Annotated in this window: 51 protein-coding genes, 2 tRNA genes and 1 riboswitch (1 of these 54 running past the window's edge); of the genes, 16 read left to right on the top strand and 37 right to left on the bottom strand. The window is 70.3% G+C overall.

What is annotated here, in order from left to right; genetic code table 11:
• The 6 genes in view from AC4D2F_RS11175 to AC4D2F_RS11200 are tightly spaced (at most 41 nt apart) and all read right to left on the bottom strand, a layout consistent with a single transcriptional unit that may run on beyond the window.
• Window positions 1-317, bottom strand: the 5' portion of a protein-coding gene (locus AC4D2F_RS11175; RefSeq protein WP_104168286.1) for a MaoC family dehydratase. The gene continues 214 nt to the left of window position 1, outside the view; 317 of the gene's 531 nt are visible here — the first part of the coding sequence; the start codon lies at window positions 315-317; its stop codon lies off the left edge, out of view.
• Entirely contained in the window at window positions 314-964 is a 651-nt protein-coding gene (locus tag AC4D2F_RS11180) for a CoA transferase subunit B (protein ID WP_490910635.1), read from the bottom strand. Before AC4D2F_RS11180 ends, AC4D2F_RS11175 begins: the two co-directional genes overlap by 4 nt.
• Window positions 965-966: 2 nt before the next feature.
• Window positions 967-1,761, bottom strand: a complete 795-nt coding sequence (locus AC4D2F_RS11185; protein WP_490910636.1) for a CoA transferase subunit A — start codon at window positions 1,759-1,761, stop codon at window positions 967-969.
• A gap of 41 nt (window positions 1,762-1,802) precedes the next feature.
• The gene (locus tag AC4D2F_RS11190) at window positions 1,803-2,975 is read right to left on the bottom strand and encodes an acyl-CoA dehydrogenase family protein (protein ID WP_490910637.1); all 1,173 of its coding nucleotides are present in this window, start codon (window positions 2,973-2,975) and stop codon (window positions 1,803-1,805) included.
• On the bottom strand, window positions 2,972-5,098 hold the full coding sequence (locus AC4D2F_RS11195; RefSeq protein WP_490910638.1) for an acetyl/propionyl/methylcrotonyl-CoA carboxylase subunit alpha: 2,127 nt from the start codon (window positions 5,096-5,098) through the stop codon (window positions 2,972-2,974). The genes AC4D2F_RS11190 and AC4D2F_RS11195 overlap by 4 nt, the downstream gene beginning before the upstream one ends.
• Before the next feature lie 4 nt (window positions 5,099-5,102).
• The gene (locus AC4D2F_RS11200) at window positions 5,103-6,704 is read right to left on the bottom strand and encodes a carboxyl transferase domain-containing protein (RefSeq protein WP_490910639.1); all 1,602 of its coding nucleotides are present in this window, start codon (window positions 6,702-6,704) and stop codon (window positions 5,103-5,105) included.
• 136 nt (window positions 6,705-6,840) lie between these two features.
• On the opposite strand from AC4D2F_RS11200, the gene AC4D2F_RS11205 reads away from it, so the two are divergent.
• The 3 genes from AC4D2F_RS11205 (at window position 6,841) to AC4D2F_RS11215 (ending at window position 8,595) form a co-directional block, all read left to right on the top strand.
• Window positions 6,841-7,452 carry a TetR/AcrR family transcriptional regulator gene (locus tag AC4D2F_RS11205; protein ID WP_490910640.1) on the top strand — a complete coding sequence of 204 codons (612 nt, stop codon included), beginning with the start codon at window positions 6,841-6,843 and terminating at the stop codon, window positions 7,450-7,452.
• Between the two features lie 108 nt (window positions 7,453-7,560).
• Window positions 7,561-8,028, top strand: a complete 468-nt coding sequence (locus tag AC4D2F_RS11210) for a GNAT family N-acetyltransferase (protein ID WP_104168293.1) — start codon at window positions 7,561-7,563, stop codon at window positions 8,026-8,028.
• 27 nt (window positions 8,029-8,055) lie between these two features.
• On the top strand, window positions 8,056-8,595 hold the full coding sequence (locus AC4D2F_RS11215) for an SRPBCC domain-containing protein (protein WP_490910641.1): 540 nt from the start codon (window positions 8,056-8,058) through the stop codon (window positions 8,593-8,595).
• Window positions 8,596-8,620: 25 nt separating this feature from the next.
• Here the strand turns inward: AC4D2F_RS11215 and AC4D2F_RS11220 are convergent, their stop codons facing one another.
• The 3 genes from AC4D2F_RS11220 to pdhA are packed head-to-tail and all read right to left on the bottom strand — an operon-like array spanning window position 8,621 to window position 12,218.
• Window positions 8,621-9,991: a dihydrolipoamide acetyltransferase family protein gene (locus AC4D2F_RS11220; protein ID WP_490910642.1), complete on the bottom strand. Its 1,371-nt coding sequence runs from the start codon at window positions 9,989-9,991 to the stop codon at window positions 8,621-8,623.
• A 2-nt stretch (window positions 9,992-9,993) separates the two neighbouring features.
• Window positions 9,994-11,028 (bottom strand): alpha-ketoacid dehydrogenase subunit beta, encoded by a 1,035-nt coding sequence (locus tag AC4D2F_RS11225; RefSeq protein ID WP_490910643.1) that lies wholly within the window; start codon window positions 11,026-11,028, stop codon window positions 9,994-9,996.
• Entirely contained in the window at window positions 11,028-12,218 is a 1,191-nt protein-coding gene (gene pdhA / locus AC4D2F_RS11230) for a pyruvate dehydrogenase (acetyl-transferring) E1 component subunit alpha (protein WP_258069944.1), read from the bottom strand. Before pdhA ends, AC4D2F_RS11225 begins: the two co-directional genes overlap by 1 nt.
• A gap of 187 nt (window positions 12,219-12,405) precedes the next feature.
• On the opposite strand from pdhA, the gene AC4D2F_RS11235 reads away from it, so the two are divergent.
• Window positions 12,406-12,882, top strand: coding sequence for an Lrp/AsnC family transcriptional regulator (locus AC4D2F_RS11235; protein ID WP_490910644.1), 477 nt, complete (start codon window positions 12,406-12,408; stop codon window positions 12,880-12,882).
• Between the two features lie 85 nt (window positions 12,883-12,967).
• On the opposite strand, the gene AC4D2F_RS11240 is transcribed toward AC4D2F_RS11235, so the two are convergent.
• Complete coding sequence (locus AC4D2F_RS11240; RefSeq protein WP_490910645.1) at window positions 12,968-14,593, bottom strand: solute symporter family protein; 1,626 nt, start codon at window positions 14,591-14,593, stop codon at window positions 12,968-12,970.
• 8 nt (window positions 14,594-14,601) lie between these two features.
• Window positions 14,602-14,985, bottom strand: a complete 384-nt coding sequence (locus tag AC4D2F_RS11245; protein ID WP_104168298.1) for a DUF485 domain-containing protein — start codon at window positions 14,983-14,985, stop codon at window positions 14,602-14,604.
• 211 nt (window positions 14,986-15,196) lie between these two features.
• Between AC4D2F_RS11245 and AC4D2F_RS11250 the strand changes: the two genes are divergently transcribed.
• Genes AC4D2F_RS11250 through AC4D2F_RS11265 form a run of 4 tightly spaced genes read left to right on the top strand, consistent with a single transcriptional unit; the run spans window position 15,197 to window position 19,015 of the window.
• A complete protein-coding gene (locus AC4D2F_RS11250; RefSeq protein ID WP_490910646.1) occupies window positions 15,197-16,384 on the top strand; it encodes a histidine kinase in 1,188 nt (395 codons plus the stop codon).
• Window positions 16,385-16,403: 19 nt separating this feature from the next.
• Window positions 16,404-17,123, top strand: coding sequence for a LytR/AlgR family response regulator transcription factor (locus AC4D2F_RS11255; RefSeq protein WP_490910647.1), 720 nt, complete (start codon window positions 16,404-16,406; stop codon window positions 17,121-17,123).
• Window positions 17,124-17,139: 16 nt separating this feature from the next.
• Window positions 17,140-17,523, top strand: a complete 384-nt coding sequence (locus AC4D2F_RS11260) for a DUF485 domain-containing protein (protein ID WP_490910648.1) — start codon at window positions 17,140-17,142, stop codon at window positions 17,521-17,523.
• On the top strand, window positions 17,516-19,015 hold the full coding sequence (locus AC4D2F_RS11265) for a sodium/solute symporter (RefSeq protein ID WP_490910649.1): 1,500 nt from the start codon (window positions 17,516-17,518) through the stop codon (window positions 19,013-19,015). The genes AC4D2F_RS11260 and AC4D2F_RS11265 overlap by 8 nt, the downstream gene beginning before the upstream one ends.
• 1 nt (window position 19,016) lies before the next feature.
• On the opposite strand, the gene AC4D2F_RS11270 is transcribed toward AC4D2F_RS11265, so the two are convergent.
• From AC4D2F_RS11270 to rpsB, 6 genes are all read right to left on the bottom strand, one after another.
• On the bottom strand, window positions 19,017-19,592 hold the full coding sequence (locus AC4D2F_RS11270; RefSeq protein WP_490910650.1) for a DivIVA domain-containing protein: 576 nt from the start codon (window positions 19,590-19,592) through the stop codon (window positions 19,017-19,019).
• Window positions 19,593-19,669: 77 nt separating this feature from the next.
• Window positions 19,670-20,683, bottom strand: a complete 1,014-nt coding sequence (locus AC4D2F_RS11275) for a phosphatidate cytidylyltransferase (RefSeq protein ID WP_490910651.1) — start codon at window positions 20,681-20,683, stop codon at window positions 19,670-19,672.
• Window positions 20,683-21,240, bottom strand: coding sequence for a ribosome recycling factor (frr, locus tag AC4D2F_RS11280; protein WP_043447395.1), 558 nt, complete (start codon window positions 21,238-21,240; stop codon window positions 20,683-20,685). Before frr ends, AC4D2F_RS11275 begins: the two co-directional genes overlap by 1 nt.
• A gap of 117 nt (window positions 21,241-21,357) precedes the next feature.
• Complete coding sequence (gene pyrH, locus AC4D2F_RS11285) at window positions 21,358-22,098, bottom strand: UMP kinase (protein WP_104168305.1); 741 nt, start codon at window positions 22,096-22,098, stop codon at window positions 21,358-21,360.
• A 176-nt stretch (window positions 22,099-22,274) separates the two neighbouring features.
• Window positions 22,275-23,111, bottom strand: coding sequence for a translation elongation factor Ts (tsf, locus tag AC4D2F_RS11290; protein WP_104168306.1), 837 nt, complete (start codon window positions 23,109-23,111; stop codon window positions 22,275-22,277).
• Window positions 23,112-23,187: 76 nt separating this feature from the next.
• Window positions 23,188-24,150: a 30S ribosomal protein S2 gene (gene rpsB, locus AC4D2F_RS11295; RefSeq protein ID WP_490910652.1), complete on the bottom strand. Its 963-nt coding sequence runs from the start codon at window positions 24,148-24,150 to the stop codon at window positions 23,188-23,190.
• A gap of 432 nt (window positions 24,151-24,582) precedes the next feature.
• Here rpsB and AC4D2F_RS11300 point away from each other — a divergent pair, with 432 nt between their 5' ends.
• Entirely contained in the window at window positions 24,583-25,242 is a 660-nt protein-coding gene (locus AC4D2F_RS11300; protein WP_490910653.1) for a M23 family metallopeptidase, read from the top strand.
• A 4-nt stretch (window positions 25,243-25,246) separates the two neighbouring features.
• Here AC4D2F_RS11300 and AC4D2F_RS11305 read toward each other — a convergent pair whose 3' ends face one another.
• The 7 genes from AC4D2F_RS11305 to AC4D2F_RS11335 form a co-directional block, all read right to left on the bottom strand.
• On the bottom strand, window positions 25,247-26,437 hold the full coding sequence (locus tag AC4D2F_RS11305) for an acyl-CoA dehydrogenase family protein (protein ID WP_490910654.1): 1,191 nt from the start codon (window positions 26,435-26,437) through the stop codon (window positions 25,247-25,249).
• Window positions 26,438-26,640: 203 nt separating this feature from the next.
• Window positions 26,641-26,714: transfer RNA gene (locus tag AC4D2F_RS11310), tRNA-Ile, on the bottom strand.
• Window positions 26,715-26,778: 64 nt separating this feature from the next.
• The gene (locus AC4D2F_RS11315) at window positions 26,779-28,008 is read right to left on the bottom strand and encodes a glycosyltransferase (protein WP_490910655.1); all 1,230 of its coding nucleotides are present in this window, start codon (window positions 28,006-28,008) and stop codon (window positions 26,779-26,781) included.
• 49 nt (window positions 28,009-28,057) lie between these two features.
• Window positions 28,058-28,933: a DMT family transporter gene (locus AC4D2F_RS11320; RefSeq protein WP_104168309.1), complete on the bottom strand. Its 876-nt coding sequence runs from the start codon at window positions 28,931-28,933 to the stop codon at window positions 28,058-28,060.
• Window positions 28,921-29,544, bottom strand: a complete 624-nt coding sequence (locus tag AC4D2F_RS11325; RefSeq protein WP_490911092.1) for a CDP-alcohol phosphatidyltransferase family protein — start codon at window positions 29,542-29,544, stop codon at window positions 28,921-28,923. Before AC4D2F_RS11325 ends, AC4D2F_RS11320 begins: the two co-directional genes overlap by 13 nt.
• 98 nt (window positions 29,545-29,642) lie before the next feature.
• The gene (locus AC4D2F_RS11330) at window positions 29,643-30,449 is read right to left on the bottom strand and encodes a phage holin family protein (protein WP_490910656.1); all 807 of its coding nucleotides are present in this window, start codon (window positions 30,447-30,449) and stop codon (window positions 29,643-29,645) included.
• A gap of 157 nt (window positions 30,450-30,606) precedes the next feature.
• The gene (locus tag AC4D2F_RS11335; RefSeq protein WP_490910657.1) at window positions 30,607-32,043 is read right to left on the bottom strand and encodes a sugar porter family MFS transporter; all 1,437 of its coding nucleotides are present in this window, start codon (window positions 32,041-32,043) and stop codon (window positions 30,607-30,609) included.
• Window positions 32,044-32,348: 305 nt separating this feature from the next.
• On the opposite strand from AC4D2F_RS11335, the gene AC4D2F_RS11340 reads away from it, so the two are divergent.
• The gene (locus AC4D2F_RS11340) at window positions 32,349-33,578 is read left to right on the top strand and encodes a multidrug effflux MFS transporter (RefSeq protein WP_258070006.1); all 1,230 of its coding nucleotides are present in this window, start codon (window positions 32,349-32,351) and stop codon (window positions 33,576-33,578) included.
• A gap of 32 nt (window positions 33,579-33,610) precedes the next feature.
• Here the strand turns inward: AC4D2F_RS11340 and AC4D2F_RS11345 are convergent, their stop codons facing one another.
• A complete protein-coding gene (locus AC4D2F_RS11345; protein ID WP_490910658.1) occupies window positions 33,611-35,128 on the bottom strand; it encodes an SDR family oxidoreductase in 1,518 nt (505 codons plus the stop codon).
• 114 nt (window positions 35,129-35,242) lie between these two features.
• Here AC4D2F_RS11345 and AC4D2F_RS11350 point away from each other — a divergent pair, with 114 nt between their 5' ends.
• Window positions 35,243-36,763: a glycosyltransferase family 39 protein gene (locus tag AC4D2F_RS11350; protein WP_490910659.1), complete on the top strand. Its 1,521-nt coding sequence runs from the start codon at window positions 35,243-35,245 to the stop codon at window positions 36,761-36,763.
• Between the two features lie 118 nt (window positions 36,764-36,881).
• On the opposite strand, the gene AC4D2F_RS11355 is transcribed toward AC4D2F_RS11350, so the two are convergent.
• The 5 genes from AC4D2F_RS11355 to AC4D2F_RS11375 all read right to left on the bottom strand — a co-directional run bounded on the left by AC4D2F_RS11355 (window position 36,882) and on the right by AC4D2F_RS11375 (window position 43,140).
• A tRNA-Asn gene (locus AC4D2F_RS11355) sits at window positions 36,882-36,954 on the bottom strand.
• A gap of 54 nt (window positions 36,955-37,008) precedes the next feature.
• On the bottom strand, window positions 37,009-38,964 hold the full coding sequence (gene dnaG / locus AC4D2F_RS11360; protein ID WP_490910660.1) for a DNA primase: 1,956 nt from the start codon (window positions 38,962-38,964) through the stop codon (window positions 37,009-37,011).
• 84 nt (window positions 38,965-39,048) lie between these two features.
• Window positions 39,049-40,332: a deoxyguanosinetriphosphate triphosphohydrolase gene (locus AC4D2F_RS11365; RefSeq protein ID WP_490910661.1), complete on the bottom strand. Its 1,284-nt coding sequence runs from the start codon at window positions 40,330-40,332 to the stop codon at window positions 39,049-39,051.
• 70 nt (window positions 40,333-40,402) lie between these two features.
• Complete coding sequence (gene dusB / locus AC4D2F_RS11370) at window positions 40,403-41,554, bottom strand: tRNA dihydrouridine synthase DusB (protein WP_104168793.1); 1,152 nt, start codon at window positions 41,552-41,554, stop codon at window positions 40,403-40,405.
• A 206-nt stretch (window positions 41,555-41,760) separates the two neighbouring features.
• Entirely contained in the window at window positions 41,761-43,140 is a 1,380-nt protein-coding gene (locus AC4D2F_RS11375) for a YibE/F family protein (RefSeq protein WP_490910662.1), read from the bottom strand.
• Between the two features lie 119 nt (window positions 43,141-43,259).
• Between AC4D2F_RS11375 and AC4D2F_RS11380 the strand changes: the two genes are divergently transcribed.
• Window positions 43,260-43,994, top strand: a complete 735-nt coding sequence (locus tag AC4D2F_RS11380; RefSeq protein WP_490910663.1) for an alpha/beta hydrolase — start codon at window positions 43,260-43,262, stop codon at window positions 43,992-43,994.
• A 107-nt stretch (window positions 43,995-44,101) separates the two neighbouring features.
• Window positions 44,102-44,917: a lysophospholipid acyltransferase family protein gene (locus AC4D2F_RS11385; RefSeq protein ID WP_490910664.1), complete on the top strand. Its 816-nt coding sequence runs from the start codon at window positions 44,102-44,104 to the stop codon at window positions 44,915-44,917.
• Between the two features lie 13 nt (window positions 44,918-44,930).
• Here AC4D2F_RS11385 and AC4D2F_RS11390 read toward each other — a convergent pair whose 3' ends face one another.
• Window positions 44,931-45,842 (bottom strand): GNAT family N-acetyltransferase, encoded by a 912-nt coding sequence (locus tag AC4D2F_RS11390; protein WP_490910665.1) that lies wholly within the window; start codon window positions 45,840-45,842, stop codon window positions 44,931-44,933.
• The gene (locus AC4D2F_RS11395; protein ID WP_490910666.1) at window positions 45,842-47,230 is read right to left on the bottom strand and encodes a glycine--tRNA ligase; all 1,389 of its coding nucleotides are present in this window, start codon (window positions 47,228-47,230) and stop codon (window positions 45,842-45,844) included. The genes AC4D2F_RS11390 and AC4D2F_RS11395 overlap by 1 nt, the downstream gene beginning before the upstream one ends.
• Before the next feature lie 273 nt (window positions 47,231-47,503).
• On the opposite strand from AC4D2F_RS11395, the gene AC4D2F_RS11400 reads away from it, so the two are divergent.
• Entirely contained in the window at window positions 47,504-49,126 is a 1,623-nt protein-coding gene (locus tag AC4D2F_RS11400; RefSeq protein WP_490910667.1) for a M28 family peptidase, read from the top strand.
• 90 nt (window positions 49,127-49,216) lie between these two features.
• On the opposite strand, the gene AC4D2F_RS11405 is transcribed toward AC4D2F_RS11400, so the two are convergent.
• Window positions 49,217-50,179, bottom strand: coding sequence for a DMT family transporter (locus tag AC4D2F_RS11405; RefSeq protein WP_490910668.1), 963 nt, complete (start codon window positions 50,177-50,179; stop codon window positions 49,217-49,219).
• Window positions 50,180-50,210: 31 nt separating this feature from the next.
• Here AC4D2F_RS11405 and AC4D2F_RS11410 point away from each other — a divergent pair, with 31 nt between their 5' ends.
• Window positions 50,211-50,456 carry an RNA-binding S4 domain-containing protein gene (locus tag AC4D2F_RS11410; RefSeq protein ID WP_490911093.1) on the top strand — a complete coding sequence of 82 codons (246 nt, stop codon included), beginning with the start codon at window positions 50,211-50,213 and terminating at the stop codon, window positions 50,454-50,456.
• Window positions 50,457-50,475: 19 nt separating this feature from the next.
• Here the strand turns inward: AC4D2F_RS11410 and AC4D2F_RS11415 are convergent, their stop codons facing one another.
• On the bottom strand, window positions 50,476-51,156 hold the full coding sequence (locus tag AC4D2F_RS11415) for an alpha/beta hydrolase (RefSeq protein WP_490910669.1): 681 nt from the start codon (window positions 51,154-51,156) through the stop codon (window positions 50,476-50,478).
• Between the two features lie 139 nt (window positions 51,157-51,295).
• Here AC4D2F_RS11415 and AC4D2F_RS11420 point away from each other — a divergent pair, with 139 nt between their 5' ends.
• Window positions 51,296-52,114 carry an SGNH/GDSL hydrolase family protein gene (locus AC4D2F_RS11420; protein ID WP_490911094.1) on the top strand — a complete coding sequence of 273 codons (819 nt, stop codon included), beginning with the start codon at window positions 51,296-51,298 and terminating at the stop codon, window positions 52,112-52,114.
• 112 nt (window positions 52,115-52,226) lie between these two features.
• Here AC4D2F_RS11420 and AC4D2F_RS11425 read toward each other — a convergent pair whose 3' ends face one another.
• The 3 genes from AC4D2F_RS11425 to AC4D2F_RS11435 all read right to left on the bottom strand — a co-directional run bounded on the left by AC4D2F_RS11425 (window position 52,227) and on the right by AC4D2F_RS11435 (window position 55,049).
• Window positions 52,227-52,469 carry a hypothetical protein gene (locus AC4D2F_RS11425; RefSeq protein WP_104168794.1) on the bottom strand — a complete coding sequence of 81 codons (243 nt, stop codon included), beginning with the start codon at window positions 52,467-52,469 and terminating at the stop codon, window positions 52,227-52,229.
• A 114-nt stretch (window positions 52,470-52,583) separates the two neighbouring features.
• Window positions 52,584-53,726 carry a homoserine O-acetyltransferase MetX gene (gene metX, locus AC4D2F_RS11430; protein WP_258069947.1) on the bottom strand — a complete coding sequence of 381 codons (1,143 nt, stop codon included), beginning with the start codon at window positions 53,724-53,726 and terminating at the stop codon, window positions 52,584-52,586.
• 6 nt (window positions 53,727-53,732) lie between these two features.
• On the bottom strand, window positions 53,733-55,049 hold the full coding sequence (locus AC4D2F_RS11435) for a bifunctional o-acetylhomoserine/o-acetylserine sulfhydrylase (RefSeq protein WP_490910670.1): 1,317 nt from the start codon (window positions 55,047-55,049) through the stop codon (window positions 53,733-53,735).
• Window positions 55,050-55,129: 80 nt separating this feature from the next.
• Window positions 55,130-55,245: riboswitch (SAM riboswitch) on the bottom strand.
• Window positions 55,246-55,419 lie beyond the last annotated feature (174 nt).

Genomic DNA, 55,419 nt, shown 5'->3' on the forward strand with positions numbered 1-55,419 from the left:
AGCCCGAGTTGCGCCACGATGGTGCCCTGCGTCAGCTGGGACACCGACTGCCCGACGAGCGTCGCCAGGGTCAGCATCGAGTTCACGAGCCGCTGCCCGAACGGCTGCCCCGCCGACCACGCCGCGTCCAGGTGCAGCGCCTGCGTGTTCATGGTGAGCGTGGTGAACAGGACGTTGTCGGCCTCGGTGAGCGTGCGGCCCGGCCGGTGCGCATACACGGACCCGACCTCGAGCTCGTCGAAGTACAGGCCGCGCTGCTCGATCACAGTGTGCCTGAACGGCGCGGGATCCCGAGCACCGCTTTCCTGATCGTTCACGCCGCGGCTCCCCCGAGCTCCACGCGCAGCGGCGCGCCGGTGGCCGCGAGGACGTCGTCGGTGCTGACGCCGGGCGCCGTCTCGCGCAGCACGAGGCCGTCGGCCTCGACGTCGATGACGGCGAGGTCGGTGATGATCCTGTCGACGCAGCCCTTGCCGGTGAGCGGCAGGGAGCAGGACTCGACGATCTTCGGCCGCCCGGCACGGTCCACGTGCTCCATCATGACGATCACGCGCTTGGCCCCGAACACCAGGTCCATGGCGCCGCCCATGCCCTTGACCATCTTGCCGGGCACCATCCAGTTCGCGAGGTCGCCGTTCCGTGCCACCTCCATGGCGCCGAGCACTGCGACATCCACGTGCCCGCCGCGGATCATGCCGAAGGAGGACGCGGAGTCGAAGAACGCGGCCCCGGCGTTGGCGGTCACGGTCTCCTTGCCGGCGTTGATGAGGTCGGGATCGACGGCGTCCTCCGCCGGGTACGGCCCGACGCCGAGGATGCCGTTCTCGGAGTGCAGCACCACTTCGACGCCGTCCGGGATGTAGTTGGGGATGAGGGTCGGCATGCCGATCCCGAGATTCACGTACTGGCCGTTCTCGAGCTCCTGCGCGACCCTGGCCGCGAGTTCGTTGCGTGTCAGTGCCATGGTCATGCTCCTTCGGAGGCGGCGGGTGCAGCGGATCCGGCGGGTACGGCCAGCGAGACCGTCCGCTTCTCGACGCGCTTCTCGGGGTCCGGCGCGACGACGACGCGCTGGACGAAGATGCCGGGCGTGTGGACCTCGCCGGGGTCGAGCTCGCCCGGTTCGACGAGCTCCTCCACCTCCGCGATGGTGATGCGCCCGGCCTGGGCGCACAGCGGGTTGAAGTTCATGGCGGTCGCGTGGAAGACGAGGTTGCCGTGGCGATCGCCCTTCCACGCGTGGACCAGCGCGTAGTCCGGACGCAGGGACTCCTCGAGCACGTAGTCGACGCCGTCGAAGGACCGCACCTCCTTGGGTTCCGAAGCGAGGGCGACGTTCCCCTCGGCGTCGTAGCGCTGCGGCAGGCCGCCCTCGCTGACCTGGGTGCCGACGCCAGCCGTCGTGTAGAACGCCGGGATGCCCGCGCCCCCCGCGCGCAGCTTCTCGGCGAGGGTGCCCTGCGGTGTGAGCTCCACCTCGAGCTCGCCGGCGAGGTACTGGCGGGCGAACTCCTTGTTCTCCCCGACGTAGGAGCTGATGGTCCGGCGGATGCGGTGGTCGGAGAGGAGGATCCCGAGCCCCCAGTCGTCCACGCCGCAGTTGTTGCTCACCGTCTCCAGCTCCGCCGTCCCCTGCGCGTGCAGGGCACCGATCAGGGTCGCCGGGATGCCGCAGAGGCCGAACCCGCCGACCGCGAGCGACGCGCCGTCGGGAATGTCCGCCACGGCCTCCGCCGCGCTGCCAACCACCTTGTTGATCACTGCTTCTCCTTCGTGTCGCCGCCGTCGTCGGCTGGATGGACCTAGAGGCCGAGTTCCCTCGCGATGAGCATGAGCTGGACCTCGGTGGTCCCCTCACCGATCTCGAGGATCTTCGAGTCACGGTAGTGCCTGGACACCACGAACTCGTTGATGAAGCCGTAACCACCGAAGATCTGTGTCGCATCGCGGGCGTTGTCCATGGCGGCCTCGCCGGCCACGAGCTTCGCGATGGACGCCTGCGTCTTGAACGGCTTGCCCGCGAGCATGCGGGACGCGGCGTCGTAGTAGGCGAGGCGCGCGGTGTGGGCGCGGACCTGCATACGGGCGATCTTGAACTGGATGGACTGGTAGGCGCCGATGTTGCTGCCGAAGGCCATGCGCTCCCCGGCGTACCGGATGGACTGCTCCACGCACCCCTGGGCCGCGCCGGTGGCGAGTGCCGCGATGGCGATGCGGCCCTCGTCGAGGATCTGCAGGAAGTTGGCGTAGCCGCGGCCGCGGGTGCCGAGCAGGTTCGCCTCCGGGACGCGGACGTCCTTCAGGGTCAGCGGGTGCGTGTCGGAGGCGTTCCAGCCCACCTTGTTGTAGGCCTTCTCCGCGGTGAACCCGGGCGTGTCCGTGGGCACGAGGATGGTGGAGATCTCCTTCTTCACCGTGCCGTCGGGCCGTTCGGAGGTGCCCGTGACGGCCGTGACGGTCACCAGGGAGGTGATGTCGGTGCCGGAGTTGGTGATGAATTCCTTCGTGCCGTTGACCACCCACTCGGAACCGTCGACCCCCTCCTCGAGCTTCGCGGTCGTCTTCGTGCCGGACGCGTCCGAGCCTGCCTCGGACTCCGTGAGGCCGAAGCCGCCCAGGGCCGAACCCGACGCGAGGGACGGCAGCCACTGCTGCTTCTGCTCCTCGGTGCCGAACCGGTACACGGGCATGGCCCCGAGGGAGACACCGGCTTCGAGCGTGATGGCGACCGACTGGTCCACGCGGGCCAGCTGCTCGAGGGCCAGGCAGAGCGCGAAGTAGTCGCCGCCCATGCCGCCGTACTGCTCGGGGAACGGGAGCCCGAAGAGGCCCATGTCGCCCATCTGCTTGACGACCTCGTACGGGAAGCTGTGTTCGGCGTCGTGCTTGGCGGAGACCGGTGCCACCACCTCGTCGGCGAACTCGCGGACGGTATCCACGAGGCTCTGGTATTCCTCGCTCAGTTCGAAGTTCATGCTGCGTTCCCTTCCGTGGAACCGGGTGCGGTGCTGGATTTGGAGGTGGTGGCGGCCTCGATGGTCGCGACGATCTGTTGTGCCTTCACGAGGTCCCCGGGCTTGAGGGACAGGCGGACGACGCCGGACAGGCCGGCGGTGAGCTGGTGTTCCATCTTCATGGCCTCGACGGCGACGAGGACGTCGCCGGCCTCGACCGTGGCTCCGTCCGCGACCGCGACGGACACGACCGTCCCGGGCATGGGGCTGCGGACCAGCGGATCAGCGGCGCCCTCCTCCCGCGTGATGCGGGACCGTGCGGCGTCGACGAGTTCGCGGCGGCCGGGACGGCGGATGCGTGTGGACCAGCCGGCGTCGCCGATCCAGACGGTGTCCCCCTCGACCGCGTACGGGCGGAGCGACCGGACGCCGTCGATCGTCGCGCCGGGCACGCCCGCCTGGACCGAGACGGCGATCGGGACGGCGGGGATCACGTCGTCGACCGTCGCGGTCCAGGCGGCGCCGTGGCGCAGCAACGAGACGGTCGCCGTCCCGCCGTCGTACTCGAGTGGCACGGAGCGCGGGCGCGCCGGGCCGAGGCGGAAGCCGTCCCCGCGGCTCCACGGGGACCCGCTGCCCAGTCCGGACCCGGCCTCGCCCTCGCCCTCGACGAGGAGGACGGCGGCGAGCGCCAGGTCCTGCGCGGAGACGTGCCGGAAGGCCAGCGCGGGGAGCTTCCGCTCGATCAGCGTCGTGTCCAGGTGTCCGGCCCGGACGTCGTCGTCCCCGATCAGCAGGCGCAGGTACTCGATGTTGGTGTCCACACCGAGCACCACGGTGCCGGCGAGCGCCGCGTCGAGGCGGTCCAGCGCCTGTGCACGGTCGGTTCCCCAGGCGATCACCTTGGCGAGCATCGGATCGTACGACGACGAGACGGTCCCGCCGGGCAGCAGCGAACTGTCCACGCGGATGCCGTCCCCCGCCGGTTCGGCGAGCGCCAGGATGCTGCCCGTGGACGGCAGGAAGCCGGCCTCCGGGTTCTCCGCGTAGACGCGCGCCTCGACCGCGTGGCCGGTGAGGACGACGTCGTCCTGCGCGAGGGGCAGGCGCTCCCCCGCGGCGACGCGGATCTGCCACTCGACCAGGTCCACCCCGGTGACGAGCTCCGTGACGGGGTGCTCGACCTGCAGGCGCGTGTTCATCTCCATGAAGAAGAACTCGTCCGGTGCGGCATCGGAGACGAGGAATTCGACCGTCCCTGCTCCCGTGTAGTCCACGCTGCGGGCGGCGTTGCACGCGGCCTCGCCGATCCTCCGGCGCGTGGCCTCGTCGAGCAGGGCCGACGGCGCCTCCTCGATCACCTTCTGGTGGCGGCGCTGCAGCGAGCACTCGCGCTCGCCGAGGTGGATCACGGTGCCGTGGGTGTCGGCGAGGACCTGCACCTCGATATGGCGGGGCCTCTCGATGAGGCGTTCCAGGAAGAGGGTGTCGTCGCCGAAGGCGCGGGCGGCGACGCGGCGGGCGGTCGTGAGCACTTCCGGCAGGTCCTCGGCGCGGTGGACGGCGTGCATGCCCTTGCCTCCGCCTCCCGCGGACGGCTTGATGAGGAGGGGGAACCCGACGTCGTCGGCCGCGCGGAGGAGGTCCGGATCCGTCAGTCCCGGCTCGGCGATGCCCGGGACCACCGGCACCCCGAACCCGGCCACGTGGTTCTTGGACCGGATCTTGTCCCCCATGACGTCGAGGGAGTGGACGCTGGGGCCGATGAAGACGATCCCGGCCTCCTGCAGCGCGTCCGCGAAGGCGGCGTTCTCGCTGAGGAACCCGTACCCGGGGTGCACCGCCCCGGCTCCCGTGCGGCGGCAGGCGTCGACGACGGCGGGGACGGAGAGGTAGCTCTCCGACGGTGCTGCGGCACCGAGACGGACGGCGACGTCCGCCTCGAGGACGTGCCGGGCACCGGCGTCGGCGTCGCTGTACACGGCGACCGAGCGCAGGCCCAGCGCACGGACGGAGCGGATGACACGGCAGGCGATCTCCCCCCGGTTGGCCACGAGGACGGTGTCGAAGGGCCATGCGGCCGTGGTGGGGATGGCGCTGGAGATCGGGTTGGAGATCGGGCTGGAGGTCGGGCTGGAGGTCATCGGGTCACATCCGGAAGAGGCCGAAGGAGGTATCGGGCAGGGGCGCATTGGCGCAGACCTCGAGGGCGAGGCCGAGGACGGTGCGGGTGTCGGCGGGATCGATGACGCCGTCGTCCCAGAGCCGCGCCGTCGAGTAGTAGGGGTTGCCCTGCGCCTCGTACTGGTCGCGGATGGGCGCACGGAACGCCTCCTCGTCCTCGAGCGCCCATTCCTCGCCGCGGGCCTCGAGCTGGTCGCGGCGGACGGTGGCGAGGACCGAGGACGCCTGGTTGCCTCCCATGACGGAGATGCGGCTGGCGGGCCACATCCACAGGAACCGCGGCGAGAACGCCCTGCCGCACATGGAGTAGTTGCCGGCGCCGAAGGACCCGCCGACCACGACCGTCAGTTTCGGCACCCGCGCGGTGGCCACGGCGGTGACCATCTTGGCGCCGTTCTTCGCGATGCCGCCGGCTTCGTAGTCCTTGCCGACCATGAAGCCGGAGAGGTTCTGCAGGAAGACCAGGGGGACGCCGCGCTGGTCGCAGAGCTCGATGAAGTGGGCTCCCTTGAGCGCGGACTCGCTGAACAGGACGCCGTTGTTCGCGACGATGCCCACCCGGTGGCCGTGGATGGTCGCGAAGCCCGTGACGAGCGTGGTGCCGTACTCGCGCTTGAACTCGTGGAGAAGCGACCCGTCGACGATGCGCGCGATGATCTCGCGGGCGTCGTAGGAGGCGTTGACGTCCGTCGGCACGGCCCCGTACAGCTCGTCCTCCACGACGGCCGGCTCGGGGGCCGGCGCGGTCGGCACGATGGGGGCGGGCGGCAGGGTGGCGATGATGTCGCGGACGATCTCGAGCGCGTGCTGGTCGTTGTCCGCCAGGTGGTCCGTGACGCCCGAGATCCGGGAGTGCACCTCGCCGCCGCCGAGCTCCTCGGCCGTCACCACCTCGCCGATCGCGGCCTTCACCAGCGGTGGTCCGCCCAGGAAGATGGTGCCCTGGTTGCGGACGATCACGGTCTCGTCGCTCATGGCGGGGACGTAGGCGCCGCCGGCGGTGCAGCTCCCCAGCACTGCGGCGATCTGCGGGATCTTGCGCGCGGACATGGTGGCCTGGTTGTAGAAGATGCGGCCGAAGTGGTTGCGGTCGGGGAACACGTCGTCCTGGCGGGGCAGGAACGCTCCGCCGGAGTCCACGAGGTAGACGCACGGCAGGTTGTTCTCGAGGGCGATCTCCTGTGCGCGGAGATGCTTCTTCACCGTCATCGGGTAGTAGGTGCCGCCCTTGACGGTCGCGTCGTTCGAGATCACGAGGACGTGGCGACCGTGCACGAGGCCGATCCCGGCGATCACGCCCGCCCCCGGGCACTCGTCGTCGTACATGCCGTTCGCGGCCAGCGGCGCGATCTCGAGGAACGGGCTGCCGTCGTCGAGGAGCCGGTCGATGCGCTCACGCGGCAGGAGCTTGCCGCGGGCGACGTGCCGCTCGCGCGACCGTTCGGGCCCGCCGAGGGCGGCGGTGGCGAGGCGCGAGCGGAGGTCCTCGACGAGCGCGGTCTGGGCGGCATGGTTCGCGGTGAACGCCGGTGAGAGCGGATCCACCTTCGACGTGAGGGTCTCCATCGACAACTTCCTCGAGCACGGTTCAGTTAGCACGCGCTAACCGGTTTCAGGTTAGTGGTCATTAACCCGGAAGTCCATCAGAATGAGGGAGACGTTCCCCTGGACAAGACCGGAACCACAGCAGACGAGGACCCGCATGGAGGCATCGCCCATCGAAGAGCGCGTGACCGGCCGGAGCATCGCGAAGGCCACGCGGCGTGCCGCGCTGCTGGAGGCCGCCGCCCAGCTGTTCGCGGAACGGGGCTACAACGGTGTGTCCATCGAGGACCTCGGCGCCGCAGCGGGCGTGAGCGGGCCCGCCGTCTACCGGCACTTCGCGGGCAAGCCCTCCGTGCTCTCCGCCCTGCTCACCGGGGTCAGCGAGGACCTGCTCGACGGCGGACGGGAGGTCGCCGGGGCGGCCGCGTCACCCGAGGAGGCCCTGAAGGGCCTCATCCGGTTCCAGGTGGAGTTCGCCGTGAGCCACGCCGACGTCATCCGTGTCCAGGACCGCGACCTCGGCGCGCTGGCGGCCGACGACCAGCGCGCCGTGCGGTCCCTGCAGCGCACCTACGTGCAGGTGTGGGTCGACGAGCTCGCCGCCTATCGGCCGGACGCCGACCTCTCGCTGCTGCGCCGCAAGGTGCACGCCGTCTTCGGGCTGATCAACTCGACCCCGCACACCACCCACCGACCCAGCTCCGCGCGTGAACTGGCCCTGTTCCGGGACCTGCTGGAGCAGATGGCGTGGGCGGCGCTGACGGTATGAGGGACCGCGTCCCACCCGCTCCGCGGGCCGCGCCGCCTAGTACGCTGAAGCACGAAAAGTTCCCGCCGCGCCGACCGCCCGGCCACTCCACCGACTGAAGGTACCGCCGTGATCACGCTACGTCCCGTTGAAGCCACCGACCTCGACGAGTTCTTCTCGCACCAGCTGGACCCGAGCGCCAACCACATGGCCGCCTTCGGCGCCAAGAACCCCTCCGACCGCGGGGTGTTCGACAACCACTGGCAGGACATCCTCAACGACAGCCGGATCACGGTGCGGACCATCCTCTCCGACGGCGACGTCGTGGGCAGCATCCTCGCCTATCACGACGACGAGACACCTGAGATCAGCTACTGGATCGACCGTTCCCGCTGGGGGCAGGGCATCACCACCGCCGCCGTCGGCCAGTTCCTGAGCGAGGTGACGCAGCGGCCCATCCGGGCCCGTGCGGTCGCCGACAACGTGAGCTCCATCCGCATCCTCGAGCGCTGGGGATTCCGGCAGGTCGGCGAGACGCAGGGCTTCGCTCCCGCCCGCGGCGCCGTGGTCAGGGAGCTCATCCTCGAACTGCCGTAGCCCCACCGATTCCCAGGAGGACACCGCATGGACACCACACCGCTCGGCCGCCGCGCGACACGCGACGGCGAGGAGCAGCTCGTCCTCACCCGCTCGTTCGCCGCGCCGATCGCCGACGTCTGGGCCACCTGCACCGAGCCGCGGCGGATGGAGCGCTGGATCGGCACCTGGAGCGGGGACCCGGCCGCCGGCGAGGTCGTGTTCCGGATGACCGCCGAAGGTGACGACGTCCCCGAGGAGGTCTACCTCGTGGAGGCCTGCGAGCCGCCGCGCCGGCTCGTGGTGCGCAGCCGTGACAGTGCTCCGTTCTCGGCCGACGGATCCGGCCCGCGCGTGACCTGGCAGCACACCCTGGAGCTCACCGAGGCAGCGGGCTCGACCACCCTCACCTTCACCCAGGCCGTCCCCGACGGGCCGGTAGGAGCGGCGCTGGCCGGCAGCGTAGGACCGGGCTGGGACTACTACCTGGACCGGCTCGCTGCCGCGATCGGCGGCGCCGACCCCGACGCGATCCTGTGGGAGCCCTACCTCGAGCGCTCCGACGGGTACCGCGACCTCTTCTCCTAGCGCCCGGCCCACTCGTCGGACCGCGTCACACCATCGTCAGGACCATCGCCGGATTCCTGAGGATGGTGCCGACGTCCGCCAGGAAGCGCGAACCCTGCTCGCCGTCCACGAGCCGGTGGTCGAAGGACAGGCTGAGCGTCATCACGGAGCGCAGGGCGATCTCGCCCCGGTACTCCCAGGGCGTGCTGCGGACGGCGCCCATCGCGAGGATCGCCGCCTCCCCGGGATTGAGGATCGGCGTGCCGGCGTCGATGCCGAAGACACCGATGTTCGTGATCGAGATCGTGCCGCCCGCGAGATCTGCCGGCGGCGTCCGGCCGGCACGTGCGGTCTCGGTCAGCGCACCGAGGGCCTGCGCGAGGTCCTTCAGGGTCAGCGACTGCGCGGCCTTGATGTTCGGCACGAGCAGCCCTCGCGGCGTCGCGGCGGCGATCCCCAGGTTCACGTCCGCGTACTGCACGATCTCCTGCGCCTGCTCGTCCCACGACGAGTTGAGGGTCGGATTGCGCGCGATCGCGATGCACACCGCCTTCGACACGACGGTCAGCGGCGTCACCCGGGTGCCCTCGAAGGCGCGGCCCGCCTTCAGCTCCGCGAGCAGCTCCATGGTCGGCGTGACGTCGATGGTGAGGAACTCGGTTGCATGCGGGGCCGAGAACGCACTGGCCACCATGGCGGCGGCCGTGTGCTTCCGCATGCCACGGATCGGCGTCCGGATCTCTCCGGTGCTCGAGCGGACCGCCCGAGGGTGGGGCCCCGGGGAGGCGGGCTCCGCCGCGGACGAAGGGGTTCCCGCGAGTGCGGCCAGGACGTCCGCCCGGGTGATGAGCGCGCCGGGACCGGTTCCCGTCAGGGTGTCGAGGGTGAGGCCGAGGTCACGCGCCAGCTTGCGGACGGGCGGCGTCGACCGCGGCCGCTCGCGTGGCTGCGGGGCCGCTGCCGGTTGGAGGACTGCAGGGGGCTGCGGGGCGTTCGCCGCCGGGAGCGAACGACCACGCCGCTGCGGGCGCCCGCCCTTCTCCACCGCGGCTCCGTACCCGACGAGGTTCGGCTCACGCCGGGCGGGCGCCGGCTCGTCGGGCACCGGTTCGTCGGGGGACGACGCCGGGACCGGGACGGCGTCGTCGGGCCCGGCCGCCACCTCGAACGAGACGATGGGGGCTCCGACGTCGACCACGGTTCCCGCCGCCTCGTGCAGCCGCACCACCACGCCGGCGTAGGGCGACGGCAGTTCGACGACGGCCTTCGCGGTCTCGACGTCGGCGATGATCTGGTTGAGCTCCACGGTGTCGCCTTCGGCGACGTGCCACTGGACGATCTCCGACTCCGTCAGCCCCTCCCCCAGGTCGGGCAGGCGGAACTCGCGGATCCTGGTGTTCGTCCTCGACGCGGTCACGGTCACTGTCCTGCTCCCTGGCTGCTGTCCGGGCGGTCGAGTCCGCTGAGGGAGTTCGGCCGGCGCAGGGCACGGTCCACTCCGTCGAGGATCCTGTCGAGGTCCGGGAGGTGGTGGAATTCGAGTTTCGAGTACGGGTAGGGGATGTCGAAGCCCGTGACGCGCACGGGCGCGTGCTCCAGGTAGTCGAAGCACCGCTCGGTGATGCTCGCGGCGATCTCCGCCCCGAGCCCGCCGGACTGCGCGGCCTCGTGCGTGACGACGAGCCGGCCCGTCTTCCGCACCGAGGCCTCGACCGTCGCGAAGTCGATCGGTGCGAGCGAGCGCAGGTCGATCACCTCGATCGAGATGCCGTCGTCGGACGCCGCGACGGCGGCGTCGCGGGCCGTCGGGACCAGCGGGCCGTAGGTCACGAGCGTGACGTCGGTGCCACGAGCGACCACGCGCGCGGCTCCCATGTCCGACGACGCCGGATCCACGCCCTCGTCCACCTCGCCCTTGACGTGGTAGCGCCGTTTGGGCTCGAAGTAGAGGACGGGATCGTCGCTCGCGATGGCCTGCTGGATCATCGTGTAGGCGTCCTGCGGGTCGGAGACGCTGACCACCCGCAGGCCTGAGGTGTGCGTGAAGTAGGCCTCGGGCGACTCGGAGTGGTGCTCCGGGGATCCGATGCCGCCGCCGAAGGGCACGCGGACGGTGATCGGCATCTTCACGGCGCCCTGCGTGCGGTAGTGCAGCTTGGCCACCTGGCAGACGATCTGGTCGAAGGCGGGGTAGATGAAACCGTCGAACTGGATCTCGACGACGGGCCGGTACCCGCGGTACGCCATGCCGACGGCGGTGCCCATGATGCCGGCCTCGGCGAGCGGGCTGTCCATGACGCGGTGCGGCCCGAAGTCCTTCTGCAGTCCGTCGGTGATGCGGAAGACGCCCCCGAGCTTGCCGATGTCCTCTCCCATGAGGATCACCTTGGGGTCCTCGTCCATGGCGCGGCGGAGACCGGCGGTGATCGCGCGGCCGAAGGTCATGGTGGACATCAGCGGGGTCCTTCCTGGGGCGCCTGGGCGAAGGAGGCGAGGTAGCGCTCGTAGTGGTCCTGCTGGCGGTCCAGCCAGGAGTTCGGCGTGCTGTACACGTGCTTGAACACGTCCGACGGCGCGGGTTCGGGCATCGACAGGCAGCCCTCCCGCAGTTCGGCGGCCACGGCGTCGGCCCTGGCCTTCACGGAGTCCGTGTACCCGGCGTCCAGCAGGCCGAGGGAGTCGAGCAGGGTCGCGAGGCGGGCCAGCGGGTCGCGCGCCGCCCAGTCCTCGAGTTCGTTGGCGTCCCGGTAGCGCGTGGGATCGTCCGCCGTCGTGTGCGGACCCATGCGGTAGGTGACGGCCTCGATGAAAGTGGGTCCGCCGCCGGAGCGGGCGCGGGCGAGGGCTTCCCGGGTCACGGCGAGGCACGCGAGGACGTCGTTGCCGTCCACGCGCACCGACGGGATGCCGAAGCCCGGCGCCCTGCGCGCGATCGGCACGTGCGCCTGCAGCCCTACCGGTTCGGAGATGGCCCAGTGGTTGTTCTGGCAGAAGAAGATCACCGGCGCCTGATAGCTCGCGGCGAAGACCATGGCCTCGTTGACGTCGCCCTGGCTCGTGGCGCCGTCGCCGAAGTAGGCGACGGCCACGGAGTCGGCGCCGTCGTTGACGATGCCCATCGCGTACCCGGTGGCGTGGAGGGTCTGCGCCCCGATGATCACCTGGGGGGTGGCCATGTTGATCGTGTAGGGGTCCCAGCCGGAGGACGCGTTGCCGCGCCAGACCCGCAGGATGTCGGCGAGGTCCACGCCGCGGCAGTACGCGACGGCGTTCTCCCGGTAGCTGGAGAACACGAAGTCGTCGGAGCGCAGGGCGCGTCCGGACCCGATCTGCGCCGCCTCCTGTCCCAGCAGCGGCGGCCAGAGGGCGAGCTCGCCCTGGCGCTGGAGCGCGGTGGCCTCGGCGTCGATGCGCCGCACCACCACCATGTCCTCGTAGAGCCTCTGCAGCGCGGCGCCGTCGACGTCGGCCACGAGCGCGTCGTAGTGTCCGTGCGGGTGCCGGACGCCGTGGTGGTCGATGAGCTGGACGAGGTCGTCCGCCCCGGCATGGGCGGGGCCCGGGAGCACGGTCCCGCTCGCGGGCCCGGCGTCGTCGTTCCCGCCGGTGGATCCCGGTCCTGGCCGGGTGCCGTCCTGAGCCATTGCACGCAACCTTCGCATTTGCAGAGGACCCTTCCGCCGGCGGTCCGCACGGCTGGAAGGGCCCCGGGCGCCGTTGCCCGGAGTGGTTGTGACCCTACTCACACCGCACAGGCGGCACAACCGTAGCGCTTCCGACTGAGCAGAGTGCCCTGTAGGAGCCTCGACGACCGTGTTAGCGTTGCGCACTATGCACCCCCTCGACCTCACCGACACACGCCTGCTGCAGGCCCTGGCGAAGGACCCCCGACGCACCGTCGTCGCCCTCGCCCAGAAGCTCGGCCTCTCCCGGAACACGGTCCAGGCGAGGATGGCGCAGCTCGAGAAGAAGGGGGTCTTCCTCTCCTTCGAGCGGCGCATCAGCACCGTGGCCCTGGGCTACCCCCTGACGGCGTTCATCCACGTCCATGTGCAGCAGCAGAAGCTCGCGGCCGTCACCCGCAGCATCGCCGCGGTGCCCGAGGTCATCGAGGCCTTCGGCCTGACCGGGCAGGCGGACATCCTGGTCCGCGTGGTCGCCGTGGACGCCGAGGACCTCTTCCGGATCAACGGCAAGATCCTCGCCTGCGACGGCGTGGAGCGCTGCGACACCTCCCTGGCCATGGGTGAACTCATCCCGTTCCGGGTCGAGCCGCTGCTCGCCCGCGGACCCCGACCGCCTTCCTGATCAACGGTCCTGACCGCCCGCCCGGAACGGACGAGGCCGCCCCACCGTGCGGTGGGGCGGCCTCGATCGTGCGTGGGTCGACCGATCAGTGGTCGGTGGCCTTCTCGGCTCCGACGCCGGTCAGCGAGCGCACCTCCATCTCGGCCTGCTTCATCGGGTCCTCCGGGGTCCGGGAGAGCGTGGTGCCCAGCCAGCCGAGGAAGAACGCCAGCGGGATCGAGACGATGCCCGGGTTGCTGAGCGGGAAGAGGGAGAAGTCGGCGCCCTGGATCATGGACTTCTCGCCGCCGGAGACGACGGGCGAGAGGGCGATCAGCAGGATCGCCGAGCCGAGGCCGCCGTACATGCTCCAGACCGCGCCCTGGGTGTTGAACTTCTTCCAGAACAGCGAGTAGAGGATGGTCGGCAGGTTGGCGCTGGCCGCCACGGCGAAGGCGAGCGCCACGAGGAACGCGACGTTCTGGCCCTGCGCGCCGATGCCGCCTGCGATCGAGAGCAGGCCGATCACGATGACGGTGCGGCGGGCCACCTTGACCTCGCCGTCCGGGTTGACCCTGCCCTTGCGGATGACGCTCGCGTAGATGTCGTGGGCGAAGGAGGCCGCGGCCGTGATGGTCAGGCCCGCGACGACCGCGAGGATCGTGGCGAAGGCGACGGCCGAGATGAGGCCGAGGAGGATCGACCCGCCGAGCTCGTAGGCGAGCAGCGGGGCCGCCGAGTTCACGCCGCCCGGAGCGCCCAGGATGCGCTCCGAACCGATCAGTGCGCTGGCACCGTAGCCGAGCACGAGCGTGAAGAGGTAGAACGCACCGATGAGCCAGATGGCCCAGACCACGGACCGGCGGGCCTCCTTCGCGGTCGGGACGGTGTAGAAGCGCATGAGCACGTGCGGCAGGGCCGCGGTACCGAGGACGAGCGCGAGCGCCAGCGACAGGAAGTCGAGGCGCGTGATGGCGCTGAGGCCGTACTGCAGGCCGGGGCTCGTGATGGCCGCGTTGCCCGAGGTTTCGATCGCCGCGCCGAGCAGCGTGGAGAAGTTGAAGTTGTGCAGGGCGAGGACCCAGACGGTCATGATGAACGCGCCGGAGATCAGCAGGCAGGCCTTGATGATCTGCACCCAGGTGGTGCCCTTCATGCCGCCGATCAGGACGTACATGATCATGAGCACGCCGACGACGGTGATGACGAGGGACTGGCCGAGGCGGTCGTCGATGCCGAGCAGGAGCGAGACGAGCCCGCCGGCGCCCGCCATCTGCGCGAGGAGGTAGAAGAAGCAGACGGCCAGCGTGGTGATGGCCGCCGCGATGCGGACGGGACGCTGCTTCAGGCGGAAGGACAGCACGTCCGCCATGGTGAACTTGCCGGTGTTGCGGAGGAGTTCCGCGACCAGCAGCAGCGCCACGAGCCACGCGACGAGGAACCCGATCGAGTACAGGAACCCGTCATAACCGTTGATGGCGATCGCGCCGACGATGCCGAGGAACGACGCCGCCGAGAGGTAGTCCCCCGCGATGGCGGTGCCGTTCTGCCCGCCGGTGAAGGAGCGGCCGGCGGCGTAGTAGTCGGCCGCGGTCTTGTTGTTGCGGCTCGCCCTGAGCACGATCACCAGGGTGACGGCGACGAACAGTCCGAAGATGGTGATGTTGAGCAGCGGCGAGCCGACCGTCGTCGTCTCGGTGGTCTGGAGCGGCACGCGGACGCCCGCACTCATGAGAGGGATCATTTCTTTCCGCCTGACGGGTCGATGAACGCTTCGGGTGCCGCTTCCTCGAGCTCGTGCCGGAGGTTCGCGGCGATGGGGTCGAGGCGCCGGTTGGCGTAGCTGACGTACCACATGGTGATGGCGAAGGTGCTGACGAACTGCAGCAGCCCGAGGATGATGCCGATGTTGATGTTGCCGAACACCGGCGTGGCCATGAAGTCGATCGCGTAGGCGGCGAGCAGCACGTAGGCGAAGTACCAGAGCAGGAAGAACACTGCCATGGGGAAGACGAAACTGCGGTGGCGCTTGCGCAGTTCCCTGAACTGCTCGGTCTGCTGGACTTCGGTGAAGTCGACAGCAGGACCGGAGCCGGCGGCCGGCTCTCCTGGGTGCGAGCCCATGGTTCCTCCTTCTTGGTCGGGAGTCACTCCAGCCGCGAGGGCGGCACCGTCGCAGCGCAGGAAGGCACGTCGGTGTGACTCCCATCACTGTGCTGGACGGCCGCCGACTCCACCAGCCGGACACGGCCGTTCGTCGCCGAGCGCGCGGGTGGGTGCGGTGAACGGTCAGCGGGCGCGATGAGCGGCAGGTCCGGGCGGATACTCTGGAGCAATGTTCAGCGCCGCCGTCGACACCGCCCTGGTGTGCGCCGTCGTCGTCGTCACCCTCGCCGTCGTGGCCTCGCTGGGCTTCCGCCTGTCGCGCTCGTACCGGGACCTCGGGTCCGACGCCGACCGCGCCACCTACGCCACCCTTCACACCGCGGCCCTCGCCTCCGAACACCTGCGCGAGGGCCTGACGCCGTCGGGGGCCTCGAAGGCGAGCCGCTACCTGCACGGACTCCTGCGGTGCGACGTGCTCATGATCAGTGACGACGCCGGGGTGCTCGCCTGGGACGGCGGGCGCGGGACGCCGCCGGACGTGATGCCCCTGGTGCGGCAGGTCCTCGAGAGCGGCCGCACGCAGATCTTCCGCCGCCAGCGCCTCGAGGCCGCGGGGCTGGCGGAACCCGGCGAACTGGTGCTCTCCCCCATCCGCGTGGACGACCGCGTCGTCGGCACGGTCGGGGCGGTGGCCGAGGACGTCAACGCCGGCCTCGTCCGGGCCACGAACGAGCTCGCCGGGTGGGTGTCCACCCAGGTGGAACTCGCCGAACTGGACTATTCGCGCCGGCTCCTCGCGGAGGCGGAGGTGCGTGCCCTCCGGGCCCAGATCAGCCCGCACTTCATCTACAACTCGCTCAACGCGATCGCGTCCTTCATCAACACCGACCCGCAGCGTGCCCGCGACCTCGTGGTCGAGTTCGCCGACTTCACGCGCTACTCGTTCCGCCGCCACGGCGACTTCACGACCGTGGCGGAGGAACTGCGCAGCATCGACCGCTACCTGCTGCTGGAACGCGCCCGGTTCGGCGACCGGCTGAAGGTCAGCCTCGAGATCGGCCCGGAGGTCCTCAGCACCGTCATCCCGTTCCTCAGCCTCCAGCCGCTCGTCGAGAACGCGGTCCGCCACGGCCTCGACTCCAAGGACGGCATCGGGAACATCACCATCACCGCTCACGACGTCGGTCCCTTCGCAGAGGTGACCATCGAGGACGACGGCGTGGGCATCGAGCCCGAGCACCTCCGGTCCGTGCTGGCCGGGCACACCGAGGGTGTGCACGTGGGCCTGCGCAACGTCGATTCCCGCCTGCGGCAGGTGTACGGCGACGACCACGGGCTGATCATCGACACCGCGCCCGGCGCCGGCACTCTCATCACGATGCGCGTCCCCAAGTCGCAGCCCGACCACCGGGCGTGAGGCGCGTAATCTAGGGAGCATGCTCTCTGTGCTCGTCGCCGACGATGAACTCCCCGCCGTCGAGGAACTGGCGTTCCTGCTCGGCAGGGACGCGCGGGTCGGGACCATCCACCGCGCCTCGAGCGGCACGGAGGCGCTGAAGGTCCTCGAGCAGCACACCGTCGACGCCCTGTTCCTCGACATCCACATGCCGTCCCTCTCGGGGCTGGACATCGCCCGGGAGATCTCCCGCTTCAGCCGTCCGCCCGCCGTCGTGTTCGTCACCGCCGACGAGGACCGCGCCCTGGAGGCCTTCGAACTGCGCGCCGTCGACTACCTCCTGAAGCCCGTGCGCACCGAACGCCTCGCGGAATCCGTCCGCCGGGTGTGCGAGCTGATGGAGGGCTCGACGGCCGCGCCGGAGGTCATCACCGTGGACCAGGGCGGCATCAGCCGCATGATCAGGCGCGACGACGTGCGCTACGTCCAGGCGCAGGGCGACTACGCGCGGCTGCACACCTCCGAGGCGAGCTACCTCATCCGGATCCCGCTCAACGACCTCGAGCGCCAGTGGGCCACCGCGGGGTTCCTCCGCACCCACCGCTCCTACCTCGTGGCGATGGACCAGGTCCGGAAGGTCCGGATCAGCGCAGGCCGGGCGAGCCTGTTCGTCGGCGACGCCGAGCTGCCGGTCAGCCGGCGGCACCTGCCCGACGTCCGCGAGAAGCTCGAGGCCACCCGCCTCCGGCCGGGCCAGTGACCCCCGACGACCGCGGATGACGCAGCCGTCCGAGCCGCCCCGCCGCGTCCGGGTGACCGCCCCGCGGACGGCCGCCCGCGCGACGGGTGCGTCCTTCCCCGTGGCCCGCGAGATGGCCGAACAGTCCGAACTGGGCCAGCTGTTCGTCGCCTCGCTGATCCGGTCGCAGCTGCGCCTCGCCCTCGTGGTGGCGGGCGGCTTCCTGGTCATCCTGATGGGCATCCCGGTGCTGCTCGCGGTGTTCCCGGACATCGAGTCGATGACCGTGCTGACGGTGCCCCTCCCGTGGCTGATCCTCGGCCTCGGGGTGTACCCGCTCGTCATCGGCTGCGCGATCCTGTACGTGCGCAGCGCCTCCCGCAACGAGCGGCGCTTCCAGGACCTCGTGGACGATGACTGACGCGCTCGAAACCGGCAGCCTGCACCTCAGCCCCGCCGTCGGCTACACGGCCCTGCTCCTCGTAGCCCTCAGCACCGTGCTCATCGGCATCTACGGTCTGCGGATCTCCCGGACCACCGGGGATTTCTACGTCGCCTCCCGGACGGTGCGCCCCTGGTGGAACGCCTCCGCGATCGGCGGCGAATACCTGTCCGCCGCGAGCTTCCTCGGCGTCGCCGGGCTCATCCTCATCTCGGGCGTGGACGCCCTCTGGTTCCCGATCGGGTACACCGCCGGGTACCTGATGCTCCTGCTGTTCGTCGCCGCTCCCCTGCGCCGCTCGGGTGCCTACACCATCCCCGATTTCGCGCAGGCGCGGCTGGACTCGCTGCTGGTGCGCCGCGTGACGAGCATGCTCGTCGTCGTCGTCGGCTGGCTGTACATCGTGCCGCAGCTCCACGGCGCCGCCCTGACGGTGCAGATCACCACGGGCCTGCCGTCGTGGGTGGGACCGCTCGCCGTCGTAGTCGTGGTGTGCCTGAGCGTGGTCACGGGCGGCATGCGCTCCATCACGTTCGTCCAGGCGTTCCAGTACTGGCTCAAGCTGACGGCCCTCGCCGTCCCGGCGGTGTTCATCCTGTTCCGCCTGGGCGCCGAGGGCGCGTCGGTCACGGCGGGCGGCAGCGTGTTCACCACCGACCTGAACACGACGGCGCACGCCTCCCTCTACGGCACCATCTCGCTGGTCATCGCGCTCCTGTTCGGCACCCTCGGGCTCCCCCACGTGCTGGTGCGCTTCTACACGAATCCGGACGGGGCGTCGGCGCGGCGGACCACGGTGCTCGTGCTCGGCCTGCTCTCGGTCTTCTACCTGTTCCCCACCGTGTACGGCATCCTGGGGCGCATCCACACGCCGGAGCTCGCGGCGGGCGGCGCCGCGGACGCGACGGTCCTCCTGCTCCCCGGCCGCATCTTCGACGGCGCGACCGGCGACCTGCTGTCTGCCCTGGTGACGGCGGGCGCGTTCGCCGCGTTCCTGTCCACGACGAGCGGCCTCGTGGTCTCCCTCGCCGGTGTGATCAGCCAGGAGTTCTTCCAGGGCAGCGTGACGGGGTTCCGGCGGGCCGCGCTGCTGTCCACGATCGTCCCCCTGGTGATCGCCCTCCTCACCGACACCCTGGCACTGGCCGGCAGCGTCGGGTCCGTCTTCGCGTTCACCGCCTCCACCATCTGCCCGCTGCTGCTGCTGGGCATCTGGTGGCGGGGCCTCACCGACGCCGGCGCGATCGCGGGGATGGCCGTCGGCGCGATCCTGTGCGGCGGCGCGATCGCCGCCACCGCGGCGCTGGGAGCGGGGGCGGGCGACCGCTGGGTCTGGCTCGGCCAGCCGGCCCTGTGGACGGTACCGGCGGCGTTCCTCACCATGGTGCTCGTGTCGCGCGCGACGGCGGGACGGCGGCCGACCACGGCGTCGCGCGTGCTGGCGCGCCTCCACACCCCCGAGCCGCGCTAGGTCAGTCGATCCCGGCCATCAGTTCGATGACGCGGTCCAGGAACGCATCCACCTGGCTCTCCTCGTAGCCGTCCGCTCCCCGGGCCTCGCGGAACACCGCACGGCGGACGACGTCGACGCTCATCGGCACATGGTTCTCCAGGTACTGCAGGAGGTCGTCGCACAGGCGGTCGACGTCCTCGATGTCGTAGCTCGGGCTGCCCTGCTTCGCGGGCCGGCGGAAACGCTCGCCGGCCGGGCGGTGGAGCCTGCGGCGCAGTACGGCGGCGGTCCGACCGATCTGCCGGAGCCACGCGTCCTCGCCCTCGGTCCGGATCAGGTGGTCGCGTTCCCGCTGCGCGAAGACGTCCTCGAGGCGGTCCAGCGCGGCGTCGACGGCCTGCGGGTCGTACCCGCCGCGGGCCGGGTCGAAGGCCATGGACCGGACGTCCCTGCTCGTGATGGCCGCCGCCGGATCCTCGGCGTCGTAGTAGCCGCGCGCCCTGGCCAGGAACCGGTCCACCTGGCGGGTGTTGTAGCCGAACTCCCGCCGTCCGACACGCGTGAACGGGGAGGTGCCGGGCCGAGCGAGGTCCATGGATGATCCTTCCGCCTAGGCCGTCGAGGGACAGTTCAGGAACCCGCGGGCCCCGGGATTCCGCCGTCGGCCCGTCGTCAGAGCAGTCCCGGTACCAATGTAGCGGACAGCAGATAGGCGACCGGGCAGGCCAGCACGATCGAATCCAGCCGGTCCATCACGCCGCCGTGGCCGGGGAGGATGGTGCCCATGTCCTTGACGCCGAGCTCCCGCTTGATCATCGATTCGGCGAAGTCGCCGGCGGTGGCGGAGGCGACGACGACGACGGCGAGGGCGAGGCCGATCCACAGCGGCTGCCCGAGCAGGAGCACCGCGCAGAGCCCGCCGATGATCATCGCGCCGCCGATGGAGCCGCCGAAACCCTCCCAGGATTTCTTCGGGCTGATCTTGGGCGCCATGGGGTGCTTCCCGAAGAACGCCCCGACCAGGTACCCGAAGGTGTCGTTCGCGACCACGAGCAGCAGGAGCGTGGCGATGACGAGGTAGCCTCCCTCGGCGCGCATCAGGAGCATCGCGAAGCTCATCATGAACGGCACCCAGAGCAGCGTGAACGTACCGGCCATGAGGCTCTTCGCGGCATCCGGGGCGGGGTCGAGCGAGCGCCACAGGAAGATGCCGACGACGGCGGCGACGGTGGCGACGGCGAGCCCCTCCGCTCCGCCGAAGTAGGCGGAGAACGGGAGCACGAGCGTTCCCGCCAGGGTGGGCGCGAGCGGCACGCGGATGCGGCGCAGCCCCAGCGCCCGGGAGATCTCCCAGACGCCCACGGCAGCGAACAGGGTGACGATGCCCGCGAAGACGACCGGGAAGAACAGCAGGCCGACCAGGACCGGGATGAGGAGGCCGGCGCCCACACCGATGGCCGCGGGGAGGTTGCGGCCGGCGCGCGACGGCGCACCGGGCTCCCGGGCGGATCGTCGCCGCTTCAGCAGTCCGGGACCGGGCGTCCAGCCGGTACGCCGCGATCGGCGGGACGCAGGGGCGGCACCGCCCGGGGCGGCACCTGCCTCGGGCACCGCGGCGGTCGCTGTCCCGGCGTCGGGCTTCGGGACGGGCCCGACGCCGGGACCGGCTGGATTAGGATCTGCCATCAGACCTCGAGCAGCTCCGTTTCCTTGCGCTTCAGGAGCTCGTCGATGAGGTCCACGCGCGCCTTGGTCATGGCGTCGAGTTCCTTCTCGGCGCGTGAGCCCTCGTCCTCACCGGCGTCGCCGTCCTTCACGGCCTTGTCGATGCCGTCCTTGGCCTTGCGGCGGACGTTGCGGATGGAGATCTTGGCGTCCTCGGCCTTGGTCTTCACCAGCTTCACGTACTCCTTGCGGCGCTCCTGCGTCAGCTCGGGCAGGACCACCCGGATCACATTGCCGTCGTTGGACGGGTTGGCTCCGAGGTCGGAGTCGCGCAGCGCACGCTCGATGTCGTTGAGGGAGGCGCGGTCGAACGGGGTGATGAGCAGGGTGCGCGCCTCCGGGTTCTGGAAGGACGCGAGCTGCTGCAGCGGGGTGGGGGCGCCGTAGTACATGACGACCACCTTGGAGAACAGGGAGGCGTTGGCTCGGCCGGTGCGGACCGTCGCGAAGTCCTCCTTTGCGACCTCCACGGCCTTGTCCATCTTGTCGGTGGCTTCCAGCAGGGTCTCTTCGATCACAATGTCTCCTTCGATCCGCAGTCGGCTGCACGGCAACCGTTCCAGTGGTCAATCCTAGTTCAACGGCGCGCCGCACCCGGGCGCGGCCCGGGCGGCACCGCCGTTCCCGCCCGGGGGCTAGGTGGTGACGAGGGTGCCGAGCTTCTCCCCCCGGATGGCACGCGTCACGTTGCCCTCGCCCTGCATCCCGAAGACCACCATCGTCAGGTTGTTGTCCTTGCACATGGTCATGGCCGTCTGGTCCATCACGCGGATGTCGCGGCGCAGGGCCTCGTCGTAGGACAGGGTCTGGAGCTTCTCCGCCGTCGGGTCCTTGTGCGGGTCGGCGGTGTAGACGCCGTCGACGCCGCTCTTCGCCATGAGGACCTCGTCCGCGTGCACCTCCAGCGCACGCTGGGCCGCGACCGTGTCGGTGGAGAAGTAGGGCAGGCCCGCGCCGGCGCCGAAGATGACCACGCGGCCCTTCTCGAGGTGTCGGATGGCGCGCCGCGGGATGTACGCCTCGGCGACCTGGCCCATGGTGATCGCGCTCTGCACGCGCGTCTCGACACCGGCCTGCTCGAGGAAGTCCTGCAGGGCCAGGCAGTTCATGACCGTGCCGAGCATGCCCATGTAGTCGGCGCGGGAGCGGTCCATGCCGCTCTGCGACAGCTCGGCGCCGCGGAAGAAGTTGCCGCCGCCGACGACGATCGCCACCTCGACGTCGCCGACGGTCGCGGCGATCTGCTGGGCGATACCGCGGACCGTGTCCGGGTCCACGCCCAGCTTGCCGCCGCCGAAGACCTCACCGGAGAGCTTGAGCAGGACCCGGCGCCGCCCCGTGGGACCACCCGTCGGAGCAGTGGATGTGGTGTCCATGAAGTGCCTCCCGGGCATAGTGCTGTGGGCCGGTCCTGGGCGGACGGCCGATGGTGCGAAGGTGGGATGGTGCCGGACCCGTTACAGGATACGGCGCGCCTCCCGGGCGCAGGAAAGGGCGGCCACCTCGAGGGTGGCCGCCCTTCACAGTTGTGCTGTCGACCTGGCCTGAGGTACTAGGCGCCGACGCGGAACCGCGCGAAGGCCGTGGCCTTGGCGTCGGCCTCGGTGAGGACGGCGGCGACGGACTTCTTCGCGTCCTTGGCGAAGGCCTGGTCCACCAGGACACCCTCCTTGAAGAAGCCGGTGAGGCGTCCTTCGACGATCTTCGCGAGGGCCTGCTCGGGCTTGCCCTCGGCGCGGGCCGTCTCGTCGGCGATGCGACGCTCCGACTCGACGAGCTCGGCGGGGACATCCTCGCGCGTCAGGTAGGTGGGCGAGTAGGCGGCGATGTGGACGGCCACGTCGTGCGTCGCAGCGACGGCGGCGTCCCCCGAGCCCTCGACGGCGAAGAGCACGCCGACCTGGGCGGGGAGGTCCTTGGACGTCTTGTGCAGGTAGGCGTCGACGATCTGCCCTTCGACGCGGGCGATGCGGCGGACGTCGACCTTCTCGCCGAGCAGCGCACCAGCTTCGATGACGTGCTCCGAGACGGGCTTGCCGTCCAGCTCGAAGGCCAGGAGGGTCTCGACGTCGGTGGCGCCGGACGCGACGGCTGCGCCGAGCACCTTGTTGGAGAACTCGATGAAGGGGCCGGCCTTGGCGACGAAGTCGGTCTCGCAGTTGACCTCGATCATGACCCCGACGTTGCCGTCGACGCGAGCGGCGACGAGGCCCTCGGCGGTCGAGCGGCCTTCGCGCTTGGTCGCGCCCTTGAGACCCTTGATCCGGATCAGTTCCAGGGCCTTGTCGGCGTCGCCATTGGCCTCGTCGAGGGCCTTCTTGACGTCCATCATGCCCGCGCCCGTGCGCTCGCGCAGGGCCTTGATGTCAGCGGCAGTGAAATTTGCCATATGAACTCCTAAGTTGAGGTGGATCGGAACATGCGTAAGGGGCATGGTTTGACCCACACCCCTTACGCATCGAGGACTACTTGGTGTCGCTGGCGGCTTCCGTGGCGGGAGCTACTGCTTCGGGGACTTCCTCGGCGATGGGAGCCTGCAGGCCTGCAGGCGCCTCCTCGACGGCGGGAGCCTCGACGACGGGTGCTTCGACGGCGGGTGCTTCGGCGGCGGCTTCCGGAGCTGCGGCTTCGGTCGCCTCGGGCGCGGCAGCGGCGGCGTCCGAGGTGCCCTGGAGCAGCTCACGCTCCCACTCGGCCATGGGCTCGTCGGCGGTGGCTTCGTTGTTGCCCGAGCGGTTGTGGCGGGCCATGAGGCCTTCGGCCACGGCGTCGGCGATGACCCGGGTCAGCAGGTTGACGGCGCGGATGGCGTCGTCGTTGCCGGGGATCGGGAAGTCGACCTCGTCGGGATCGCAGTTGGTGTCGAGGATCGCGACGACGGGGATGTTGAGCTTCTTCGCCTCGTCGATGGCGAGGTGCTCCTTCTTGGTGTCGACGACCCACACGACCGAAGGGGCCTTGGTCAGGTTGCGGATACCACCGAGGTTGCTCTGCAGCTTGGTGAGCTCACGCTTGAGGAGCAGGAGCTCCTTCTTGGTGTGGCCCGAACCGGCGACGTCGTCGAAGTCGATCTCTTCGAGTTCCTTCATGCGCTGGATGCGCTTGGAGACCGTCTGGAAGTTGGTGAGCATGCCGCCGAGCCAACGCTGGTTGACGTAGGGCTGGCCGACGCGCGTGGCCTGGTCGGCGATCGCTTCCTGGGCCTGCTTCTTGGTGCCGACGAAGAGCACGGTTCCGCCGTGGGCGACGGTGGCCTTGACGAACTCGTAGGCGCGGTCGATGTAGCCCAGCGACTGCTGGAGATCGATGATGTAGATGCCGTTGCGCTCGGTGAAGATGAAGCGCTTCATCTTCGGGTTCCAACGGCGGGTCTGGTGACCGAAGTGGACGCCGCTGTCGAGCAGCTGGCGCATGGTTACGACTGGCATGTTCTGCCTTTCCTCAGCTTCGGCTCGGGCGCGGAGCGCCGCCTGAAGCTTGTTGACGGTTGTCTCGGTGCCGGCCGGGGTGGCCGGTACGTCCTGGTACCGGGTCGTCCGATGGACGCGCCCTCCCCAACCGGACTGGTCCGGACCGCAGGGTGGGCACTTCGGCGCCGTTCGTCGGCGCAGAATCGCAGGTACGCGTAGTCAGCCTGCGGATTCCACGACCCATTGATGCCAGTGGCATACGGATGTGGGAGCAGCAGACTGCTGGATCCAGTGTACTACAGCGGCGGTGGCGGATCGGGCCGGCGACGGCGGTCGGGCAGCGGTCCCGGCGACGCTCCGGGGGTGCCTCCACCCCTCGGCTCCGACGCGTGATGTCCACATACGGGCCCGGGGTGCGCGCCCGGCGGACGGGAGATGCAGGCTGGGGCCATGAGCGATCCCCTCGATTCCCTCGATCCCCCGATGCACCAGCCGGGCCGCCGTCGCGCTGGCGTCCGGGAGGGCGCCGCCCCCGCCGTCGCGGTGGCCCTTCTCACGGTGCTGCTCTGCGTCCCGTCCGGAGCCGGCACCTCCCGCCCTGCTTCCGCTGCCGGCGTGGGGTCCACTCCGGCACCGTTCGTGCCCGAGTGGACCTGGCCCCTGGACCCTGCGCCCGAGGTCCTCCGTCCCTTCGAGAAGCCGCCGCAGACGTGGAAGCGGGGGCACCGGGGCGTCGACCTGTCCGCCCGTGCCGGCGGTCCCGTCGGGGTGGTGAGTCCGGCGGACGGCGTCGTGTCCTTCGCGGGAAGGGTGGTGGACCGGGGTGTCCTGTCCATCGACCACGGCCAGGGTCGGATCAGCAGCTTCGAACCCGTCTCCACGGATCTGTCCCGGGGCGAGCACGTCAGCCGGGGGCAGGTGGTGGCGACGCTCGACGCCTCCCCTGCCCGCCGACCCGCGGACGGACCTGTCCGGGAGCACTGCGGTCAGCCGTGCCTCCACTGGGGCGTCCGCGAGGACGGCGAGTATGTGGACCCGCTGTCCTTCGTGACGGACCGGCGGCCGTCGGTGCTGCTTCCGCTCGGTGACGGCGTGCGGATCCGGCGGTAGAGCGCTAGACGAACGCGGCGATGCCCGTGATGGACCGGCCGGCGACGAGGGTGTTGATCTCCTGCGTGCCCTCGTAGGAGTAGATCGCCTCGGCGTCGGAGAAGATCTTCGCCATCTCGTAGTCCACGACGATCCCGTTGCCCCCGAGGATGTTGCGCCCCGCTGCGACGCTCTCGCGCATGCGGGCCGTGGTGAACGCCTTGGCGAGGGCCGACTGCTCGTCCTTCGCCTTGCCCGCGTCCTCGAGCTGGGACAGCCGCACCATCATGCCCATGGAGCTCATGGCATTGCCCAGGATCTGCACGAGCTGCTGCTGCACGAGCTGGAAGCCGGCGATCGGCCGTCCGAACTGCTCGCGCTCCACGGCATACCGGCGGGCGACGTCGAAGGCCGCGAGCTGCTGGCCGACGGCCTGCCAGCCGACGGCGAGGCGCGTGACCTTGAGGACCTTGTTGGTGTCGCGGAAGCTGTTGGCCCCCTTCAGGTGGAAATCGTCCGACACGACCACGTCATCGAGGACGATGTCCGCGTTCTCGACGGTGCGGAGGGCGATCTTGTTCTCGATCTTGGACGAGGAGAAGCCCGGGAGCGTGGTGTCCACCAGGAAGCCCTTGACCTGGTTGTCCGCGAGGTCCCGCGCGTAGATGACCACCCAGTCGGAGAACGTGGCGTTGCCGATCCAGCGCTTGGCGCCGTTGAGCACCCACGACCCTCCGTCGCGGCGCGCCGTCGTCCGGGTCCCGCCGGCGACGTCGGAGCCGCCGAGCGGTTCGGTGAGGCCGAAGGCGCCGATCTTCTTCATCGCGTAGATGTCCGGCAGCCACTCCTCCTGCTGCTCCTTCGAGGCGAGGGCCTCGATGGACCCCGTGAAGAGTCCGTCGTGGACGCCCATGAAGGTGGCGAACGAGGTGTCGGCACGGGTCATCTCGGCATGGGTGATGCCCGCGAAGAGGTTCGAGTAGCCCTGGCGGTAGACCGGGCTCATCGGGTCCAGTTCGGCGATCTTCGGGATGAGGTCCTGGGGGAAGACACCCTTGTTCCACCAGTCGGCGGCATGCGGGCGGACCTCGCGGGTGAGCCAGCCTCGGATCTCCTGCAGCCTGGAGCGCTCCTTGTCGGACAGCAACTCCTCGAAGGCGAGGAAGTCGCCGTCGGCGTACGGAAGGTTGTCGATGTCGATCGTCGTCCTGCTCATGGGATGCCCCTCACTCTGGTCGTCGGCGACCAGCACTGTTCCTCGACCTCTGAGTCCTGTGGGCATGAGCCCACGGCTCTATGTTACCCGCCGGTAACTTATGGCGCCAGTGGCACCGGGGGTGGTGGGCGACGGATCGGAGGACGACGAATGCGCCGCCCCGGGAGGGCGGCGCATTCGTGGGTCGTCGCCGACCGGGTGCGTAGGGCTGCTGGGGCTTGAACCCAGGACAAACGGATTATGAGTCCGCTGCTCTAACCAGCTGAGCTACAGCCCCCAGGGAGCGCACGGCCCCTGGTGCACCGGCGCCGGGACGACCGCCCCGGCGCCGGACGCAGCCTTCATTGTATGCGGCCGGCGAGATCCGCTTCGCGGGGGGCGGGGGGCTGCGAGGAGAGGGTCCCGTAGTACAGGCCCTCGAACGTCTCCAGCGTCGCGTTGATGTCGTGCTTGCCCACCATGGCCCGGCTCACGGCGCCCATCGCCTGCTGCTCCTCCCGGGAGAGGCTGAGGATCTCCGTGATGCGCTTGCCCAGCTGGTCCGCGTCGCCCGGCTCGAACAGGTAGCCGTTCTCGCCGTCGGACACCAGGTGCGGCAGGGCCATGGCGTTGGCGAGCAGCACGGGCGTGGACGCGGACATGGCCTCGAGGGTGACGAGCGACTGCAGTTCGGCGGTACCCGGCTGGCAGAACAGCGACGCCCGGATGTAGCTCCGGCGCAGCTCCTCGTCGTCGATCAGGCCGCGGAAGCGCACGCGGTCACTGATACCGAGACGGGCGGCCTGCGCCTGCAGCGCCGGCTTCACCTCGCCGCCGCCCACGATCTCGAGGTGCACCCCGAGGTGCTCGGGGGTCCGGGCGACGGCGTCGATCAGCACGTCGATGTGCTTCTCCTCGGCGAGCCGGCCCACGAAGAGGACCGTCGGGTGCTCGTTCGGTTCGATGACCTCGCCCGGCCGGACCTCGTAGGCCGCGGCATCGATGCCGTTGGAGACGGGCAGCACCTCACGCAGGAAGGCGTGGTCGTGCATGGCCTTCGCGGCCAGCGGCGTCGGGGTGGTGACCGCGGCGGCCCTGCCCATCACCTTGCCCATGTCCCTCCACGAGTTCTTCGCCACGATCCGCTTGAACCACTCGGGGAAGGGCAGGAAGGGGTTGATGTTCTCGGGCATGAAGTGGTTGGTGGCCACGACCCGGATGCCCCGCTTCACGGCTTCGTACAGCGCGTACTGCCCCACCATGTAGTGGCACTGGATGTGGACGACGTCGGGCCGGACCCGGTCGAACAGCAGGCTGATGTCCCGCTTGATCTCCCAGGGGAGGCAGATGCGCCAGTAGTCGTGGGTGGGGACGCTGTGCGAGCGGAGGCGGTGGACGGACCAGTCGCCGTCCGGCTCGGTGACGCTCGGGCCGTTGGACGGGCGCGGAGCGAGGACGTGCACCGCGTGGCCTCGCCCCGCCATCCCCTTCGCCAGCCGGTAGCCGAACTGAGCCGCGCCGTTCACGTTGGGCGGGTATGTATCCGCGGCGATCAGGATGGTCAGGGGCTTGAAATCAGCCGGGTAACTCACGGAGGGATCCCTACGTCGGTGTGCTGGACAAGTACTTCGATGGCTCGGATCAGCGCTGCCGCTTCACGACGTCGGGGTGGTGTCGGGCCAGGGCAACGACCCCAACAATAGCAACGAGGGCTGCTGCGCCCATGCCCAACGCGGTCACCGTCCGCACATCGGGCTGGAGTTCCTGGAGGATCGTGATGCCCACGGCGATGCCGACGATCGGGTCGATCACGGTGAGGCCCGCGATGACGAGGTCGGGTGGGCCGGTCGCGTAGGCGCTCTGCACGAACCAGATCCCCAGCGCCACGGCGGCGGCGAGGGCCAGCAGGGTTGCGATCGGGACGTTGAGCAGGAACCGCCCGTTCGGGTCCAGCAGGTGGCCCGCGACGATCTTGGTCAGGACGGCGACGAACCCGAAGAGGACGCCCGCCCCGAGGATGTAGGCGAACGCGTTGAGGCGGTGCCGGCCCACCACGGCCAGGGAGCCGAACAGCAGGACTGCGGCCCCCAGCAGGAGCACCACCGACAGTTCCTGCGCGGGTTCGACCGCGTGGTTCTCGCGGGTGACGTTCACGGCGAGGATCACGAAGAGGGCACTCCCCGTCACGCAGGCGGTGATCGCGGCGACGGTGGGACGGTTCAGGCGGATGCCCTGGTCGCGGGAGTTGACGATCGTGGTGATCACGAGCGCGATGGCCCCGATGGGTTGCACCACGGTGAGGCTGGCGAGCGACAGGGCGATCACGTTCAGCGCCGTCCCCGTGACGAGCAGGAAGAGCCCGAACAGCCAGCGCGGGTTGGTGAGGAGGCGGGTGAAGCCCGAGGAACTCAGGTTCAGGCCGCCCGTGTTCGCCCGCACGGCACTGCCCTGGCGCTGCGCTCCGAACGCGAGGAAGACCGCGCCGAGGAGCGCCAGCGCGATGGCTAGGGCGGGCACGACTGCTGCTCGGCCCGCTCCAGACGGTATTTGCGGTGTGCTGCGATGAAGTAGGCCCCGAAGGCGACGAGGTGCAGGACGCATCCCACGGCGAGCATGGCCTGGGCGAGAACGAAGATCCACTCCTGCTCGAAGCCCTCGACCTCGTGCAGCAGGAGCAGCGGCGCCCCGACCAGCAGCAGCGCGGTCCGGATCTTCCCGACCGTGATGACGGGGAGATGCAGCGGCCCGCGGAAGAGGACGAGGGCGTTGACGATGAGGATGAGGTCCGGGATGACGATGGCCCAGACGAGCCATGCGGGGGCGATACCGTCGACGACGAAGGTCACGGCGACGACGATCATGGCGGTGCGGTCGGCGACCGGATCGAGCCACTTCCCGACGACGGACACCTGGTTGAGCCGCCGCGCGAGGTATCCATCGACCCAGTCGGTCGAACCGATCACCACCAGGGTGGTCACGGCGGCTCCGTAGCGCTGCTGCGTGATGAACCAGACGAACAGCGGGACCCCGAGGAACCGGACGATCGTGACGAGGTTGGGCAGGGTCCAGGCCGTCGTGAGCACCGGGCCCTCGCCACCCGGCCGTCCTCCAGCCCCGATCAGTCTCATCACCCGTGCCTCCCGGTCCCATTATGCAGGCAGACGGCCGGTCCCAGTCCCCCGCTCGCGGGGATCGGGGACCGGCCGTCTGTCGGTCGGGCTGCCTGCTACTTGCTCAGGAGGCGGCGCAGCATGACGAGCATCGCGGCGACGGACGCAGCGAGGACACTCAGCGGCTTCCAGCGGTCGGCGAGGCTCGTATTGAGGGGCACGTCGCGCCGGACGGCGACCGCCCCGGTCCTGCCGCCGACGGTCGAGCTGCCGGCCGTCGGCGTGCCCTGGGGCGAGCGGTGGCGGGCGCCGTCGAGGCGTGACTTGACGTCCACGCGCGCACCGAGCGAATCGCGGGCGTCGGCGATGTGCGTCCGGCGCTCCCCGGTGCGGCCGCGCAGCTCCTCGTAGGAGGGCGTCGGTTCCTTCGGCCGGGTGTCCTTGTCGGCGTCCTTGGGCTTCTTCTCCTCCTTGGGCTTCTTGACGTCCAGCGTGGCCGGGTCGAAGCTGCGGCCCTCCTTGAGCACACCGAGGTCGTAGCGGATGCCCCGGATCGCGTCCTCGGGCAGCAGCGGGAGCTGCTTCTTGAGGCGGGAGACCCCGATCAGCGCGAGGATGCCGCCGATGACGAGGAAGACCAGCGCGACCAGCAGGGCGGCCAGCCATGCCGGCATGATCTCGGCGAGACCCATGATGGCCGCGACGACGAGCGCCACGGCGAAGAACAGGACGAAGACCAGGGCGACGACGAGGAGTGCGGCGGCGATCCCGGCCTTGGTGCCCTTCTGTTTCAGCTGTGCGACGGCGATCGAGAACTCGTCGCTGGCCTGCCGCGGCGTCAGGCGGGCGAGCAGCCTGATCAGTCCGACGATCGAGAGTGAGCCTGTGGACCGCTTGCCGCGCGTACTAGCCGAGCTGTTCATAGGCCCTGCCTCCATTCGTAGGTGTCTTGCTGGACATTCGCTGAACCAAAATTACCATCGGGCCCGGGCACGTCAGCCGCCAGCGGGCGGCGGTGCCGTCGGGAGCGGGATATGCCGCGATGCGGTACTGCCGCCCGCCCTGCTCCCACGGTGCCCGTCATCGTGCCGGCGCGAGCTCGGCGTTGTCCTCGAGGTCCCTGCCGGCGAACTCGGGGAGCCTGGTCCGGACGAAGACGAAGGACACCACGGCGAAGACCGTGAAGGCCGCGTACATGACCCACAGGCCGAGGTTCGCGCTGACCCACGGGAAGGTGAGGGTGACGATGAAGTTGAAGACCCAGTTGACCATCGTCGCGACGCCGAGGGCGATCGAACGGATGCGGTTGGGGAACATCTCGCCGAGCGTGACCCACATGACCGGGCCCCAGGTCGCGGCGAAGAAGATGACGAAGAGGTTCGCGCCCACGAGGGCTATCGGACCCCAGACCCCGGGCAGGGCCACGTCGTCGCCGGTCCCCTCCGCCTGGAGGAAGGCGAGGGTCGCTGCAAGGAGCCCGACCGTCATGCCGATCGAACCGGCGAGGAGCAGCTTCCGGCGACCGATGCGGTCGACGAAGAAGATGGCGACGAACGTCATGGTGACATTGATGATCGAGGTGATCACCGACGTCGTGAAGGAATCGCTCTCGCTGAAGCCCACGGACTTCCACAGCGTCGTGGAGTAGTAGAAGATCGCGTTGATGCCGACGAGCTGCTGGAGCGCCGCGATGGCCATACCGACCCACAGGATGGGCTGCAACCCCAGCGCGGGACCGCGCAGGTCGCGGTACCCGGCCCGGTCATCGCGTTCGAAGCTCTCGCGGATCTGGCGGATCTTGCCCTCGGTGTCCCGGACGCCGGACACCCGCGACAGGATGCGGGCGGCGTCTTCGTCCCGATCGGCCCGGACGAGGAACTGGGGCGACTCGGGGATGATGAGCGCGAGGACGCCGTAGACGACGGCCGGGAGCACGCCGACGAGGAGCATCCAGCGCCAGGCGGACAGCCCCCACCAGAACTCGTTCGCGGCGCCGCCGGCGGCGTTGGCGAACGAGGCGTCGGAGAGCAGTGCGACGAAGATGCCGATCGTGATGGCGAGCTGCTGCACCGAGGCGAGTCCCCCGCGCCACTTCGACGGCGCGATCTCCGCGATGTACCCGGGCACGATGACGGAGGCGATACCGATCGCCAGGCCCCCGACGAGACGCCAGGCCATGAGGTCCCACTCGGAGAAGGCGAACGCGGATCCGGCGGAGTTGATCGCGAACAGGAAGGCTGCCGCGACCATCACCTTCTTGCGCCCCCACCGGTCGGCGAGCCCGCCGGCGAACCACGCACCGGCGGCACAGCCGAGCAGCGTGATGGCGACGGTGAACCCGAGGACGCTCGCGCTCAGCTCGAAGTCGGCCTGGATCGAATCGACCGCACCGTTGATGACGGCCGTGTCGAAACCGAAGAGGAGGCCTCCGACGGCGGCGGCCATCGTGATGCCGATGACCCGCGCGAGGTGCCGCGGTGGTCCGGCGGTCTCCGTGTCGACGTCGTGCTCGCTCATGCTCGGTTCTCCCTGCTCGTTCGGCCCTTCAACACCCTACGTCAATCCGAAGCCTGCTTAGCAGCGCGTCCGCCGTTCGGCCAGCGCCGGAGGGACGGGGAAAGGCTTGACGGGGGTCGTAGGATAGGAACACCGTTGATTCGCCGCAGCAACCACTTCGTCCCGATCGGGACGGCCTGCTGCACGTCGCGAGCCGCTCCGCCGTCGTCGCCGGGCCGCCGCCGCAGTCGACGCATCCCCTGCTCCACCCGATCCGCACCCTGGCCGCACCACCGTTCCCGTTAGGCAGCATCTTGAGCACCACCGTGAGCACCATCACCCATCCCGGCGACGCCCTCTCCCGCCGCGAGAAGATCATCTACGTCTTCATCCTCGGCACCCTGACCGCCCTCGGACCGTTCACGATCGACCTGTACCTGCCCGCCTTCCCGGCCCTGCGGTCGGACCTGGGTGTCTCCGAAGCGGCCATCCAGCTGACGCTGACGGGAACGATCATCGGGTTCGCCGGCGGGCAGCTCCTCGTGGGGCCGCTCAGCGACAAGATCGGGCGGCGCCTGCCCCTCATCTTCGCGACCACGCTGCACGTCGGGGCCTCCATCGGCGCAGCGTCCTCCGAGGACATCAACATGCTCATGCTGTTCCGCGTGCTCCAGGGCATCGGCGCCGCGGGCGGCGGCGTGGTCGCGATGGCCATGGTGCGCGACCTCTTCGGCGGCTACACCCTCGTGCGCATGCTGTCCTACATGGCGCTCGTCAACGGGATGGCACCCATCTTCGCCCCGGTGATCGGGTCCCAGCTGCTGCTGCTCTTCCCCTGGCCGGGCATCTTCTGGTTCCTCGCCGGCTACGGCGTGCTGGTGATCACCGCGGTCTCGCTGTTCATCGTCGAGACCCTCCCCCGGGAGAACCGCCGCCAGTCCGGTCTCACCGTCGCCCAGCGGTACCGCACGGTCCTCAGCGACCGCATCTTCATCGGCATCCTGCTGGTCGGCGGCATGAACTTCTCCGGGCTCTTCTCCTACCTCTCGGCGTCGCCCTTCCTGTTCCAGGGACCGTACGGACTGAACGAGCAGCAGTACGGGCTGCTGTTCGCCGTCAACTCGCTCGGCATCGTCGCGGGCGTGCAGATCAGTGCGCGGGTGCTCCGGCGCGTGGGTCCGCAGTGGGTCATCGCGGCGGCGACGATCGTCCAGCTCACCATGGCGATGCTCATCATCGCCTTCGACCAGCTGGGTCTCGGCTTCTGGGGGACGGCCGTCCCGCTGTGGTTCTACATCATGGCGACGGGCTTCGTCTTCCCGTGCGTGCAGGTGCTGGCGCTCATCAACAACGGGGCGCAGGCCGGCACCGCGGCGTCCCTCCTGGGCGCGGTGACCTTCGGGACGGCGGGCCTGATCTCGCCGCTCGTCGGCCTGCTGGGCGAAGGCATCGAATCGGCCACCCCCATGGCGCTCGTCATGGCTGCGTGCATCGCCCTGGGCGTGGTCTTCCTCTGGACGGTCGTCCGGCCCAGGACCGTCCCCGCCCTGCAGTAGCGCCGTGTCGCGCCACCGCAGGGCCTCCGGGCTCAGGCCGCCGAGGCCTTCGACCCCGGCCCGGTGTCCGAGGGGAGGGCCTCCGCCGTCGTGGCGATGTTGCGAGCCATGGACTTGAAGATGAAGCCGTGGAAGGGCAGCACCGCCAGCCAGTACAGGCGCCCGGAGAGCCCCTGCGGGAAGAACACCGCCCGCTGGTAGAAGGAACTGCCGGAGCCGTCCGGTTCGACCCTGAACTCGAGCCACGCCCGGCCGGGTACCTTCATCTCCGCACGGAGCCGCAGACGCTCGCCGCGCACGATCTCCTCGACCCGCCAGAAGTCCAGGGCCTCGCCCGTGAGCAGTTCCTTGGCGTCCCGCCGTCCACGCCGGAGGCCCACGCCACCGGCGATCTTGTCCATCCAGCCGCGGGCCGCCCAGCCCACGGGCCAGGAGTACCAGCCGTTCTCGCCGCCGATCCCCTCGACGACGCTCCACAGCTTGTCCGGAGAGGCGCTCGAGCTGTAGGTCTGGACGTCGGTGAAGACCGTGTGGCCGGCCCACTGCGGGTCCGACGGCAGCGGATCGGCTTCGGAGTCCACCTGTGTCGCCCCGGCCCAGCTCGTCTCCACCTCTCCCCCGCGCATCTTGCCGAGCGCCAGGTCCACCGCGCGGCGGTAGCCCGTGAGCCCGCCCTCGGGCACCGCGATGTACTGGTCGATGTCGTGTTCGGAGGTGACGGCGTCATGCTGCAGTGATTCGATGAGCGGCATGGCCATCGCCCGCGGGATGGGAGTGACGAGGTTGACCCAGTGCCCGGCCAGGCGCGGCGTCAGGACCGGCAGCGCCAGGATTTTGCGGCGCGGCAGCCCGGCGGCTTCGGCATACTGGTTCATCATCTCGGCATAGGTCAGCACTTCGCGGGACCCGAGGTCGAACGTCCGGTTCAGGCCCTCGGGGAGGTCCAGTGCTCCGAGGAGGTAGTGGATGACGTCGCGGACCGCGATCGGCTCGATGTGGTTCAGGACCCACTTGGGCGCGGGCATGACGGGGAGGACGTCGGACAGGTGCCGGATCATCTCGAACGACGCCGACCCCGACCCGATGACCACTCCGGCCTGGAAGGCGATGGTCGGTGTGCCGGATCCGAGGAGGATCGTACCCACCTGGGTGCGTGACCGCATATGGGTGGACAGCTCGACGCCTTCGGGGTGGAGGCCACCCAGGTACACCATGCGGCGCACTCCGGCGTCGCCGGCGGCCTCGGAGACGATGGCCGCGATGTCCGCCTCGCGCCTGTCGAAGTCCCGTCCGGAGCCCATGGAGTGGACGAGGTAGTAGAGCGTATCGACGCCCCGGGTGACCTTGCGCATGGCCTCGCGGTCCTGCAGGTCACCCTCCACGATCTCGACGGACCCGGCCCAGGGGACGTCCTTGAGCTTCTGCGGAGACCGGACGATGACGCGGACCCGGCGGCCCTCGGCGACGAGTTTCGTCACGAGCCGACCGCCGATGTACCCCGTGGCCCCGGTGACCAGGATGAGCTTGCCGTCACTGCCTTCACTGTTCATGGCCGAAGCCTACGCCTGCCCTCTGACAGCTTCCTGGAGCCTGTCCTCCCCGGACAGCTCCGTCCCTCATCGGAGGTGATCCGTCACAGTGGTCACACTGGTACCATTTGCACCGTGACCGGGATGACGACGCTGGACTCCCGTACGCGCCCGACAGTCCCCCGGAACCAGCCCGTCCTGGCCGTCGCCCTCCTCCTCGGCGCCGTGCAACTGTTCCTTGCGACCGTCACCGCGGGACGCGCGTCCTACTGGGGCGACGAAGCCGCGACCCTCTCCGTGGCGCAGCGCCCCCTGCCCGACATCCTCGCCCTGCTGGCACACGTCGACGCCGTGCACGGCTTCTACTACGTCATCCAGGGCGCCTTCCTGTCGCTCGTGGGGACCACGCCATTCCCCGCCCGGATGCTGTCCGTCGCCGCGATCGGGGCCACCGTCAGCCTCACCGTGATCCTCGGCGACCGTCTTGCCGGCCCGCGAGTAGGCATCTACGCCGGGATGATCGCGTCATTCCTGCCGGGCCTGATCTGGGCCGGCGCGGAGCTGAGATCCCCAGCGCTCACGGCCCTCTCCGCTGTCCTGGTGATCCTCGCCCTCGAGAGTGCCACCAGGAGCCCGTCCGTAGCCAGGTGGGCGACCTACGCGGTGCTCCTCGCCATGGCTGTCTGGCTGTTCGTGTTCTCCGCCCTCCTCGCCCTACCCGCGGCGGTCCTGGCGCTCAGCCGCTCCCGTCCGGGGCCGTTCCTCTGGGCCACCGGCGCGGCAGCCCTCGCGTCCCTGCCCATCGTCCGGATCTCCTCCCGGCAGGTGGGGCAGGTCGCCTGGATCCCCGACGAAGCGGGAGCCCTTCTGAAGGGCGCGCTCGTGGGCCAGTACTTCTTCGGCCAGCGACCCTACGACGCCTTCTCGGCCCCGACCGCGTACTTCGCCGTGGCGGTAGCGGCCCTCTCCCTCGGCCTGGTGGCGTGGTACACCCGCTCGGCATCCCGCGACCGCGATCTCCGGGTATGGGCGGTGACTGTGGCGTGGACCGTCGCCCCGACGCTCCTCCTCGTGGGCGCCACCCTGATCGGGAAGCCCCTGTACCTCGAGAGGTACCTGACATTCACGGCACCCGGCGTGTGCCTCCTGCTGGGCGCAGCGCTGGCAAGCCTGCCGAGACGCCCGGCTCTGGCGACCCTGATGGCGTTCTGCCTCCTGGCGACGCCCGTCCTTGCCGGCCAGAAACTTGAGGGATCCAAGCCGGACAACTATGCGGCCCTCGCCCGCTTCGTCGACGACCGCAAGGAGCCCGGCGCCGCAGCGATCTACTCCGCCGTACGCGCACCCGGCCTGCCGACGTCCTACCCTGACCAGTTCGAGGGCGTCGAGAATGTCGCCCTCGACGCCGGACCCATCGACACCGCGTCGTTCTGGGGAAGGACGACCCCCGCAGCGGCGATGGACGTGGGCGAGGTCGCGGATCGCCAGGTCTTCGTGTTCACCCTCACCGCCTATGCGGACTCCTACCCTGATGCTGTCGACCCGCTCGGTGTGCTCGGCGAGGACCCGTATCTGGTGCGCCTGCTCGATTCCGGCTGCACGGTCTCCGAAACGTCCACCGTCACGACGTTCACCGCGTACGTCCTCGACTGCTAGCGTCACCGCCGGCCGTCGTGGTGGCCGGCGTGGATCGGGAGGCGTGGGCCGGCGGCTGCCTCGTCCGACATGAAGAGGGCCCGACCGGCGTTTCGCTGGTCGGGCCCTCTTTCCAATGCTCCTCCGACTGGACTTGAACCAGTAACCCTTCGATTAACAGTCGAATGCTCTGCCAATTGAGCTACGGAGGAAAGCGCGGTCTCTACTTTACATACCCCGGGCAGCGAAGTGAAATCGGCCCGGAGTCACTCCTGGCGCAGCTGCCGCCGCTGCATCTCGAGCTCCATCAGGTCCCTCTGCAGCTGGTTGTAGAGTGCCGGATCGGTCGCGGGATCCATGCGCTGGAGCTGCCCGAGCTTCTCCGCCTTCTGCTGCGTGATCCGCAGTTCGGTGAGCCGGTTCAGGATGTCCCGGCAGTAGCTCACCATCGCGTCGGCGTCCTTGGCCGGCAGCGGACGGACCGCCAGTTCGCTCACCAGGGGACGCAGGACGTCCGGCACGCCGTCGCGCACCGATTCCACCCACCGCGACAGCTCGGTGCCCGCCGCACCAGCCGCGAGGACGGCGTTGTGGAGGGCCTCGTACACCGGGACGGTGAAGTGCATCGTCGAGAAGCTCTCCCACTGGGGCGCCGTGAGGAGCGTGGGCTGCTGCAGGACCACCTCGAGGGCTTCCCGCTCCATGCGGGCGATCGGGTCCCGGGGGTCCGGCCGCTCGAAGAACGGCTCCTCCGAGGGCGCCGCCCCGGTGCTGTCCGACGCCGCGGTCCCCGGCTGGGCCTGGCTCCCCTGGCTCCCCTGACTTCCCTGGTGCGCCTGCCGGCCCTGCTGACGACTGCCGGCCGACGGCGAGTTCTCCCGGCGCGCGGCCGCGGACACCGCCCGCGCCACCTGGTCCTCCCCCACGTACTGCATCCCGAGCCAGCGGGAGAGCTCCCGCGTGTAGGTGGACCGCAGCGACACGTCGCGGATCTGCGCGACGATCGGCGCCGCATGGCGCAGCGCCTTGACCTGCCCCTCACCGGAGGAGAGGTCGAAGTTGCCGAACGAGGCCTTGATGGCGAACTCGAACAGCGGACGGCGGTCGGCGATGAGTTCCCGTACGGCGTCGTCGCCCCGTCTCTGGCGCAGCTCGCACGGGTCCGCGCCGGAGGCCTCGACGGCGACATAGGTCTGGGAGGTGAACCGCTGGTCCTCCTCGAACGCGCGGAGCGCGGCCTTCTGGCCCGCGGCGTCACCGTCGAACGTGAAGATCACCTCGCCGCCGGTGCCGTCGTCGGACAGGAGCCGGCGGGCGATCTTGATGTGGTCCGTGCCGAACGCCGTGCCGCACGTGGCGACGGCGGTGCCCACGCCCGCGAGGTGGCAGGCCATGACATCCGTGTACCCCTCGACGACGACGAGCTGCCGGTTCTTCGCGATCTCCCGCTTGGCGAGGTCGATGCCGTACAGCACCTGGGACTTCTTGTAGAGCGAGGTCTCCGGGGTGTTGAGGTACTTGGGACCCTGGTCGTCCTCGAACAGCTTGCGCGCACCGAAGCCCACGGTGTCCCCGGTGATGTCCCGGATGGGCCAGATCAGGCGCCCGCGGAACCTGTCGTAGAAGCGCCCGGCGTTGCTCGAGGAGGCGCTGAACATCCCGGTGAGCTTCAGCTCGTCGAGCGTGAAGCCACGCCCCGTGAGGTGGGTGAGCAGGCCGTCCCAGCCCTGGGGTGCGTAGCCGACGCCGAAGTGCGCGGCCGCCTCGCGGTCGAAGCCGCGGTCCTGCAGGAACTGGCGGGCGGTGCCGGCGCCGGGGGTGAGGAGCTGGTCGCGGAAGAACTCCGCGGCGATCTTGTGCGCGTCCAGGAGCCGCTGCCGCCGGCCGACGTCCTCGCGGCGCGGCCCGGTGCCGCCGTCCTCGTAGTGCAGCTCGAAGCCGATGCGCGCGGCGAGCTTCTCGACGGTCTCGCTGAAGGAGGTGTGGTCCAGCTTCTGCACGAAGCTGATGACGTCCCCGCCCTCGCCGCAGCCGAAGCAGTGGTAGGAGCCCATCTGCGGCCGCACGTGGAAGGACGGCGACCGCTCGTCGTGGAACGGACACAGGCCCTTCCACGAGCCGATGCCCGCGGACTTCAGGGTGACGTAGGCCTCGACGACCTCCTTGATGTCCGTGCGCTGGCGTACCTCATCGATGTCTTCGCGCTTGATGAGTCCGGCCATGTCCCCAGTTTAGGCCCGCCCCGCCGACACTCCGACCGCCCTCCGGGCCGATGGGGGCGGGAGCGGGCAGGCGAGCGCGCAGGCCTACCAGAGGGCCGGGACCGGCCCCACGATGCGTTCGTGGAGTCCGAGGGCGGACACGTCGGTGAGCGAGGCGACCTGGTCGACGACCACGCGCAGGCGGGCGTCGTCGTCCTCCGCCTCCCGCCAGTCCGCGGCGAACATCGGTTCGAGGTGCCGGTCCCCGTCGGCGTGGATCTGCGCCACGAGGGACGCCAGGATCTCCCGCTGGCGCTCGTAGAGGGGCTGGCGGTGGTCGGTGGTCATCACGTAGGTGGTGGCCAGGCCCTTCATGACGGCGATCTCCATGACCGTCTCCTCCGGGACCACCATCTCCGCGTTGTAGCGGGTCAGCGGATCAGGGCCGTAGATGGACCGCGTGGACTGCATGGCGCTAAGGCAGAACCGGCCGATCAGCTGGCTCGTCATGTTCTTGAGGGCCGCCATGGACCGTCGCGTGCCGTCCGCCTCGCGTACCCAGACCGGTGTCCTCTCGAGCCGGGAGAGGGCGCCGTCGACGGCCGCCGGGTCGCTGCCCGGCAGGTACCACTGCTGCGTGTAGCCGACCACCCGGGCGCGGGCGTCGGCGCTGTCCATCCACCGGAGCTGCAGGTGCCCCGCGACGATCGCGTCCTCGACGTCGTGCACGGAGTAGGAGATGTCGTCCGCGAGGTCCATCACCTGCGCCTCGAGGCACGAGCGGCCCTCCGGGGCGCCGTCGCGCAGCCACGCGAAGACCGGGAGGTCGTCGTCGTACGCACCGAACTTCGTGGTCCGCTGACCGCTGATGACGGGCGCCGCGGCCGCCGTCCACGGGTACTTGCAGGCGGCGTCGAGGCTGGCCCGCGTGAGGTTCAGCCCCGCGGGACCGCCGCCCGGAGCGAGGACCTTCGGCTCCAGCCGGGTGAGGAGCCGCAGGGTCTGGGCGTTGCCCTCGAACCCTCCGATGCCGTGGGCGAGGTCGTTGAGCGCCGATTCGCCGTTGTGCCCGAAGGGCGGGTGCCCGAGGTCGTGGGCCAGGCACGCGGTGTCCACGATGTCCGGATCACAGCCGAGGGTCCTGCCCAGTTCGCGGCCCACCTGGGCCACCTCCAGGGAGTGGGTGAGGCGCGTGCGCACGAAGTCGTCGGTGTCGGGTGCGACGACCTGCGTCTTCGCGCCGAGGCGGCGCAGCGCGGAGGAGTGCAGCACCCGTGCGCGGTCGCGTTCGAAGTCGGTCCGGTGCGAACTCTTGGGCGGTTCCTCCACCCACCGCTCGGTGTCCGCGGCACTGTAGCCGGGGGGGACGGACGGATCGCGGAGACTCATGATGCCTTTCTAGCGCAACGGGGACGGGACGGGGTGCCGGTCCGCATCCTTGTGGACTGCGGGGAGGGCGTCATCCGCCGGATACGTCCACCTCGGCAGCGGCGATGTCCGCCTGCTGCGCCGCATTGAGGACGCGGCCGTCGAGCCAGTGCTCGGGCAGCGCGGTCCTCTTGGGCGAGCCCGCGCGGCCCCGGGGCCCCTCGGCGTCCTGCCCGGGGTACGGCGAGTCCTTGTCGAGTTCGTCCAGGAGCCCGCGCAGCACCTCGAGGGTGGGCACGGTGGCCAGCTTGGCGCGCAGCTCCCCGCCGACGACGTAGCCCTTGAAGTACCAGGCCATGTGCTTGCGGATGTCGCGCAGCCCCATCATCTCGCTGCCGAAGGTCTCCACGAGCAGCTCCGCGTGCCGGTACACGGTGTCCGCGACCTGCCCGAGGCCGGGACGGTGCCGGGACGAGCTGCCCTCGAAGGCGTTCACCAGGTCCCCGAAGAGCCACGGCCGCCCCTGGCAGCCGCGCCCGATGACCACGCCGTCGACGCCGGTCTGCCGCACCATCCGGACGGCGTCCTCCGCGCTCCAGATGTCGCCGTTGCCGAGCACGGGGATGTCCGGCAGGGCCTCCCGCAGCTCCGCGATGGCGTTCCAGTCGGCCTGTCCTGAGTAGAACTGCGCCGCGGTGCGGCCGTGGAGGGCGACGGCGGCGACCCCGCTGTCGCGCGCGATCCTGCCGGCCTCGCGGAAGGTGAGGTGGTCCTCGTCGATGCCCTTGCGCATCTTGATGGTCAGCGGGACGTTCCCCTTCGACGCCTCGCGCACGGCGGTCTGCACGATCCCCGTGAAGAGGTCGAGCTTCCACGGCAGTGCGGCGCCGCCGCCCTTGCGGGTGACCTTCGGGACGGGACAGCCGAAGTTCAGGTCGATGTGGTCCGCGCGGTCCTCCTCGACGAGGAGGCGGACGGCGGCGCCGACGGTCTTCGGATCGACGCCGTAGAGCTGGACCGAACGGACCGCCTCGTCGTCGTCGTGCGAGATGATCCGCATCGATTCCGGACTGCGCTCGACGAGCGCTCGGGAGGTGACCATCTCGGACACGTACAGGCCGCCGCCGTACTCGCGGCAGAGCCTGCGGAACGCCTTGTTGGTGATGCCGGCCATGGGGGCGAGGATCACCGGCGTGTCCACGGTGATGGGACCGAGGGTGAGCGGCGGCAGATCGAGCTTCAGCGCGCCGTCGGGTGCGTCGGGAAGGGCATCCGCGGGGTCGCCGTAGCCGGGATCGCCGGAAGGGACGGGGAGGGTCGATACTGCTGTCACCCCTCCATTGTCGCAAGCACCCGCAAATCCGGCGTCGTCGCGCGCCGCACGTCCTCGGTCCGCCCTGTCCGCCCTGGCCGCCCGTGCCGCCTTGCCCGCCCTGCGCCACGCGTTCGTCATGCGCCCGGCTCCGGGACGCTCCGGGCAGGGCGTTCGCCGAGCGCCACGAGCCGTTCCCCCGGGGCGAGGGTTCCCGCGCCCTCGGCGGCGAGGACCGCCGGTGTCGCACCCTCGCCGGGGTCGCCGTCGTCGTGCCTGCCGCGCGTGGTCCTCGGACCCACCGCCTTCACCACCAGCACCGCGATGAGCGTGGTGAGCGGGATGGCCAGGACGAGGCCGATGGAGCCCACCAGGGTCCGCACCACCTCCTCGGCCAGTTCGCCGCTCGTGAGGGTGTCGATGAGGGTGCGGTCGTAGAGGGAGACGAGGATCAGCACGGGCAGCGCCGCCCCGGCGTACGCGAAGGCGATGGTGTAGACGGTGGAGGCGATGTGGTCGCGGCCGATCCTCATGGCGGACCCGAAGAGCCGGCGCCCGGAGGTGTTCGGGGCGAGCTCGTACAGTTCCCACACCGCCGAGGACTGCGTGATCGTCACGTCGTTGAGGACACCGAGGCCGGAGATGATCAGGCCGCACAGGATGATCGAGGAGATCGACAGCTCGTCCGAGGCGTTCACGAGCGTGTACGCGTTCTCGTCGCCCACGCCGGTCAGGTGCGCGGCGTCGGTGGCCCAGGCCGCGAGCACCGCCGTGATGCCGAGCCCGAAGACCGTCCCGAGCAGCGCCGTCGAGGTGCGCGCGGAGAAGCCGTGCGCGAAGTAGAGGACGCCGTACATGATCACGATCGAGCCGACGAGTCCCAGCAGCAGGGGCGGCGCGCCCTCGACGAGGCCGGGCAGGATGAACTGCGCCAGGACCACGAGGGCGCCGACGAGGCCGATCATGGCCCGCAGGCCCCGCCAGCGGGCCACCGCGATGACGACGACGGCGTACAGGACGGCGAGCGCGACGATCGGGACGGAGCGGACGAAGTCGACGAACACGTAGGGCGCCGCCCCGTCCTGCATCACGGACGCCAGGTCGAGGTAGCGGATCTCGTCGCCCGGCTCGACGGCGTCGGTCTTCGCGAGCTCGGGCGTCACCTCGACGGGGATGAGGCCGCCCCCGAGCGCCGGCTGCGTGTAGGCGATGGTGCAGGTGAGCGCCGTTCCGCCGGCGTCGACCGTGGCCCGGGAGGACGGGCAGTCGCCCTCCCCCACCTCGCGGACCGTCCCGCGGTCGAAGCTGACGCCCTCCGCCGTCGCGTACGGACTGGCGACGGTGAGCGAGCTGCGGTCCCCGCCCGGCCACAGGAGCACCATGGCGATGAGGGTGACCACGCCCAGGGGCACGAGGATGGCCGAGAGCAGGAGGTTCGCCCGGCGTCGCGCGGCAGTCGCGGGGGCGGACGGCTCCGAACTCCCCCTGGTGTGCTGGTGGCAGTGGCCCACGGGCATCCTCGGTGGTCGGGCTGGTTTGATGGTGCGGTGGCAGGTGCGCCGGGCACCGTCTGCGATTCTACGCAGGGAGCCCGCCGGGCAGCGGCAGCCCCGTCCGGGGCGGAGAGAGGTGGTACGTGGCAGCGAAGGCATCACCTCCCGCACGGGACAGGGATCCGGTGCTCTCGATCCGCGGTGCGTCGTCGCCGGTGCGCGGCGTGGCGCTCGTGCTGCACGGCGGCCGGGCGGACAGCTATGACGCCGTGCAGCCCACGCACCTCAGCCCTCTCCGGATGCGCCCCTTCGCCGCGCGCCTGGCAGCCGCCGGCGGCGGGCAGGGGCTCGCGGTCTGGACGCTCCGCAACCGGGTCCGCGGGTGGAACGGGGAGGACCGGTCGGCCCTCCGGGACGCGCGCTGGGCGCTGGGACGGATCACTGCGGAGCATCCCGACGTACCGGTCTACCTCCTCGGCCATTCCATGGGCGGGCTGACGGCGCTCTCCGTTGCGGGCCACCCGCAGGTCCGCGCCGTCGCGGCCCTCGCCCCGTGGCTGGCGCCCTCGAGCCCCGTCGAACCGGTCCGCGGGCGCAGCCTCCTGATCATGCACGGGGACACCGACCGGTGGACGAGCCCGACGGCGTCGCTCGCCTTCGCCCGCCGGGCCCAGCCGGTGGCGGCGGACGTGCGCTACGTGCGGATGCTCGGCGCCGGCCATTTCATGTTCCGCACGGTGCCGGTCTGGCACGGCATGAGCACGTCGTTCCTGCTGGGCCGCTTCGCCGAGGACACCGGTGCGGTGATCGACCGCCGCGTCCTCGCGCGCTCCGCTCCGCTCTTCAGCGCCGCGGATCCGCTCGACATCACCGCGTGAGCCCCGGCCGTGCAGCGCAGGTCCCCCCGTCCGGGGTACAAAGAGTACACAGAGAGCACCAGCGGGTTCGTCCCGCGACCGCCGAGGGCAGGAAGAGGGATCTGAGCATGGGATGGAAGCCGCGGCAGAGCGACCGCATGTACCGGTTCGTCGTCTACGCGGGCAAGACCGCGTTCGCGGCGCTGCGCCTGCCGGTCACGGTCACCGGGACGCAGAACCTGCCCGCGTCGGACCCCCTGAACCGGCGCTCGCGCCGGGCCGTGCCCGGGCACGGCGCCGTCGTCGCCATCACGCACTTCGGCTACCTGGACTTCGCCTTCGCGGAACTCGTCCTGTGGAACCACGCCCGCATCCAGGCGCGCTACATGATCTCCAAGCGCGCGGCGGAGCACTGGTTCGTCAGCCCGTTCGTCTTCGGCCTCGGCCACGTCATCACGGACCGGAAGGCGGGGGCGGCGGCATACGACGACGCCCTCGCGAAGCTGCGGGCCGGCGAGTACGTGGCGATCCTCCCCGAAGCCGGGGTGTCCCGCAGCTACACGGTGCGCGCGCTCAAGACCGGCGCGGTGCGGCTCGCCGCCGAGGCCGGCGTCCCCGTGATCCCCGTCTCCGTCTGGGGGTCCCACCGGCTGCTGACCCGCGGCCACGGCTTCTCCGTCCGGCGCGCCTGGAAGTCCCCCGTCCGCGTCCACATCAGCCCCGCCATCCACCACGCCCCGGGACTCGACGTCGCCGAGGAGACGGAGAAGCTCCGCCAGGAACTCCAGGACGGCATCGAGACGTGCATCGCCGACTTCCCGGTGGCCCCGGAGCCCGGCGCCTGGTGGATGCCCGCGCACCTCGGCGGCGGGGCCATGACCGTGACCGAGCGGGAAGCCGCGGACCTCGCGGACCAGAAGGCCGGCCGGCACGACCGCGGCTGAGCACGGGTGAGCGTCAGCCCGTCGCGACGACCAGTGTCTCCGGTCCGGCCAGGCGTGCCGCACCCGTGGCCAGCAGGGGATCGACGACGGCGACCAGCGCCTCCATGGCGTCGTCGATCTCCAGCTGGATGGGGTACTGGTGCACGAGCATCGCGATCAGGGTGGCGACCGCGGCCTGCTGCTCCTGCTCGGGCAGCGTCGTGTCGTAGCCGAGCAGCACGTCCGCCGGGTCGTCGGTCCGCGCCTGCGTATAGCTGACCGCGAATGCCGCGATGGCACCGCCGTCGGCCTTCGGCCGGTCCCGCAGCACGATCGCTCCCCCGGCACCGCTGGCGTCCCCGAGGAACAGCTGCTGGGCCCGGCCCAGGCTGATGTCCGCCCGGTCCCAGGCGTGAACGGACTCGTAGAATGCCGCCACGGCCCGCGTCAGCTCCACGGACCCGGTGGCCGCCTCCTCCAGCTGCGGCCCGGCCGCGTCGTCGAAGGCCGGCGCCGCGAGGGCCCCGGGCGCGACGACGACGAGCCGCGAGCGCTGCAGGGTCCCGAAGCCCGTGGCCTCCGCGAACGCAGCGCCGGTGGTCCCGGGCGACACCTTCGACCGCAGGACCGTGACCCCCGACGGCGACGCCGCGGCCTCGTGCTGGAGCATGGTGAGGAGCGTCGAGCCGACGCCGGCCCGCCGGTGGTCCTCGGCGACCTCGATGTAACACCAGAGCCGGTCCGGGTGGAGCGCCGCCCCGTACACGCAGCCCGCCGCCACGGGGACGCCCTGGTCGACCGCCGTGATACAGCGGTTCCAGGGGGTGTCCGACGGCGGGCGGAACGAGCCGCGGAACTGCTCGGCGGCCGCCGACTCGGGGCCTCCCCAGAGCTGGAGGAGCTCGAGATCGTCCCCGTCCTGCCAGGCACGGTAGTCCAGGGCCATCAGGCTCCGATCAGGCGCTCGGCGAGGTAGCCCTGCACCTTGTCGAGGGACACGCGCTCCTGCGTCATGCTGTCGCGCTCGCGGATGGTCACGGCCTGGTCCTCGAGGGTCTCGAAGTCCACCGTGATGCAGAACGGCGTGCCGATCTCGTCCTGCCGGCGGTAGCGGCGGCCGATGGCGCCGGCGTCGTCGAACTCGATGTTCCAGGACTTCCGCAGCTGGGCCGCGAGGTCCTTGGCCTTCGGGGAGAGGTCCTCGTTGCGGCTGAGCGGCAGGACGGCGGCCTTCACCGGGGCGAGGCGCGGATCCAGCTTCAGTACGGTGCGCTTGTCCACGCCGCCCTTCGCGTTGGGTGCCTCGTCCTCGGTGTACGAGTCCACGAGGAACGCCATGAAGGAGCGGGTCAGGCCGGCGGCCGGCTCGATCACGTACGGCGTGTAGCGCTCGTTGGTGGCCTGGTTGAAATAGCCGAGATCGGTGCCCGAGTGCCTGGAGTGCGTGGACAGGTCGAAGTCCGTGCGGTTCGCGATGCCCTCGAGCTCGCCCCACTCGGAGCCGGCGAACCCGAAACGGTACTCGATGTCCGTGGTGCCCTTGGAGTAGTGGCTCAGCTTCTCGAGCGGGTGCTCGAAGAGGCGCAGGTTGTCCGGGGCGATGCCGAGGTCCGTGTACCAGGAGAACCGCTGGTCGATCCAGTAGCGGTGCCACTCCTCGTCGGTACCCGGCTCCACGAAGAACTCCATCTCCATCTGTTCGAACTCCCGCGTGCGGAAGATGAAGTTGCCCGGCGTGATCTCGTTCCGGAAGCTCTTGCCGATCTGCCCGATGCCGAACGGCGGCTTCTTGCGCGCCGTGGTGAGCACGTTGTTGAAGTTCACGAAGATGCCCTGCGCGGTCTCCGGGCGGAGGTAGTGCATGCCCTCCTCGGAGGCGACGGGGCCGAGGAACGTCTTCAGGAGTCCGGAGAACTCCTGCGGTTCGGTCCACTGGCCCCTGGTGCCGCAGTTGGAGCACGTGACGTCCTGCAGCCCGTTCTCCGGGGCGCGGCCCTTCTTCTCCTCGTACTCCTCCTCGAGGTGGTCGGCCCGGTACCGCTTGTGGCAGGAGAGGCATTCGACCAGCGGATCGCTGAAGACCTCGACGTGCCCGGAGGCCTCCCAGACCTGGCGGGGAAGGATGACGGCGGAATCGAGTCCGACGACGTCCTCGCGGCCGCGCACCATCGTCTGCCACCACTGCCGCTTGATGTTCTCCTTGAACTCGGCGCCGAGGGGCCCGTAATCCCACGCAGACCGTGAACCGCCGTAGATCTCCCCCGACTGGAACACGAAGCCGCGCCGCTTGGCGAGCGAGATGATGGGGTCGAGCGCTGACTTGGCTGCTGCCATGGTGATGTCTCCAGTTCTGGGCAGGCCGCTGGGTGCGGTCGCTGGTGGGGTCGCGTGGATCGGGCCGTCCGGCCCGGACGACGGGCACGGAAGCTACCCGCCAGCCTACCGGTCCGCCCCGCGCGTCAGGGGCCGTCCTCCGCGGCGGCCCGCTCCGGGACCCGCCGGACCTTGACGCGACACCCGAAGTGTTCCTAGGTTGAACCCACGGTGACGTGTGATCCATGTCACTCGAGCCCGGACGGACCGGGCGCTCGCATCCTGAGGAATCCCATGACCCTATCCCTACCGCCGCGCGCCTGCCTCGGGCGCTCGGCGCTGGCACTCGCGGGCACTGTCGCCCTCGTCGCCAGCGGCAGCTTCGCGGCCAATGCCGCCCCGACCTTCGACAACAGCAACAACAACTCCTCCAAGAAGCTCCGGACCGCCGTCACGGTGGAGAAGGTGGTGGGTCACCTCACCGCCCTGGACGCCATCGCCGAGGCCAACGGTGACACCCGGGCCTCCGGCACCGAGGGCTACTCGGACTCGGTCGACTACATCGTGGGCAAGCTGACCGCGGCGGGCTACACGCCCACCGTCCAGCCCTTCACCTTCCCGTTCTTCGCGGAAGTCAGCCCCGCCGTCCTGGAGCAGACCGCGCCGAACGACGTCACCTACGGCCCCGACGACGTGGCCACGATGACCTACTCCGCCCCCGGCGACGTCTCCGGGACCATCAGGGCCGTCGACACGACCGGTGCGGCGAACGCGACCGGCACGAGCGGCTGCGAGGCCTCCGATTTCGCCGGGTTCCCGGACGACGCCATCGCGCTCGTACAGCGCGGCAGCTGCACCTTCGCGGTCAAGGCCGCCAACGCCGAGGCGGCGGGCGCCCGTGCCGTCATCATCTTCAACACCGGGGTGGGGGCGAACACCGGCCCCGTGGCCGGGACCCTCGGGGCACCCGACCTCGTCGACATCCCCGTCGTCGGGGCCAGCTTCGCGGCCGGCGAGGCCCTTCTCGGCGAGGGCGTCAGCGGCAGGGTGGCCGTCGACACCATCTCCGAGAACCGCGAGACGTACAACGTGATCGCCGAGACGGCCACCGGCAACCCGGACAACGTCGTCATGATCGGCGCGCACCTGGACAGCGTCCTCGCCGGCCCGGGCATCAACGACAACGGGACGGGCAGCGCCGGCATCCTCGCCGTCGCCGAGGGCATGAGCAAGGTCAAGCCCGCGAATAAGGTCCGCTTCGCCTGGTGGGGCGCGGAGGAGGAAGGCCTGCTCGGCTCCGAGCACTACGTGGCCGATCTCGTCGCGAAGGACCAGCTGGACTCCGTGGGCCTGTACCTCAACTTCGACATGATCGGCTCCCCGAACTTCGGGCGCTTCGTGTACGACGGCGACAACTCGGCCTTCCCCGTCGGCCCGGGGGCCGCAGCGGGGCCTGCCGGTTCCGGGCAGATCGAGCAGGACTTCCATAACTACTTCGCCTCGGTGGGCCTGGCGTCCGGTGAGACCGCGTTCAGCGGCCGCAGCGACTACGGGCCGTTCATCGCCGAGGGCATCCCGGCCGGCGGACTGTTCACGGGTGCCGAGGGCATCAAGACCGCCGAGCAGGCAGAGCTCTTCGGCGGGGAAGCGGGTGCCCCCTACGACGCGTGCTACCACGCGGCGTGTGACGACACCGACAACCTCAGCATCGAGGCCCTCGACCAGATGAGCGACGCCGTCGCCCACCTCACGATCACCTACGCCATGAGCACGGCGGACGTGAACGGCGCCGGCGCCCCCGTGAAGGGCAAGGGCGCGAAGGACCGCTTCGAGGGCAACCCCCTCGGCGGCGGCACCGAGAGTGGCGGCGGGCTCCACCCGGAGCACGACCACGACCACGAGGTCGCGGACCGCTAGCTGACCCGAACCGCTCACGGCAGGGGCCGGTCCTCCGGGACCGGCCCCTGCTGCGTGCTGGAGCCCTCCCCTGCTGCCGAGCGCCGGACGCTAGGCCCGGGCGCGCCGCGGCCAGGGCAGCGTGGTGAGGATGATCGCCGCGAGGGTCAGGAGCGTGCCGGCAACCGTGGCTAACACCACGATGGTGCCGGGCGCGGGAACCACGAGGTCCAGGAGGAGCGACCCCACGAGCTGGCCGCCGATCATGCACAGCCCCGTGAGCAGGACGCCGAGGCTGCGCACGAGCAGCGCCCCCAGCGCGATGAAGATGCATCCCATGGGCCCGCCGAGGTAGTACCACCACTCGGTGGGCAGCGGGTTTCCCGGCCCGGCGATCGCGACCTTGACCAGCCACGCCGACAGCAGGACCGCCGTGCCGGCGATGAAGTTCATCAGCGTGGCCGCGAGCGGCGTGCCGTAGTGGAGCGCCGCCGTCCCGTTCATGGCCTGCTGGAAACTCAGGAGCACTCCGGCCACGACGGGGAGCAGGACCGGGACCAGCCAGGCCGAGACGTCGCCGGCCGCACCGAAGCGCGGGGACACCGCCCAGATGACGGACAGGACGGTCAGGACGACGCCGATCACCCGCATGGGCGTCGCGGCGCGCTTGCCGCCGGGCCCGATCCCCGCCTTGTCGACGAGGAGCCCGCTGAGCGACTGGCCCATGACGGTCGCCACGGTGAACAGGGCGACGCCGAGGATCCCGATGGTCAGGGACTGGGAGAACACGAAGAACGCCCCGATGGCCCCGGCGGCGATGTAGAAGGGCGGGAACCGCCGCTCCCGGACGGACGGGATGATCTGCAGAGCACCCGCCCGCGCGCCCGGCAGCGCGAGCGTCAGGACGATCATGACCACCAGTCCCGTGCCGAAGCTGATCAGCGCGGCTGCGATGCCGTCGCCGAGCACCGTGCCGAGGGCGCCGTTGATCCTGCCCTGGACGGGGATGGCGAGGCCGGCCACGAGGGCGAGCGGGAAGCCGAGGGCAGGGGGCAGCACGGGGGCATCAGGCACCCGTACAGCCTAGTGCGGCGCATCCGGCATGATGGGATGCATGACCGACCACGCAGGCACCGCCGAACTGCCCATCCGCGACGACATGATCCGGCTGGGGCAGGCGCTGAAGCTCGCCTCGCTCGCGGAGGACGGCGCCGAGGCCAAGACGCTGATCGACAACGGACTCGTGCAGGTGAACGGCGAGATCGAGGAGCGCCGCGGCCGGCAACTGCACGCCGGGGACACCGTCAGCGTCAACGGGCAGACGATCCGGATCAGCCGCACCCGGGCGTGAGTCTCGCTGCCGGGCCGGGTCAGCGGCGGCCGAGGACCGTCATGGTGAGGAACTCCCGGACGTGCGCCAGTTCCTGCTGGTTGATGCTGTGGAACATGTTCGGGTAGAGGATCTTCGTCAGCTTCGTGTGCTTCACCAGCCAGGCGTGGGTGACCTCGATCATCTCGGGCATGATGACCTGGTCCTCCTGGTCGCGTCCCCAGAAGAACTGCACGGGCGACGCGGCGGCCTCGTCGTCCCGGAAGAACGCGTGGCCCTCCGACGGCACGGTGAACCCCGAGAGCCCGACGACGCACGCGAAGTCCGTGGGCCGGTGCCGCAGGAGCGACGTCGCGACCGCCATGCCCTGGGAGAAGCCGAGGATGCTGACGCTGGAGTGGTTCCCGCGGACGGAGTCGAGCCACCCGGACACCGCGGTGACGCTCTCGACGACGCGCTCCACGGAGTAGTCGGCCTCGCGGGAGAGCGGGAACCAGGAGTAACCGGGCCCTGCCGCCAGGGGCGCCCGCACGGACGCCACGGTGAAATCTGCGGGCAGGTGGTCGGCGAGGCCCATGAGGTCCTGCTCGTCGGCCATGTAGCCGTGGAACAGGACGAGCAGGGGCGTGCCCCCGCGCTCGGATTCCGGCTTCGACCACAGGACCACAGGGGTCCGGGAGTCGGTGGAGGGCGCGGCGGTGCCGGTGGCAAATTCAGTCATGGCTCCTATCCTTTCACCTCTCCCCCGCGGAGGCCGTACGGTGGCGCGCGGGCCGAGCCCGTTGCAGAATGGCCCGGTGAACCTTTCCGACGGCGAGACCCTGCTGCCCCCCGACGCCGCACCCGTCCAGGACGGTCCGGTGGTCGACCCCGGCCTCAACCCCGACCCTCATCCGTGGCACCGGTACGTGGCGCTGGGCGACTCCTTCACCGAGGGCATCGGCGACCCCAACCCGGAGAGCATCGGAGGCAACCGGGGCTGGGCAGACAGGACCGCGGAGGAGCTGGCCCGGGGGCAGGCGGACTTCGCCTACGCGAACCTCGCGGTGCGCGGGCGCCTGCTGCAGCAGATCATCGACCAGCAGGTGGACGCCGGCCTGGCCCTCCACCCGGACCTCGTCACCATCTCAGCCGGCGGAAACGACCTCCTGCGCCGCGGCGGGGACCCGGACCTGCTCGCCGAGAAGCTCGACCCGGTGGTCGGGACCCTCGGCGCTTCCGGCGCGACGGTCGTCCTGCTCACGGGGCCCGACGTCCGCGAGACGGTCCTCGGGAGCGTGCGGTCGAGGACCGCCATCTACAACGAGAACCTGCGCACCATCGCCGCCCGGCACGAAGCGGTCATCGGCGACATGTGGGCACTCCGCCAGCTCACCAATCCGCAGATGTGGTCCGCGGACCGGCTGCACTTCTCCCCCCTCGGGCACCACACCATCGCCGCCATGGTGCTCGACACCCTCGCCGTCCGGCACACCCTGCTGCCGCTGCAGCCCAAGGACCTGCCGGCGCGGAGCTGGCGGACGGCACGGTCCGAGGACCTCGTCTGGGCGCGCGAGCACCTCGTACCCTGGGTGCTGCGGCGGCTCCGGCACCAGTCCTCCGGCGACGGCGTGATCGCGAAGCGTCCCGAGCCCGGGCCCATCTTCGGTCCGGGCATGCCGCCGGGCACCGCGGGCTAGCTCCCGCCGCGGCCCCTCGCCCGGACGACAGGGATGACCGGGCTTCCGCCCGGTCATCCCTGCTCCATCGTGCGTCGGCTCTATCGTGCGTCAGCGGTCCGGCCGCCGGGACTCAGCCGTCGAGCGAGACCTCACCGTTGGCCACGGCGTCGGCGCAGGCGCTGAGATCCGGCCCGGGCTTGAAGTCGACGAACTGCGGCTGCAGCTTCTGGAAGAGGAACTCGTAGACCTCGTCGCGGGACTTCCCGTCCATGGTCTCCGCGGCCTCCCGGACCGCACCCTGCAGCGCGCGGTCGGCGTCGAGCAGGATCTTGTCGCGGGCTTCCTGGTTCCAGCCGATGGTGCTCAGTTCCATGAACAGCTCCTCTTCCTCGCGGATCGATGCGTCCGGGACCCTTGCCCCGGACGGGCCCGCCACCACTTCCTAAGCAGGCTTACTGCCACCCTAGGTGCTTGCCGGGGGAATCGGCTACCAGCCGTAGAAGGCCGACCCGAGCTGGTGGTCGAGCTGGTGGATCTGGGTGAGGAAGGCGTCGTGGCCCATGGGCGAGGAGATCATGTGGACGGGGACATCGCCGGGCAGGCCGGCCGCGAGCCGGTGCGACTGCCAGGGGAAGTACAGGCGGTCCGTGTCCACCGCGGCGATGAAGAACTCCGACGTCGCCGCCCCCAGGACGTCCTCCAGGCTTCCGCGATCACGCGCGGCGTCGTGGCTCATCAGCGCCTCGGTGAGGATCACGTAGCTGTTGGCGTCGAAACGGTCCACGAGCTTGTCGGCCTGGTGGTCGAGGTAGCTCTCCACCCGGTAGCGGCCCCGGTCGGCGGGCAGGACGGCCCCGAGGGGCTGCTCGGCGTCCTGCTCCGCGCGACCGAAGCGTGCTTCCAGTTCCTGCTCCGCGCGGTAGGTGATGTGCGCGATCCGCCGCGCGATACCGAGGCCCGCCTCCGGATGCGGGCCGCCGTAGTAGTCGCCGCCGCGGTAGGCGGGGTCGAGCCGGATGGCCTGCAGCTGTGCCTGGGCGAACGCTATCTGTTCGGCCGAACTGGCGGCAGTGCAGGCGATGACGGCGCACCGCTCCACCCGCTGCGGGTACATGAGTGCCCATTCGAGGGCCCGGGCGCCGCCCATCGACCCGCCGAGCACGGAGTGCCAGCGCCGGATACCGAGCTGGTCGGCGAGCAGGCCCTCCGCGCGGACGGCGTCGCGGATGGTGACGAAGGGGAACCGCGCACCCCAGGGTTCGCCGTCGGGTGCCAGGCTGGCCGGCCCCGTCGAGCCGTAGCAGCCTCCCAGCATGTTGACGGCCACCACGAAGTAACGGTCGGTGTCCACCGTGCGGCCGGGGCCCACGAGCGAGTCCCACCAGCCCTCCTCCTCCGAGGCGCCACGGGCCACGTGCGAGCTGCCGGTCAGGGCGTGCTGCACGAGGACGGCGTTGGAGCCGTCCCGGTCCAGCCGGCCCCAGGTCTCGAACGCCAGCTGGACGTCGGGCAGCTCACCCCCGGTCTCGAGGACCAGCGGCCCGATCGACGCGACACGGAGCAGCCCGTCCCCCTGGGGAGGTGCGTCGTCGGTCCATGCGGGCAGCGGAGCAGGAGGGTACGTGGTCACGAACGGTCAGGCTCCCTTGGCGGCGCGGAAGCCCGCATCCAGATCGGCGAGGATGTCGGTGATGTTCTCGACGCCGACCGACAGTCGCACCAGGCCAGGCCGGACGCCCGCGGTGAGCTGCGCCTCCGCCCCGAGCTGGCTGTGCGTCGTGGACGCGGGGTGGATGACCAGCGAGCGGACGTCGCCCACGTTCGCGACGTGCGAGTGCAGTTCGAGGCCGTCGACGAAGCGCTTCCCCGCCTCCAGCCCTCCGGCGATGTCGAAGCTCACGATCGCCCCCGTGCCGTTGGGTCCGTACTTCCTCCCGCGCTCGTACCACGGACTCGAGGAGAGCCCCGCGTAGGTGACGCGCTCGACGTCGTCGTGCCCCTCCAGCCACTCGGCGACCGCCTGCGCGTTCTGCACGTGGCGTTCCATGCGCAGGCTGAGGGTCTCCAGTCCCTGGGCGATCAGGAAGGCGTTGAACGGGGAGACGGCAGAGCCGAGATCGCGGAGCAGCTGGACGCGGGCCTTGAGGATGTAGGCGAGGTTGGCGCCCAGCGCACTGCCCACCCCGAGATCGCGGGCGTACACGAGCCCCTGATAGCTCTCGTCCGGCGTGTTGAAGCCCGGGAACCGTTCGGGGTCCTGCGCGAAGTCGAAGTTGCCCGAGTCCACGATGACCCCGGCGATGGCGTTGCCGTGCCCGCCGAGGTACTTGGTGGCCGAGTGCACCACGATGTCCGCTCCCCATTCGATGGGCCGGATCAGGTACGGCGTGGACAGCGTGTTGTCGACGATCAGGGGGATGCCGTGCTCGTGGGCGACGGCGCTGATGCCCTCGATGTCGAGGACGTCCTGCCGCGGATTGGAGACCACCTCGCCGAAGAAGAGCTTGGTGCTCGGCCGGAGTGCCGCGCGCCACTGCCCGAGGTCGTCCGGGTCCTCGACGAACGTGGTCTCGATCCCGAACTTCTTCAGCGTGTGCTTGAAGAGGTTGTAGGTGCCGCCGTAGAGGCTGGGGCTGGCCACGATGTGGTCCCCCGCCTCCGCGATGTTCAGCACGGCGAACGTCTCGGCGGCCTGGCCGGAGGCCAGCAGGAGCGCGCCGACGCCGCCTTCGAGGCTTGCGATGCGGGTCTCCACGACCTCCTGGGTCGGGTTGCCGATCCGCGTGTAGATGGGCTCGAGTTCGGTCAGCGCGAACCGGTTCGCGGCGCTCTCCGCGCTCGGGAAGACGAACGACGTCGTCTGGTAGATGGGGAGCGCACGCGCCCCTGTGGTGGCATCCGGCACCTGGCCGGCGTGGATCTGGCGTGTTTCAAAGGACCAATCGTTGGACATGGTGTTCCCTCTGATCAGGGGCTCCGCCTGTCCGATGCTCCGGCCGGTGGACGCCGCTCCGGGAGACCGGACCCCGCAGGAGCCCGCGCTTGAACGGCGCCGATGGGCGCCGGACCTGGTCTTCACCCGGGGCACCCCACCGCGGTTGGAGGGTTGCCGGCCAGCAAGCCGGGGCTGTGTGCTGGCACTCATGACCTGCATTCATGTAAACCGATCCGGGCGGATCCGGCAACCGTGTGACCCTCCGTGAAGCCGCCCGAGGGCACGCTCCCGGTGCGCCCGACGTCGGCTCCCGATCGGCTCCCAGGACACGCTCCCGGGAGTAAGGCAAGCCTTAGTCGAGACCCAGATCACTTAGTGCCAAGATAGC

The sequence above is a fragment of the Arthrobacter sp. TJ-263 genome (genome assembly GCF_058269155.1).

Coding starts and splice junctions, on each gene's coding strand:
- AC4D2F_RS11305 (WP_490910654.1), bottom strand. CDS start 26,437: ATGAGCAGGACGACGATCGACATCGACAACCTTCCGTACGCCGACGGC.
- AC4D2F_RS11180 (WP_490910635.1), bottom strand. CDS start 964: ATGGCACTGACACGCAACGAACTCGCGGCCAGGGTCGCGCAGGAGCTC.
- AC4D2F_RS11200 (WP_490910639.1), bottom strand. CDS start 6,704: ATGGAGACCCTCACGTCGAAGGTGGATCCGCTCTCACCGGCGTTCACC.
- AC4D2F_RS11195 (WP_490910638.1), bottom strand. CDS start 5,098: ATGACCTCCAGCCCGACCTCCAGCCCGATCTCCAACCCGATCTCCAGC.
- AC4D2F_RS11235 (WP_490910644.1), top strand. CDS start 12,406: ATGCACCCCCTCGACCTCACCGACACACGCCTGCTGCAGGCCCTGGCG.
- AC4D2F_RS11400 (WP_490910667.1), top strand. CDS start 47,504: ATGACCCTATCCCTACCGCCGCGCGCCTGCCTCGGGCGCTCGGCGCTG.
- AC4D2F_RS11425 (WP_104168794.1), bottom strand. CDS start 52,469: ATGGAACTGAGCACCATCGGCTGGAACCAGGAAGCCCGCGACAAGATC.
- AC4D2F_RS11395 (WP_490910666.1), bottom strand. CDS start 47,230: ATGGCAGCAGCCAAGTCAGCGCTCGACCCCATCATCTCGCTCGCCAAG.
- tsf (WP_104168306.1), bottom strand. CDS start 23,111: ATGGCAAATTTCACTGCCGCTGACATCAAGGCCCTGCGCGAGCGCACG.
- AC4D2F_RS11300 (WP_490910653.1), top strand. CDS start 24,583: ATGAGCGATCCCCTCGATTCCCTCGATCCCCCGATGCACCAGCCGGGC.
- AC4D2F_RS11375 (WP_490910662.1), bottom strand. CDS start 43,140: ATGCCCGTGGGCCACTGCCACCAGCACACCAGGGGGAGTTCGGAGCCG.
- AC4D2F_RS11190 (WP_490910637.1), bottom strand. CDS start 2,975: ATGAACTTCGAACTGAGCGAGGAATACCAGAGCCTCGTGGATACCGTC.
- AC4D2F_RS11345 (WP_490910658.1), bottom strand. CDS start 35,128: ATGAACAGTGAAGGCAGTGACGGCAAGCTCATCCTGGTCACCGGGGCC.
- AC4D2F_RS11215 (WP_490910641.1), top strand. CDS start 8,056: ATGGACACCACACCGCTCGGCCGCCGCGCGACACGCGACGGCGAGGAG.
- AC4D2F_RS11335 (WP_490910657.1), bottom strand. CDS start 32,043: ATGAGCGAGCACGACGTCGACACGGAGACCGCCGGACCACCGCGGCAC.
- AC4D2F_RS11270 (WP_490910650.1), bottom strand. CDS start 19,592: ATGGACCTCGCTCGGCCCGGCACCTCCCCGTTCACGCGTGTCGGACGG.
- AC4D2F_RS11410 (WP_490911093.1), top strand. CDS start 50,211: ATGGGATGCATGACCGACCACGCAGGCACCGCCGAACTGCCCATCCGC.
- AC4D2F_RS11390 (WP_490910665.1), bottom strand. CDS start 45,842: ATGGCCCTGGACTACCGTGCCTGGCAGGACGGGGACGATCTCGAGCTC.
- dnaG (WP_490910660.1), bottom strand. CDS start 38,964: ATGGCCGGACTCATCAAGCGCGAAGACATCGATGAGGTACGCCAGCGC.
- AC4D2F_RS11435 (WP_490910670.1), bottom strand. CDS start 55,049: ATGTCCAACGATTGGTCCTTTGAAACACGCCAGATCCACGCCGGCCAG.
- AC4D2F_RS11330 (WP_490910656.1), bottom strand. CDS start 30,449: ATGAACAGCTCGGCTAGTACGCGCGGCAAGCGGTCCACAGGCTCACTC.
- AC4D2F_RS11415 (WP_490910669.1), bottom strand. CDS start 51,156: ATGACTGAATTTGCCACCGGCACCGCCGCGCCCTCCACCGACTCCCGG.
- AC4D2F_RS11245 (WP_104168298.1), bottom strand. CDS start 14,985: ATGGGCTCGCACCCAGGAGAGCCGGCCGCCGGCTCCGGTCCTGCTGTC.
- AC4D2F_RS11365 (WP_490910661.1), bottom strand. CDS start 40,332: ATGAGTCTCCGCGATCCGTCCGTCCCCCCCGGCTACAGTGCCGCGGAC.
- AC4D2F_RS11265 (WP_490910649.1), top strand. CDS start 17,516: ATGACTGACGCGCTCGAAACCGGCAGCCTGCACCTCAGCCCCGCCGTC.
- pyrH (WP_104168305.1), bottom strand. CDS start 22,098: ATGGACACCACATCCACTGCTCCGACGGGTGGTCCCACGGGGCGGCGC.
- AC4D2F_RS11225 (WP_490910643.1), bottom strand. CDS start 11,028: ATGTCCACCATGACCTTCGGCCGCGCGATCACCGCCGGTCTCCGCCGC.
- AC4D2F_RS11250 (WP_490910646.1), top strand. CDS start 15,197: ATGTTCAGCGCCGCCGTCGACACCGCCCTGGTGTGCGCCGTCGTCGTC.
- AC4D2F_RS11255 (WP_490910647.1), top strand. CDS start 16,404: ATGCTCTCTGTGCTCGTCGCCGACGATGAACTCCCCGCCGTCGAGGAA.
- AC4D2F_RS11260 (WP_490910648.1), top strand. CDS start 17,140: ATGACGCAGCCGTCCGAGCCGCCCCGCCGCGTCCGGGTGACCGCCCCG.
- pdhA (WP_258069944.1), bottom strand. CDS start 12,218: ATGGCTCAGGACGGCACCCGGCCAGGACCGGGATCCACCGGCGGGAAC.
- AC4D2F_RS11325 (WP_490911092.1), bottom strand. CDS start 29,544: ATGAGACTGATCGGGGCTGGAGGACGGCCGGGTGGCGAGGGCCCGGTG.
- AC4D2F_RS11275 (WP_490910651.1), bottom strand. CDS start 20,683: ATGGCAGATCCTAATCCAGCCGGTCCCGGCGTCGGGCCCGTCCCGAAG.
- AC4D2F_RS11205 (WP_490910640.1), top strand. CDS start 6,841: ATGGAGGCATCGCCCATCGAAGAGCGCGTGACCGGCCGGAGCATCGCG.
- AC4D2F_RS11385 (WP_490910664.1), top strand. CDS start 44,102: ATGGGATGGAAGCCGCGGCAGAGCGACCGCATGTACCGGTTCGTCGTC.
- rpsB (WP_490910652.1), bottom strand. CDS start 24,150: ATGCCAGTCGTAACCATGCGCCAGCTGCTCGACAGCGGCGTCCACTTC.
- AC4D2F_RS11240 (WP_490910645.1), bottom strand. CDS start 14,593: ATGAGTGCGGGCGTCCGCGTGCCGCTCCAGACCACCGAGACGACGACG.